This is a genomic window from Streptomyces sp. NPDC014006 (genome assembly GCF_043088925.1).
Taxonomy (GTDB): Bacteria; Actinomycetota; Actinomycetes; order Streptomycetales; family Streptomycetaceae; genus Streptomyces.
Window position 1 is genome coordinate 57672 of sequence record NZ_JBICAJ010000006.1, and the last position, 46172, is coordinate 103843.

At 71.9% G+C, this 46172-nt stretch carries 45 protein-coding genes and 1 pseudogene (1 of these 46 only partly in view); 23 read left to right on the forward strand and 23 right to left on the reverse strand.

Annotated elements, in window-relative coordinates; genetic code table 11:
• On the forward strand, nucleotides 1–183 hold the 3' portion of the coding sequence (gene pyk, locus ACF1GV_RS21090) for a pyruvate kinase (RefSeq protein WP_391683057.1). The gene continues 1248 nt to the left of window position 1, outside the view; only the last 183 of its 1431 coding nucleotides appear in the window; its start codon lies off the left edge, out of view; the stop codon is at nucleotides 181–183.
• A gap of 95 nt (nucleotides 184–278) precedes the next feature.
• Here the strand turns inward: pyk and ACF1GV_RS21095 are convergent, their stop codons facing one another.
• The 4 genes from ACF1GV_RS21095 to ACF1GV_RS21110 all read right to left on the reverse strand — a co-directional run bounded on the left by ACF1GV_RS21095 (nucleotide 279) and on the right by ACF1GV_RS21110 (nucleotide 4591).
• Entirely contained in the window at nucleotides 279–1649 is a 1371-nt protein-coding gene (locus ACF1GV_RS21095) for a hypothetical protein (RefSeq protein WP_391683060.1), read from the reverse strand.
• Nucleotides 1639–2181, reverse strand: a complete 543-nt coding sequence (locus ACF1GV_RS21100; RefSeq protein WP_391683062.1) for a DUF6114 domain-containing protein — start codon at nucleotides 2179–2181, stop codon at nucleotides 1639–1641. The genes ACF1GV_RS21095 and ACF1GV_RS21100 overlap by 11 nt, the downstream gene beginning before the upstream one ends.
• Before the next feature lie 130 nt (nucleotides 2182–2311).
• Entirely contained in the window at nucleotides 2312–2977 is a 666-nt protein-coding gene (locus tag ACF1GV_RS21105) for a DUF6230 family protein (RefSeq protein WP_391683064.1), read from the reverse strand.
• Nucleotides 2978–3619: 642 nt separating this feature from the next.
• The gene (locus ACF1GV_RS21110) at nucleotides 3620–4591 is read right to left on the reverse strand and encodes a tetratricopeptide repeat protein (protein WP_391683067.1); all 972 of its coding nucleotides are present in this window, start codon (nucleotides 4589–4591) and stop codon (nucleotides 3620–3622) included.
• A 260-nt stretch (nucleotides 4592–4851) separates the two neighbouring features.
• On the opposite strand from ACF1GV_RS21110, the gene ACF1GV_RS21115 reads away from it, so the two are divergent.
• Entirely contained in the window at nucleotides 4852–5481 is a 630-nt protein-coding gene (locus tag ACF1GV_RS21115; RefSeq protein ID WP_391683070.1) for a TetR/AcrR family transcriptional regulator, read from the forward strand.
• A 109-nt stretch (nucleotides 5482–5590) separates the two neighbouring features.
• On the opposite strand, the gene ACF1GV_RS21120 is transcribed toward ACF1GV_RS21115, so the two are convergent.
• From ACF1GV_RS21120 to ACF1GV_RS21130, 3 genes are all read right to left on the reverse strand, one after another.
• Nucleotides 5591–6514: a zinc-binding dehydrogenase gene (locus ACF1GV_RS21120; protein ID WP_391684013.1), complete on the reverse strand. Its 924-nt coding sequence runs from the start codon at nucleotides 6512–6514 to the stop codon at nucleotides 5591–5593.
• Nucleotides 6515–6731: 217 nt separating this feature from the next.
• On the reverse strand, nucleotides 6732–6956 hold the full coding sequence (locus tag ACF1GV_RS21125) for an acyl-CoA carboxylase epsilon subunit (RefSeq protein WP_391683073.1): 225 nt from the start codon (nucleotides 6954–6956) through the stop codon (nucleotides 6732–6734).
• Nucleotides 6953–8497 (reverse strand): acyl-CoA carboxylase subunit beta, encoded by a 1545-nt coding sequence (locus ACF1GV_RS21130; protein ID WP_391683075.1) that lies wholly within the window; start codon nucleotides 8495–8497, stop codon nucleotides 6953–6955. Before ACF1GV_RS21130 ends, ACF1GV_RS21125 begins: the two co-directional genes overlap by 4 nt.
• A gap of 303 nt (nucleotides 8498–8800) precedes the next feature.
• Here ACF1GV_RS21130 and ACF1GV_RS21135 point away from each other — a divergent pair, with 303 nt between their 5' ends.
• A complete protein-coding gene (locus ACF1GV_RS21135) occupies nucleotides 8801–9454 on the forward strand; it encodes a response regulator (RefSeq protein WP_391683078.1) in 654 nt (217 codons plus the stop codon).
• A gap of 100 nt (nucleotides 9455–9554) precedes the next feature.
• On the opposite strand, the gene fabG is transcribed toward ACF1GV_RS21135, so the two are convergent.
• Entirely contained in the window at nucleotides 9555–10319 is a 765-nt protein-coding gene (gene fabG, locus ACF1GV_RS21140) for a 3-oxoacyl-ACP reductase FabG (protein ID WP_391683081.1), read from the reverse strand.
• A gap of 202 nt (nucleotides 10320–10521) precedes the next feature.
• On the opposite strand from fabG, the gene dmpI reads away from it, so the two are divergent.
• The 11 genes from dmpI to ACF1GV_RS21195 all read left to right on the forward strand — a co-directional run bounded on the left by dmpI (nucleotide 10522) and on the right by ACF1GV_RS21195 (nucleotide 22371).
• Nucleotides 10522–10704, forward strand: coding sequence for a 4-oxalocrotonate tautomerase DmpI (gene dmpI, locus ACF1GV_RS21145; protein ID WP_363262430.1), 183 nt, complete (start codon nucleotides 10522–10524; stop codon nucleotides 10702–10704).
• 178 nt (nucleotides 10705–10882) lie between these two features.
• Nucleotides 10883–11890 carry a phosphotransferase family protein gene (locus tag ACF1GV_RS21150; protein WP_391684016.1) on the forward strand — a complete coding sequence of 336 codons (1008 nt, stop codon included), beginning with the start codon at nucleotides 10883–10885 and terminating at the stop codon, nucleotides 11888–11890.
• Nucleotides 11891–11935: 45 nt separating this feature from the next.
• Entirely contained in the window at nucleotides 11936–13150 is a 1215-nt protein-coding gene (locus ACF1GV_RS21155) for an acyl-CoA dehydrogenase family protein (RefSeq protein ID WP_391683084.1), read from the forward strand.
• Nucleotides 13151–13327: 177 nt separating this feature from the next.
• Entirely contained in the window at nucleotides 13328–14650 is a 1323-nt protein-coding gene (locus ACF1GV_RS21160) for a beta-ketoacyl-[acyl-carrier-protein] synthase family protein (protein ID WP_391683086.1), read from the forward strand.
• Nucleotides 14647–16506, forward strand: a complete 1860-nt coding sequence (locus ACF1GV_RS21165) for a CoA-transferase (protein ID WP_391683089.1) — start codon at nucleotides 14647–14649, stop codon at nucleotides 16504–16506. Before ACF1GV_RS21160 ends, ACF1GV_RS21165 begins: the two co-directional genes overlap by 4 nt.
• 107 nt (nucleotides 16507–16613) lie before the next feature.
• The gene (locus ACF1GV_RS21170) at nucleotides 16614–17591 is read left to right on the forward strand and encodes a ketoacyl-ACP synthase III (protein WP_391683091.1); all 978 of its coding nucleotides are present in this window, start codon (nucleotides 16614–16616) and stop codon (nucleotides 17589–17591) included.
• A gap of 64 nt (nucleotides 17592–17655) precedes the next feature.
• Complete coding sequence (locus tag ACF1GV_RS21175; protein ID WP_391683094.1) at nucleotides 17656–18342, forward strand: HAD family hydrolase; 687 nt, start codon at nucleotides 17656–17658, stop codon at nucleotides 18340–18342.
• Between the two features lie 71 nt (nucleotides 18343–18413).
• Nucleotides 18414–19436: an AfsA-related hotdog domain-containing protein gene (locus tag ACF1GV_RS21180; protein WP_391683096.1), complete on the forward strand. Its 1023-nt coding sequence runs from the start codon at nucleotides 18414–18416 to the stop codon at nucleotides 19434–19436.
• Nucleotides 19426–20454, forward strand: a complete 1029-nt coding sequence (locus ACF1GV_RS21185) for a 3-oxoacyl-[acyl-carrier-protein] synthase III C-terminal domain-containing protein (protein ID WP_391683099.1) — start codon at nucleotides 19426–19428, stop codon at nucleotides 20452–20454. The genes ACF1GV_RS21180 and ACF1GV_RS21185 overlap by 11 nt, the downstream gene beginning before the upstream one ends.
• On the forward strand, nucleotides 20451–21257 hold the full coding sequence (locus tag ACF1GV_RS21190; protein ID WP_391683101.1) for an SDR family NAD(P)-dependent oxidoreductase: 807 nt from the start codon (nucleotides 20451–20453) through the stop codon (nucleotides 21255–21257). The genes ACF1GV_RS21185 and ACF1GV_RS21190 overlap by 4 nt, the downstream gene beginning before the upstream one ends.
• 340 nt (nucleotides 21258–21597) lie before the next feature.
• Entirely contained in the window at nucleotides 21598–22371 is a 774-nt protein-coding gene (locus tag ACF1GV_RS21195; RefSeq protein ID WP_391683103.1) for an SDR family oxidoreductase, read from the forward strand.
• A gap of 84 nt (nucleotides 22372–22455) precedes the next feature.
• Here ACF1GV_RS21195 and ACF1GV_RS21200 read toward each other — a convergent pair whose 3' ends face one another.
• A complete protein-coding gene (locus ACF1GV_RS21200) occupies nucleotides 22456–22917 on the reverse strand; it encodes a nuclear transport factor 2 family protein (protein WP_391683106.1) in 462 nt (153 codons plus the stop codon).
• Between the two features lie 120 nt (nucleotides 22918–23037).
• Nucleotides 23038–24558, reverse strand: coding sequence for an MFS transporter (locus ACF1GV_RS21205; protein ID WP_391683109.1), 1521 nt, complete (start codon nucleotides 24556–24558; stop codon nucleotides 23038–23040).
• 324 nt (nucleotides 24559–24882) lie between these two features.
• Here ACF1GV_RS21205 and ACF1GV_RS21210 point away from each other — a divergent pair, with 324 nt between their 5' ends.
• A complete protein-coding gene (locus tag ACF1GV_RS21210) occupies nucleotides 24883–26454 on the forward strand; it encodes an FAD-dependent monooxygenase (protein ID WP_391683111.1) in 1572 nt (523 codons plus the stop codon).
• Between the two features lie 108 nt (nucleotides 26455–26562).
• On the opposite strand, the gene ACF1GV_RS21215 is transcribed toward ACF1GV_RS21210, so the two are convergent.
• The 5 genes from ACF1GV_RS21215 to ACF1GV_RS21235 all read right to left on the reverse strand — a co-directional run bounded on the left by ACF1GV_RS21215 (nucleotide 26563) and on the right by ACF1GV_RS21235 (nucleotide 30446).
• On the reverse strand, nucleotides 26563–27237 hold the full coding sequence (locus ACF1GV_RS21215; protein ID WP_391683114.1) for a response regulator: 675 nt from the start codon (nucleotides 27235–27237) through the stop codon (nucleotides 26563–26565).
• Nucleotides 27230–27847, reverse strand: coding sequence for a sensor histidine kinase (locus ACF1GV_RS21220; RefSeq protein ID WP_391683117.1), 618 nt, complete (start codon nucleotides 27845–27847; stop codon nucleotides 27230–27232). Before ACF1GV_RS21220 ends, ACF1GV_RS21215 begins: the two co-directional genes overlap by 8 nt.
• Nucleotides 27848–28038: 191 nt before the next feature.
• A complete protein-coding gene (locus ACF1GV_RS21225) occupies nucleotides 28039–28629 on the reverse strand; it encodes a TetR family transcriptional regulator (protein ID WP_391683120.1) in 591 nt (196 codons plus the stop codon).
• A 267-nt stretch (nucleotides 28630–28896) separates the two neighbouring features.
• Nucleotides 28897–29823, reverse strand: coding sequence for an NAD-dependent epimerase/dehydratase family protein (locus tag ACF1GV_RS21230; RefSeq protein ID WP_391683124.1), 927 nt, complete (start codon nucleotides 29821–29823; stop codon nucleotides 28897–28899).
• Nucleotides 29820–30446 carry a ScbR family autoregulator-binding transcription factor gene (locus ACF1GV_RS21235; RefSeq protein ID WP_391683127.1) on the reverse strand — a complete coding sequence of 209 codons (627 nt, stop codon included), beginning with the start codon at nucleotides 30444–30446 and terminating at the stop codon, nucleotides 29820–29822. The genes ACF1GV_RS21230 and ACF1GV_RS21235 overlap by 4 nt, the downstream gene beginning before the upstream one ends.
• 268 nt (nucleotides 30447–30714) lie before the next feature.
• Between ACF1GV_RS21235 and ACF1GV_RS21240 the strand changes: the two genes are divergently transcribed.
• Nucleotides 30715–31650 carry a ScbA/BarX family gamma-butyrolactone biosynthesis protein gene (locus tag ACF1GV_RS21240; protein ID WP_391683129.1) on the forward strand — a complete coding sequence of 312 codons (936 nt, stop codon included), beginning with the start codon at nucleotides 30715–30717 and terminating at the stop codon, nucleotides 31648–31650.
• A 97-nt stretch (nucleotides 31651–31747) separates the two neighbouring features.
• Here the strand turns inward: ACF1GV_RS21240 and ACF1GV_RS21245 are convergent, their stop codons facing one another.
• From ACF1GV_RS21245 to ACF1GV_RS21260, 4 genes are all read right to left on the reverse strand, one after another.
• Nucleotides 31748–33448: a methylmalonyl-CoA mutase gene (locus ACF1GV_RS21245; RefSeq protein WP_391683131.1), complete on the reverse strand. Its 1701-nt coding sequence runs from the start codon at nucleotides 33446–33448 to the stop codon at nucleotides 31748–31750.
• A gap of 72 nt (nucleotides 33449–33520) precedes the next feature.
• Entirely contained in the window at nucleotides 33521–33859 is a 339-nt protein-coding gene (locus tag ACF1GV_RS21250) for a DUF3817 domain-containing protein (protein ID WP_391683133.1), read from the reverse strand.
• Nucleotides 33860–33930: 71 nt separating this feature from the next.
• Nucleotides 33931–34440 (reverse strand): MarR family winged helix-turn-helix transcriptional regulator, encoded by a 510-nt coding sequence (locus ACF1GV_RS21255; RefSeq protein WP_391683136.1) that lies wholly within the window; start codon nucleotides 34438–34440, stop codon nucleotides 33931–33933.
• 11 nt (nucleotides 34441–34451) lie between these two features.
• Nucleotides 34452–35732 carry an MFS transporter gene (locus ACF1GV_RS21260; RefSeq protein WP_391683139.1) on the reverse strand — a complete coding sequence of 427 codons (1281 nt, stop codon included), beginning with the start codon at nucleotides 35730–35732 and terminating at the stop codon, nucleotides 34452–34454.
• Nucleotides 35733–35804: 72 nt separating this feature from the next.
• Here ACF1GV_RS21260 and ACF1GV_RS21265 point away from each other — a divergent pair.
• Nucleotides 35805–36789 (forward strand): annotated as a pseudogene (locus ACF1GV_RS21265) (DUF5937 family protein).
• A 4-nt stretch (nucleotides 36790–36793) separates the two neighbouring features.
• Here the strand turns inward: ACF1GV_RS21265 and ACF1GV_RS21270 are convergent.
• Entirely contained in the window at nucleotides 36794–37090 is a 297-nt protein-coding gene (locus ACF1GV_RS21270) for an MTH1187 family thiamine-binding protein (RefSeq protein WP_391683142.1), read from the reverse strand.
• A complete protein-coding gene (locus tag ACF1GV_RS21275; RefSeq protein ID WP_391683145.1) occupies nucleotides 37087–37437 on the reverse strand; it encodes a DUF3817 domain-containing protein in 351 nt (116 codons plus the stop codon). The genes ACF1GV_RS21270 and ACF1GV_RS21275 overlap by 4 nt, the downstream gene beginning before the upstream one ends.
• A 159-nt stretch (nucleotides 37438–37596) precedes the next feature.
• Here ACF1GV_RS21275 and ACF1GV_RS21280 point away from each other — a divergent pair, with 159 nt between their 5' ends.
• From ACF1GV_RS21280 to ACF1GV_RS21295, 4 genes are all read left to right on the forward strand, one after another.
• The gene (locus tag ACF1GV_RS21280; protein ID WP_391684018.1) at nucleotides 37597–38229 is read left to right on the forward strand and encodes an AIM24 family protein; all 633 of its coding nucleotides are present in this window, start codon (nucleotides 37597–37599) and stop codon (nucleotides 38227–38229) included.
• A 1-nt stretch (nucleotide 38230) separates the two neighbouring features.
• Entirely contained in the window at nucleotides 38231–38881 is a 651-nt protein-coding gene (locus ACF1GV_RS21285) for an AIM24 family protein (RefSeq protein WP_391683147.1), read from the forward strand.
• A complete protein-coding gene (locus ACF1GV_RS21290) occupies nucleotides 38878–39675 on the forward strand; it encodes an AIM24 family protein (protein WP_391683150.1) in 798 nt (265 codons plus the stop codon). Before ACF1GV_RS21285 ends, ACF1GV_RS21290 begins: the two co-directional genes overlap by 4 nt.
• A 92-nt stretch (nucleotides 39676–39767) precedes the next feature.
• Nucleotides 39768–40244, forward strand: coding sequence for a MarR family transcriptional regulator (locus ACF1GV_RS21295; RefSeq protein ID WP_363262459.1), 477 nt, complete (start codon nucleotides 39768–39770; stop codon nucleotides 40242–40244).
• A gap of 132 nt (nucleotides 40245–40376) precedes the next feature.
• On the opposite strand, the gene meaB is transcribed toward ACF1GV_RS21295, so the two are convergent.
• Nucleotides 40377–41333: a methylmalonyl Co-A mutase-associated GTPase MeaB gene (meaB, locus tag ACF1GV_RS21300; protein WP_363262460.1), complete on the reverse strand. Its 957-nt coding sequence runs from the start codon at nucleotides 41331–41333 to the stop codon at nucleotides 40377–40379.
• Between the two features lie 43 nt (nucleotides 41334–41376).
• Nucleotides 41377–42576 carry an acetyl-CoA C-acetyltransferase gene (locus tag ACF1GV_RS21305; RefSeq protein ID WP_391683154.1) on the reverse strand — a complete coding sequence of 400 codons (1200 nt, stop codon included), beginning with the start codon at nucleotides 42574–42576 and terminating at the stop codon, nucleotides 41377–41379.
• A gap of 149 nt (nucleotides 42577–42725) precedes the next feature.
• On the opposite strand from ACF1GV_RS21305, the gene mce reads away from it, so the two are divergent.
• Both mce and scy read left to right on the forward strand, forming a co-directional pair.
• Complete coding sequence (mce, locus tag ACF1GV_RS21310; protein ID WP_391683157.1) at nucleotides 42726–43166, forward strand: methylmalonyl-CoA epimerase; 441 nt, start codon at nucleotides 42726–42728, stop codon at nucleotides 43164–43166.
• 233 nt (nucleotides 43167–43399) lie between these two features.
• The coding region (gene scy, locus ACF1GV_RS21315; RefSeq protein ID WP_391683159.1) for a polarized growth protein Scy at nucleotides 43400–46172 on the forward strand (2773 nt) is incomplete at its 3' end.

Genomic DNA, 46172 nt, shown 5'->3' on the forward strand with positions numbered 1-46172 from the left:
CACGTGGTGCCGTTCGTGGGCAGCACCGACGAGATGGTCGAGCTGGTCGACCAGGAAGTGGTCAAGCTCGGCCGCTTCAACGAGGGCGACGTCGTCGTCATCACGGCCGGCTCCCCGCCCGGCGTCCCCGGCACCACCAACATGGTCCGCGTCCACCACCTGGGCGAGACCGACCGCGACTGACCCCCGCGCGAGCCGCTGCACGAACGCCGAGGGCGCCCCCTGCGACAGGGGGCGCCCTCGGCGTCTGTGCGGCTCCCGGGTGGGATCGAGGTCGGTCAGTCCGTGGTGTACAGGTGCATGCCGGGCACCGTGAGCGTGCCGCCGAACTGGGCGGCCTGGACGACCTTCACGTTGGTGAAGTAGATCAGCGGGATGTTCAGCGGCGGCGGATTGTCCGGGCTGAACGTGATCGGGATCAGGCCGAAGAGGTTGCCGGAGATCGACTCGGTGTACATCACCGTGTCGCCGTCGCGGATCGTGGACGTGGTGCCCTTGCCGGCCTGGACGTGGTAGGTCTTGCCGGACAGCTTGTCCTTGACCGTCTGGTGCAGGTCGCCGATGTCGGTGCCGCCGGAGATGACGTACTTCAGCACCTTCTTGGTGGTGCCCGAGGCGGTCTTCACCTCGACGACGCCCTGGTAGTCCGCGCTCTTCAGCAGCAGGGAGCTGGCCTGGAGGTACCAGGGTTCGTCGGCCACGGCCGCCTTGTTGTCGACGCCGCCCTGGGCGTCGGTGGCGGCCTTGCAGTCCGCGGGGTCGGTCGTGGAGCCGGCCGAGGGACTCGGCGATGCGGTGGCCTGGTCGGCCGCCTTCTGTGCCGCGTCGGTGGCGTCCTTGGCGGCGTCGGTGACCTTGTCGGTGCTGTCCTTGACCGTGCCGGCCGCCTTGTCCGCGGTGTCCCCGACCGTCCCGGTGACCTTGTCGGCCGTGTCCTTGACGGTGCCGGTCACCTTGTCCGTGGTGTCCCCGGCGGTGCCGGTCGCCTTGTCGGCGGAGGGCGACGGGGAGGCGGACGGCGTTGCGGTGGTGGTGGGCGAGGGCGAGTTCTTCTGTTCGCCGCCGAGCAGACCGTCGAGCGCGTCGCCGATGTCCTGCAGCAGGTTCTTGTCCGTGGCGGACGGCGACGGGGTGGGCGCCGAGGCGGTGGACCCGCTCTTCGGGGCCGTGGAGGCGGAGGCCGACGCCGTGGGCTCGGCCTTGTCGCCGGAACCTGAATCCGGCGAAGAGGTCGTGTCCTTGGCCGGGTCGGCGGAGTCGGACGAGCCGGAGGACGCCCCGGTGGCCGACGGCTGCGGGGTCGCCCCCTCCTTGCCGACCTGCGCGCCGCCGGTCGCGTCCTTGCTCCCGGAGGCGGAGGGGGACGGGCTGCCCGAGGCGTCCTTGCCGTCCTGCTGGAGGGCGGCGACGCAGTCCTTGTACTCGTCGGCCATCTTCGACGAGGAGGGGTTGTTGTCGGCCACGGCGAGGGACGCAGTGAACCCCATGCCCATCAGGACCGCGGTGGGCATCGCCACGCTGGCTATCGCCCGGCCGGCCGGCATGTGGAATCTGGTGAACAGCGGCTTCTTGGGGGCCGCATGACGCGGACCGGTTCTCCCACGGAACGCCTCGGCGTCAGTTCCGCGGGTCACCTCGTCAGCCGGCACTGTGCCTCCCGTTCGCCCCGTTGGCCGGGCTCGTTCCTGACAGATCGTTCAGTTCGCCCGCCCCGTTCGGCGTCTGGTCGAGGGCGTCCCCGGGAGCACCGTCGGTACCGGCGTCCGCGGCCCGCCCCTTCTTGCGCGGTGCGCCCGGCGCCCACGACACGGCCATGGCCCCGCCGATCAGCGCGAACAGGAAGCCCACGACGAAGCCGCCGAAGTTGGACACGGGCAGCGACACCAGCGCCAGCAGGATCGAGGCGACACCCGCGAAGACGCGGATGTGCTTCTGGAACCACAGGCTCAGGCCCAGGACGACCAGCAGCACACCGATGATCAGTGAGCCGGCCCCGGCGGTGGTGGCCATGGCCAGCGTCAGGTGGCCGACCTGAAGGTGTGCGTACGGGAAGTACATGATCGGAAAGCCACCGAGCATGACGAACAGTCCGGCCCAGAACGGCCGGGTGCCCCGCCAGGCGCGGAACTGCAGCCTCCGGCGGGTGAACTGGCCGGGCACGGCAGAAGTCTCGGCGCTCATAGGAAAACAGCTCCCTGGTGCGGCATCGCTGTGGTGGGGATGTGGTGCGAGTGGGGGGGTGTGGTGGACAAGGCCTCAGAGCGGAGGGGCGGGAGGCGCCTGAAGGCTCCCCCCGCCCATCACCCGGCGCCTAGTAGCACTCGTGAGTGCCCGACTGCAGCTTCATCTTCAGACCGGGCAGCGTGAAGGTTCCGGCCGTGGTCGCCCACGCCGTCTGCTGCACGCCGTACAGGTCGGCGCTCGTGGCCTGCTGGGCGAACCCGTAGGGGTTGGCCTGCTCCTTGCCGCCGGCCATACCGGGACCCTTGCCGCCCTTCTCGGCGCCGGTCTCGCCCGCCGGGACACCGATGTCGATGCCGTGGAACTCGGCACCGCCGGTGGTCTCGAGGTCGGCGACGTCGATGTAGAGGCGGTCCGCCGAGACCTGCTTCTTCTCGTCGTTGCTGTTGCCCGCCGACAGCGTCAGGGTGACCGACCCGAGCAGCGGGATGTTCGGCGTGACGACGGACTGGCACAGGTTCTTGATGGTCGCGGACTTGAAGCCCGACACCGCCACCGGGTGCATCGTCTTCTCACCACTGAGGGTGTACCCGGAGTCGATCGCGCCGTACTGCTCGAAACCCTTGCCGTGCAGCTCGTCAGCGGTGACCTTGAACGACTGCCCCGACACACTGAACGACGCGGCCAGCGCGCCCTGTGCCAGGGCGACGCCTATGGCAGCCGTGGCGGCCACGCTGGGCACCATGACCACGGCGAACCGCTTCCATCTGGTCCCGCCACGCACCTGGGACTCCATATTTCCTCCTTCTCGGACGTACATCTCCTGACCACCTGGCCCCCGAAACGGCGGCTCACCGGGCAGGGATGGGAGAAGTGCTACGTCCTCGGGAAGGAGCGCCCGCGCTCGGTGGCGCTGGAACGCGCCCGAATCACCGGCGATCACCCCCGAGCGACAACCACTGGTCGCGCCTGACACGCATCACGCACAACCTTGCTGGACAGGCTTCGCCGAGGCGAAGACCCCCCTGTCCAAGAGCCGGCGCCACTGCCGCCGGCTCTGCTCGGTGGGGACCCAGGAAACCCCGTGACCCGATTGGCTGTCGGGCTGCGGGAATGGACCGAGCGTGGCCGATCGTGGTGCATTCTCGCCGCCGACACAAGGGGGTTCGTTACTCGCTAGTAACGGCCCGATCACCACTCGGCGACCCAGAGATCTCGGGCGGCGACACAGGGTGTCTCAGGGTGCGGGGACAAAACAATTGATCGCTGGACAGAGTCCGACAGATCCCCCGCCTGGACTTACTCGCAGTAACAGCGGCCGCGATTACCAAGATTTGGTAAAGCGCGGCCGCGGTGGAGGCGTCTCGGCGAACTTTTCACCCGGGCATCACATGCCCGGGCGTTTAGCGACTGGTCGGGGCGAGGGCCCTCGCGCGGCTCAGAACAACGCCCGCGCCAGCGCCCGCCGCGCCGCTGCGACCCGCGGATCGTCGGCACCGACGACCTCGAACAGCTCCAGCAGCCGCAGCCGTACGGCCTCGCGGTCGTCGCCCACCGTGCGCCGCACCGTGTCGACCAGGCGGGCGAAGGCGTCCTCGACGTGACCGCCCACCAGATCCAGGTCGGCGGCGGCGATCTGCGCCTGCACGTCGGCCGGCTTCTCGGCGGCGTCCTTGCGGACCTGCTGCGGGTCGAGGTGCTGCACCCGCTGGAGCAACTCGGCCTGGGCCAGCCCCAGTTTGGCCTCCGGGTGGGCCGGGTCGTCGGCCAGTACGTTCTGGTACGCCCGGATCGCCCCGGCCATGTCGCCCGCGTCCAGCGCCAGTGCGGCGGCGTTCAGCGCGGCGTCGTAGGGCCCCTCGGCCGGTGCCTCGACGGCCACGCCGCCCGGCTCGGCCTCGGGGTCGACGGTCAGGCCGGTGATGCCGAAGCGCTGCTCGGCGACGGCCACCAGCTGGTCGAAGGTCTGGCGGATCTGCTCCTCGCCGGCCGCTCCCTGGAAGAGCGGCAGCGCCTGGCCGGCGACGACGGCGAAGACGGCCGGGATTCCCTGGATGCCGAACTGCTGCATCAGCATCTGGTTGGCGTCGACATCGATCTTGGCGAGCACGACCCGCCCGTCGTACTCGACGACCAGCCGCTCCAGCAGCGGGCTCAGCTGCTTGCAGGGCTGGCACCACTCGGCCCAGAAATCGATGACGACCGGCACCTCGGCCGACCGCTGTACGACATCCCGCTCGAATCCGGCCTCATCGACGTCGAAGACGAGGTCGGCCGGGGAGACGGCACCCGCCCCGCCGTGCCGTGCCGCTTCCGCGCGCGCCTGCTCGGCCTTGGCCTTGGCCTCCTGGGCCGCCTTCACCGCGGCGAGGTCGACGACGCCGCTCATGGACATGTTCCGTGGCTGCATGCGTCTATCCTCCCCCGTCCAGGTGCCTGCGTGAAAACGATGTGAAAAGCCGGGCCCGCCCGATGTGCACCGAGCCGGGCCGGCGGATGTCTCCTGGTCGGCACCGGGTCCCCACCCACGCGCCGGTGTTCGTCGCCCGTGTACGTCCCTCACGAGCTTTCGCTACGACTCGTAGCGTAATGCCATCGGGGGTCCGCGCGACACCACGCCCCGGTGATCTCCCTCACGACGGCGCCGGAACGGCCGGATATCGTCGACGTATGCCCAGCCGCTCCCCCGCCGCCCGCCCCGGGCGTCCGCGCAGTGCCACCGCGGACGCCGCGATCCTGGCGGCGACGCGGGAGGCGCTGGTCGAACTGGGCTGGTCCAAACTCACCCTGGGAGACGTCGCGACCCGCGCCGGGGTTGCGAAAACGACCCTGTACCGCCGCTGGTCGGGCAAGAACGAGCTGGTGGTCGACGCGGTGGCGGAACTCTTCGACGAGCTCGAACTGCCGGACAGCGGCAGCCTGGCCGCGGACATCGAGGGCGTGGTGCTCCAGTTCGCCGCGATCCTCGCCCGACCGGAGGCCAAGAGCGGCCTGATGGCCGCGGTGGCGGAGTCGACGCGGGACGCGGCCCTGCGCGACCGCATCCGCGAGTCCATCGTGGAACGCCAGAAACGGCTCGTCGTGGAGGGCAAGACCCGCGCCCAGTCCCGTGGCGAGCTGTCGGCCGAGCCGGACTCGCGGGAGTCGGCGCGCACGGCCGACCTCATCTTCGACATGATCGCCGGCGCGGTGGTGCACCGGTCCCTGGTGAGTGCGGAACAAGTGGACGCTCAGTGGGTGCACAGTCTCACGCAGGTGCTGCTTTACGGACTGACCGGGGCACGGGACGACCACGCCTGATCACCGCGCGACGGCGTGCGGTGGCGGTGCGGGAGCGACGGCCGGATCCGGCCGGGCAGCCCCGGTCAGAGGGGCTGCCCGACCTGCCGCCCCTCTTCCGGGCTCTTCGCTACGGGGTCACGGTGAGTACGGCGTTGGCGGTGATCCGCCGGTCGCGCAGGTCGCCGAGGACGGTGGCGGTGTGCCGCCAGTCCTCCTGACGGCCGATCTGCGGGTGCAGCCGGCCGCTGTCGACGAGCCGGACCAGGGCGGCCAGGTCGGTGCCGAACGGCTCGTCGAAGTGCTCGTAGTGGAAGTGGCGCACGGTCGCCGAGCGGGGCCCCTTGAAGAACGCGAAGAAGCTGAGCTCGGCGGGCTGCCGGGAGGCCTGCCCGAACCAGATCAGCTGCCCGCGCTCGCGCAGCAGGGCGAGCGCGCGCGGGGTGGTGGTGTCACCGACGGACTCCAGGACGACGTCGAAGGGGCCGACGGCCTCGTCGAGATCCTGTACGACGGTGGCGCCGAACTCGGCGAGCAGCTTGCCCCGTTCGGGGGTCGCGGTGACCGCGGTGACCTCGGCGCCCTCGCCCAGGGCGAGCTCGGTGACGTAGTGGCCGACACCTCCGGACGCGCCGGTGAGCAGGACGCGCCGGCCGCCGACGGAGCCCGCCACACGCAGCAGGCGCAGGGCGGTGAGGCCGGCCAGGGGCAGCGCGGCCGCGGTCTCGAAGGAGACGCTGTCGGGAAGTGCGGCCAGGGAGTGGGTGGGTACGGCGGCGTACTGGGCCCAGCCGTCGGCCGGCGGGTGGCCGACGACACGGGTGCCGACGGCGGGTCCGGAACCGTCCGCCGCCGCCTGCACGACGACGCCGGCGACGTCCTTGCCGGGCCGGCCGCCGAGGCGCAGCGGTCCGTGGAGCTGGAAGACCTCGCCGCGGTTGACGGAGAACGCCCGTACCTCGACGAGGGCCTCGTCCGCCGCCGGCTTCGGCGTCTCGGCCTCGCCGAGCTCGACCATCTCCTCGGGTCGTCCGGTGGGCAGCAGGGCCTTCATCGGGTGGCCTCCTGCGGGCGCGGCTGCGGGCATGGCTGACTCCTGTTTGCTGTGTCGAGGGGTGCTTCGTGAGGGGGTGCGGCCCGTGCGCCGAGCGCTCCGGGGCCGGTGTCCAGCACGCTAGGCGCGGGCTTCGGCGCGGCTCAACGCCTGTGCTGCGCAAGTGCGCCGGGGATGCTCCGAAGGTGACATGGGCGGGCAGTGCCCGCACAGCGCTTCAGCGCGGTGGCGTCGCCGGGCCGGTCCGCCAGGTGGTGGCTGCCGGATGCCCGCGGGGCCTCGTCCAGGCCGCCCTGGCCGGGGCGGGCGGGTGGACCGGGGCGGCGGCGCGGCGCGCGGCCACGGCGTGCAGCACCGCGAGGACCGCGGCGAGTTCGTCGGCGTCGGCGCTGCCGCGCACCAGCCGCACGGTGGGGGTGGGGCGGGGGGCTTCGGCGCTCATACCGGCTGGTTCCCGTGCTTGCGCTCCGGCAGTTGCGCGTGTTTCGCGCGCAGCATCCGCAGCGACCTGATCAGCACCTCCCGGGTGCGCCGGGGATCGATGACGTCGTCGACGAGGCCGCGCTCGGCGGCGTAATAGGGGTGCATGAGTTCCTCCTTGTACTCGGCCACGCGCCGTGCCCGGGCCAGTGCGGGGTCGTCGGCCGCGGCGATCTCCCGGCGGAAGACGACCCCCGCCGCGCCCTCCGCGCCCATGACGGCGATCTCGTTGGTGGGCCAGGCGAAGGACAGGTCGCAGCCGATGGAGCGGGAGTCCATGACGATGTAGGCGCCGCCGTACGCCTTGCGCAGGATGACCTGGACGCGTGGCACGGTGGCGTTGCAGTAGGCGTAGAGCAGTTTGGCGCCGCGCCGGATGATGCCGTCGTGCTCCTGGCCGGTGCCGGGCAGGAAGCCGGGCACGTCGACCAGGGTCACCAGAGGGATGTTGAAGGAGTCGCAGAACTGCACGAACCGCGCGCCCTTCTCGGAGGCGGCGATGTCCAGCGCGCCGGCGCCCGCGAGCGGCTGGTTGGCGACGATGCCGACGACCTGGCCGCCCAGCCGGGCCAGGGCGACGACCAGGTTGGGCGCCCACAGCTCGTGCAGTTCGAACCAGTCGCCGTCGTCGACGACCTCCTCGATGACCCGGCGGATGTCGTAGACCCGCTGCGGGTCGGCCGGCACCAGGTCGAGCAGGGCGTCGCCGGGGCGGTCGACGGGGTCGTCGCTGATCGCGTCGGGCGGTAGCTCGCGGTTGTTGGCGGGCAGCATCGACAGCAGATGGCGTACATCCTGCAGGCAGGACTCCTCGTCGTCGTGCAGGAAGGTGGAGACGCCCGAGCGCGCCGAGTGGACGTCGGCGCCGCCGAGTTCGTCGTGGCTGACCCGCTCGCCGGTGACGGCCTGCACCACGTCGGGTCCGGTGATGTACATCTGCGCGGTGCCGCGCACCATGAACACGAAGTCGGTGAGGGCCGGCGAGTACGCGGCGCCCCCGGCACACGGCCCGAGGATCACGCTGATCTGCGGGATCACCCCGGAGCAGCGCACATTGCGGGTGAAGATGCCGCCGTACCCGGCGAGTGCGGTCACCCCCTCCTGGATACGGGCGCCCGCCCCGTCGCTGAGTGCGATCAGCGGTGCCCCGGCCGCCTCGGCCATGTCCATGATCTTGTGGATCTTCTGGGCGTGGGCCTCGCCGAGCGCGCCGCCGAAGATGGTGAAGTCGTGTCCGTAGACGAACACCTGCCGTCCGTCGACGGTGCCCCAGCCGGTGACGACACCGTCGCCGTGGGGTCTCTTCGCCTCCAGGCCGAAGCCGGTGGCGCGATGCCGGCGCAACCCCTCGACCTCGGTGAACGAGCCCTTGTCCAGCAGGAGGCCGAGGCGTTCACGGACGGTGAGCTTGCCCCGGGCGTGCTGGCGCTCGGTGGCCGCCGGATCGGGTCCGGTCAGCATCTCGCTTCGAAGGGCGGCAAGTTCGGCCAGGCGTTCGCGCATGGAGAACTCCTTTCTGCGCACCGGAATGACCTGTCCTCCCACGCTAGGCAGACGCCTGGCCGGCGGAGGGGAAAGCCGTGCCGAAAGGGCGGCCCGGGGATTCCTTGGTGACAACCCCGTTGCCCCGTACGGCGTTTTCCGGCACCACCCGGCCGGAACTCTCGGAGTGTTCCCGTGCACGGAGGTGGCATGAGGAGTCCAACTCCCTTTTCCTGCCGTTACCTTCGGTCTTTCCCCACCCGTTTCCCCCGCCCGGGGGAAGGAGCCGTCCCTTCACCGTCCCTCTCTACCTGGAGACAGAACATGAGCGAGGAGAAGACTCTCTCGGCCCGCCATATCGTCGTGATCGCCGACCCGTATCCGATCTCCCGGGCCGCGGTGGCCTCACTGCTGCGCCACTCCGGCGCGGTCGACGAGGCGCAGGAGGCGGAGAGCGGGCAGGGCGCTCTGGATCTGGTGCGCCGGCTGCGGGCCGACATGCTGGTCACCGAGGTCGATCTGGCGGGCCGGGGCGACGGGGTGCAGCTGGTCAGGCAGGTCAAGAAGCTCGCCCGGCCGCCGACCGTCCTGATGTTCACCGGCGCGGACGACCCCGCGGTGGTCGCCGCGTGCCTGGCCGGCGGAGCCGACGGTTTCGTCCACCGCACGGCCTCGCCCGAGCGGCTGGTGAGGGCCGTGGAGACCCTCGCGGCGGGGCGGTCGGTCTGGTATCTGCGCGAGCACGCCGGTCTTGTCCCGGAACCGGGAACACGGCCGCGGGTGCCCGGAATGACCGCACGCGAACAGCAGATACTGGGACTGCTGCTGGGCCGGTACTCGAACGACGAGATAGCGGCCGAACTCCATCTGGCCCGGCAGACGGTCAAGAACCACGTCAGCAATGTGCTCACCAAACTCGGCGTGGCCAACCGACGCGAACTGCTGGCCCGCCGGGACCCTCTCGTGGCGGCTCTCTGAAAGAGCCGTACGGAAAGGGAGAAAGCAAAGGGAATGGGCAGGACGGTGACCGTCCTGCCCATTCCTTGTTTGCGCGCCTGCGCCGCGTACGGCTATGCGTTCAGCACAGCGGACCGCCCGCCACGTACAGCACCTGCCCCGAGACGAACCCCGACCGCTCGCCGGCGAAGAACGAGACCGCCTCCGCCACGTCCTCGGGCTCGCCCACCCGCCGCACCGGGATCTCGGCTGCGCAGCTCTCCTTGAACTGCTCGAAGGTGAGGCCCAGCCGGGTGGCCGTCGCGGCGGTCATGTCGGTCGCGACGAACCCGGGGGCGACGGCATTGGCGGTGATGCCGAACTTGCCGAGCTCCAGGGCGAGTGCCTTGGTGAAGCCCTGCAGACCGGCCTTGGCGGCCGCGTAGTTGGCCTGGCCGCGGTTGCCGAGCGCGGAGGACGAGGACAGGTTCACGATCCGGCCGAAGCCGGCGTCGACCATGTGCTTCTGGACCGCGCGGGACATCAGGAAGGCGCCGCGCAGATGGACGCCCATGACGGTGTCCCAGTCCGCGGCGCTCATCTTGAACAGCAGGTTGTCGCGGAGGACGCCCGCGTTGTTGACGAGGACGGCCGGCGCGCCGAGCTCCTCGGCCACGCGTGCGACGGCGGCGGTGACCTGCGCCTCGTCGGTGACGTCCGCCGCGACGGCCAGCGCCCGGCCGCCGTTGGCGGTGATGCGTCCGGCGGTCGCGGCGGCGGCCGGCCCGTCCAGGTCGAGTACGGCGACGGCGAGTCCGTCGGCGGCGAGGCGCTCGGCGGTGGCCGCTCCGATACCGCGGGCCGCTCCGGTCACCACGGCGATGCGCTGGGGAACTGTCTGTGTCATGTCCGGGAATTTATGCGGCTCACGCCCTTCACCGCGGGGCGGTGTCTCCTATGGAACACCGCACGGCCCCCTAGGAGTCATTCTCCTTGAAAGCGTTCCCGGGCCTTGCCTAACGTTCTGGTCATGCAGAGGCCGCCGCCGGAAAAACCCGGCAGGCGGAATTGCGAGAGATTCCCGGCGAAAAACTCATCAGGAGGTTGAAATGCCGATCGTGACCGTTCAGCAGGGTCCGCGTGACATCGAGCTCAAGCGCGACCTGGTCGCCCGTATCACGGACGCCTTCGTCGACGCGTACAAGATTCCGGCGGAGACGGTCCAGGTCTGGATCCAGGAGGTCCCGGCGGACAGCTGGGGCGCCGCGGGCAAGCTCATCGCCGACAGCTGACACCTGCCCCCCTTCCTCCCCCTCCCCACGGCACGGTCCCGGCCGCCTTCGTCGGCGGCCGGGACCGTGCCGTGTCACCGCGGAGCCGCATCACCGCACCGCACACCCCGCACCACCGGAAACGGAGAGCACCGTGACGACACCGACCACCTCGACGGCGCCCGGTGCCCTCGACGGCATGGACGCCGGGCGTCTCGCGCACTGGCTCGAGAGCCGGCTGCCGGGCAGCGGGCCGCTGGAGGGCGTGACCCCGCTGGCCGGCGGGCGGTCCAACCTGACGTACCGCATCTCCTGGAGCGGCCGCACCTTCGTGCTGCGCCGGCCGCCGCTGGGGCATGTCCTGGCCACCGCCCACGACATGGCGCGCGAGTACCGGGTGCTGAGCGCGCTCGGCCCGGCCGGCGTGCCCGTCCCTCCGGCGTACGCGCTGTGCCGGGACGAGGACGTGCTCGGCGCCCCCTTCTACGTCATGGGGTTCACCGAGGGCATCACCTACCGGGGCGACGCGGAACTCGCCCCGCTGGGAGCGCCGTCGGCGCGGCGCCTCACCCATGCGCTGGTCGACACGCTGGCCCTGCTGCACTCCGTGGACCCGCACCGCGCGGGCCTCGGCGACTTCGGCCGGCCCGAAGGCTTCATGGCCCGGCAGGTGCGGCGCTGGCGCCGCCAGTGGGACGCCTCGCGCACCCGGGAGGTGGACGGCGCCGACCGGCTCAACGACCGCCTGGCGGCGACCTGTCCGCCCTCCGGCGCGGTGGCGGTCGTCCACGGCGACTACAAGCTGGACAACGTGCTGTTCGACCGGGCCGACCCGGGCCGGGTCACCGCGGTGCTCGACTGGGAGATGGCCACGCTCGGTGATCCCCTGGCCGACCTCGGCATGCTCTGCATGTACTGGGACGGCTTCGCCGGCGTCGACCGCCCACCGGTCGCCTCCCCCGGTGCCCTGGCCGGCTGGCCCGGCCGAGAGGCGCTGGTGGAACGGTACGCGGCGCACAGCACGGCTGGTCTCGACCACCTCGACTGGTACACCGCGTTCGCCTTCTACAAGCTCGCCGCGATCCTCGAGGGCATCCGCTGCCGCTCCTTGCAGGGCCTCACCGTCGGCGAGGAGTCCGCGAACCTGGCCGACGCCGTCCCGCTGCTGGTGGCCCGCGGCCACGACGCCCTGCGCACCGCCGGCTGACCCCCGTCGGCACAGCCCTTCGACGACTGCAACGGAGTTGCCCTCATGGACTTTTCCTACGACGCCCGGACCGAGGACCTGCGCACCAGGATGCGTGCCTTCCTGGACGAGCATGTGCTGCCCGCCGAGCCCGTCCTCCACGCCCAGCACGCCGCCTCGCATCCCTGGGGCCGGCCACCGGTGCTCCAGGACCTCAAAGACGAGGCGCGCCGCCAGGGCCTGTGGAACCTCTTCCTGCCGGACGACCGGTTCGGCGCGGGGCTGAGCAACCTGCAGTACGCCCCGCTCGCCGAGATCACCGGACGCAGCCCCTTCATCGCGCCGGAGGCCGTCAACTGCGCGGCCCCCGACACCGGCAACATGGAGGTCCTGGCCCTCTTCGGCACCTCCGCGCAGCAGGACCGCTGGCTGAAACCGCTGCTCGACGGGGCGATCCGCTCGGCCTTCTGCATGACCGAGCCGGAGGTCGCCTCCTCGGACGCCGCGAACATCACCACCCGTATCGAACGCGACGGTGACGGCTATGTCGTCAACGGCCGCAAATGGTGGTCGTCGGGTGCGCTGGCACCGGAGTGCGAACTGCTGATCGTGATGGGCAAGACCGACCCGGACGGGCCCCGCCACCGGCAGCAGTCGATGATCCTGGTACCGCGCGACACCCCCGGGGTGCGCGTCGAACGCGGTGTGCACGTCTTCGGCTACACCGACGGCCCGCACGGCGGGCACGGCGAGGTCGTCTTCGACCAGGTCCGGGTGCCGGCCGAGAACATCGTCGCCGGTGAGGGCGACGGCTTCGCCATCGCGCAGGCCCGGCTGGGCCCCGGCCGCATCCACCACTGCATGCGGCTGATCGGCATGGCCGAGCGCGCCTTCGACCTGATGTGCGAGCGGGCCGGCAGCCGGGTCGCCTTCGGCAAGCCGCTCGCCGAACAGGGCGTGGTCCGCGAGTGGATCGCCGAGGCGCGGGTGCGCATCGAACAGGCCCGGCTGCTGGTGCTGAAGACCGCCTATCTGATGGACACGATCGGCAACAAGGGCGCTCACACCGAGATCCAGGCCATCAAGATCGCGGTGCCGGCGATGACCGAGTGGGTCCTCGACAAGGCCATCCAGACGCACGGCGCCGGCGGGGTCTCGCAGGACTTCCCGCTCGCCGAGCTGTGGGCCCACGCCCGTACCCTGCGCCTGGCCGACGGCCCCGACGAGGTCCACCGCGCCTCACTGGCCCGACGCGAACTGCGCCGATACCAGAACACCTGACCCTTGTTCACCGCAAAGCCGCCCTTCCTTTCCGGAAGGGCGGCTTTCTGGTTTTCCAAGAATGCCTGGGTGAAGGTGCGGGCGAATACGCGGACGGTACCGCGAGTACTGCTTTCCCCTGGAAAGAGTACCCGGCGGCCCATGGCCCAATGACCGGCCGCTCCTATCGTTTTCCGTATGACGAACAGTGAATTCGAGATACCCGCATCAGCGAGTTCGGCGTCATCCATCATGGCGCCGAACAACGAACGCATCGTCGTCACGGGAATCGGCGTCGTCCTCCCTGGCACCCTCTCGGTCGACCAGTTCTGGGCGAACATCTCGGGCGGCAGGTCCCAGGTGGGCCGGCTCACCCGCTTCGACGCGCAGCAGGCCGGCCTTCCGGTGTACGCGGCGGCCGAGATCGACGGCTTCGACCACCGCCCCTTCCTCCCGGAGCTGACGGACGCGCACGCGGCCAAGTACTCCCGGGAGATCCTCATCACCATGTCGGCCCTCACCGAGGCCCGTCGCGACGCGGGGCTCGGTCGGGACGCACTGGACCCGCGCCGGCTCGGCATCGTCATGTCCTCCTCCCGCGGCCCGTTCAGCTGGTGGCGCGACGTCCTCACCGGCGCCGACCCGGGCGCCTTCGGCGACAAGGGCGCGATGTTCCGCGGCCTGCCCGGCTGCCCGGCCTCCCTGTCCGCCGTCTACACCGGCGCCCAGGGCCTGGTCACCACCGTCTCCAACGCCTGCGTCGGCGGCCACCAGGCCATCCAGCTGGCGCTGCGGGAGCTGCGCTCCGGCGCCGCGGACGCCATGCTGGTCGGTGGCCACGAGTTCCCGATCGTGCCCGAGGTCGCCGCCTGCTACCGGGCGATGGGCCATGGCGTGCTCTCCTCCGAACGCGAGGACCCGAGCCGTGCGGTGCGCCCCTACAGCGACGACCGCGAGGGCTTCGCGCTCGGCGAGGGTTCCGTCGTGCTGTGCCTGGAGCGGGAGTCGGTCGCCCGGCAGCGCGGCGCCCGGGTCTACTGCGAGATCCTCTCGGCCGTCTCCCTCAACGAGGCCGCCCACCCCACCACCATGGACCTGACCGGCAAGGTCACCGCCTCGGTCATCGAGGACGCGCTGGCCGACGCGGGCCGCTGCGCTGACGACGTCGACTACTTCTGCGCGCACGGCACCGCCACCCGCTACAACGACATCGCCGAGTCGCGCGCGCTGCGCGCGCTCTACCCGGAGCGCACCGCCGCCGCCCTGCCGCCGCTGAGCTCCAACAAGCCCATTTACGGCCACACGTTCGGCCTGGCGGGCATCATCAACGTCGCCGCGACCGGCCTGATGATCCACCACCGGACCATCGCGCCCACCATCAACTTCACCACGCCCGACCCCGAGTGCGACCACGACCACGTCTTCGAGGGACCGCGTGCGGCCGATGTCGGCCTCGCGGTGTCCATGTCGTTCGCCTTCGGCAGCCAGACCGCGGTCGTCGCACTGGGAGCCCCGTCATGAGCCGCCCCCTGATCGCCGCCGACGTCGACGCACTGGTCCGCGCCCTGGTACGCCCGGGCGACCACGTCCACCTGGCCGGCACCCCGTCACGCCCCAACGCTCTCACCTACGCCCTGTGCCGGGTCTTCGGCGCCGACGGCCACCTCACGGTCTCCACCACCGCCGTGCACTCCTCGGCCCACGCGCTCGCACTGTCCGGCGTCGCCGACAAGGTCATCGCCGGTTTCGCCGGGGACACCTACCCCTCGCCCCGGCCCAACCCCCTCTACGCGGACCTGGAGAAGGGCGAACCGTTCGTCTTCGAGGCCTGGTCGCTGCTCAGTTACGTCCAGCGGCTGATCGCCGGCGCCCAGGGAAGCCCGTACGCGGTCACCGGCTCCCTGGCCGGCACCGACCTCGCCGAGGGCAAGCCGGACGCGCTGCACCGCGTACCCGACCCCGCGCGTCCGGGCGAGGAGATCACCCTGCTGTCGCCCCTGCGCCCCGACGTCACTCTCGTGCACGGTGTGGCCGCCGACGAGGACGGCAACATCGCCCTGGTCCCGCCGCTCGGCGAGGGTGCCTGGGCCGCGTACGCCGCCGGGCGCGGTGTCATCGCCTCGGTCGAGAGAATCGTCAGCCGTGAGGAACTGCGCGAACTCAACGACCGTGTGGTCATCCCCGGCCAGCGCGTCCTGGGCCTGACCGAGGCCCGTCTGGGAGCCCACCCCCAGGCCCTGCGCACCGACCGGCTGGCCGGCGTGGACGGCTACCTGGACGACTACGCCTTCCTGGAGGAGATAGTCGCCTCCTGCCACGGCGAGCACCGCGGCCGGGACTGGTACGACACCTGGGTCACCGGCCCCGGCTCCCACGAGGAGTACGTACGCCGCCTGGGAGCCCACCGCCGCACCGCCCTGCGCATACCGTCCGCCACCGCCGCGGACGACGACTACGACGCCGAGACCGAAACCTGGGCGGAGAGCCACCGCAGCGAGAAGGAGGCCGTGACCAGGGCGGGATCCGCATCCGCCGCCGCCACCGCACCCCTCGCCGCCCGGCCCGCCGAACCCGCCTCGCCGGCCGATGTCCCGCTCCCCGCGCCCGCCACCCGTCAGGAACGCCTGATCGTGCTCGGTGCCCGGGCCGTCGCCGAGCAGGTCCGCGCACACGGCTACGACACCCTGCTCGCCGGGATCGGCACCTCGCACATGGCGGCCTGGCTGGCGGCCGAGCTGCTGCGGGCGGGCGGACAGGACGTCAAGGTGGTGGCCGAGCTCGGCATGTACGGCTTCAGCCCCGAGGGCGGGGACACCTTCCTCTTCAGCCTGCTGCACGCCGCCCGCAGCGAGATGCTCGCCGGCATCCCGGAGATCCTCGGCGGTATGGTCGCGGCCAACCCCCGGGCGCTGGGCGTCCTGGCCGCCGCCGAGATCGACGAGAGCGGCACGATCAACACCAGCCGCGGCGCGGACGGCCGCTGGCTGACCGGCTCGGGCGGCGCCAATGACATCGCGTCCAGCACCGACTGCGTGGTGATCGCCCCGTCCTCCCGCCGCCGCTACGTGCCCGAGGTCACCTACCGCACCAGTCCCGGCCACCGCGTCCGCGAGGTGGTCAGCGACTTCGGCCGCTTCGTCCGCGACGGCGCCGCGAGTCCGTTCCGCCTCGCCACCTACCTCCCGGCCGACGACGCCGCGAACCCGGCCGCCGACGCCACGGACGGCCCGCGGGAGCTCTCCCGCCAGGCGGCCGAGGCCGTGGCGAGCCGTACCTCCTGGATCGCCGACACCTCCCATGTGGCCGCCGAAAAGCCGGTGACGGACGAGGAGTTGGCCGCCCTGCGCGCCCTCGACCCACAGGGCCGCTTCCGCTGAGCGGCGCCACGCACCCCCGCTCCCCCTGAGCGGCCCGCCACACCCCCGCTCCCGCTGAGCGGCACCCGCCACACCTCCACCCACCCGGACACACAAGGAGCCCCGCCATGCACACCCGCACCGAAGCGCGCACCTGGACCGGCACCGGCCTGAAGTTCTCCGGCCTCGGCCACTACTTCCCCCGCCACCACCGCACCCACGACGGCGAGGTCACCGTCGGTGGCCGCACCTACCCTCCCGAGGCCGCGCAGGAACTCGGCGTCCGCGCCCTCCACGTCGCCGACGAGGACGAAACGCTGGAGTTCATGGCCGTCCAGGCCGCCACCTCGGCCCTGGCGAACGCCGGCCGCGAACCCGACGACCTGGACCTGGTCGTCCTCGCCAACTGGACCGACCGCCAGTGGATACCGGAGATAGCCCCGGGCGTCGCCGCCGCCCTCGGCGCGCACGGCGCCCTCGCCTTCGACGTCTGCGGCGCCTGCACCGGCTTCGTGCACGGCGTGCAGACCGCGGCCGCCATGCTCACCGCGCACCCGGGCTGGAAGCGCGCCGTGGTGGTCGCGGCCGACCGCTTCACCCGCCGCGCCCGCCCCGGCACCCGCGGCCAGCTGGTCTTCGGCGACGCGGCCGGCGCGATCGTCCTGGAGAAGGGCGACCCGGACGACCCGAGCGGCCTGATCGACTCGGTCCTGGACTGCGACGCCTCGGAGGCGGACACCGTCGCCGCCCGCGCCCCCGAGGGCTTCCTGCGCCCCAAGCCGGAGCTCATCGACCTGGCCGTGCGCTCCAGCCTGAAGGTCGCCGACACCGTCCTGACCCGCAACGACCTGAAGACCTCCGACATCGACTGGCTGGTCCCGCACCCCGGCAACAACGCCATCCACGCGGGCGTACGCGACGGACTCGACCTGGAACCCGCCCGGTTCCTCACCAACTTCGCCGAGCGCGGCAACACCGGCTGCGCCTCGATCCCGATCGCGCTGTCGGAGTTCTTCGGACAGGGCGTCGTCAAGCGCGGCGACCTGGTCCTGTCCACGGCGGTCGGCTCCGGCTGGTACTACGGCGGACTCCTGTACCGCCTGTGACCTCGCTGCCGTACGAGCCCCAACCCGCCCTGCTCGCAATCCACTTACTCATCGAAGGACAGCCATGAGCCTCACGCACCCCATCGGCCCCACCCCCTCCCCCACCCCGTCCCTGGCCATATGGACCGACTTCGGCGGCGTACTGACCCCGCCGGTCGACGTCACCTTCAACGAGTTCGCGGACCGCGTCGGCGTCCCGCTGTGGGCGCTGAAGGAGTCGATGCGCCTGGTCGGGGAGAAGTACGGCACGGACCCGATGGGCCCGATAGACATCCCGCTGATCGACGAGGCCGCCTGGTCCGACGAGCTGGAGGACGTCCTCGGCGGCACCTTCGGAGTCGTCGCCGACCTCCAGCACTTCGGTGACCGCTGGTTCGCCGGGCGCCCCGCCAACCGGGCCTGGGCCGCGCACCTGAACGGCTTCCGGGCCCGGGGCGCCTTCGTCGGACTGCTCTCCAACCTGCCGCCCTCCTGGGAACGCCACCGCCGCTTCATGATCGACGACTCGCACTTCGACGGCATCGTCCTCTCCCACGCCGTGGGCAGCCGCAAGCCCGAGCCCGAGATCTTCGAACTCGCCGCGAAGCGGGCCGGGCTCGAACCGCACCAGTGCGTGCTCGTGGACGACCTGGAGAAGAACGTCTCCGGCGCGATCGCCGCCGGCTGGCAGGCCGTGCACTTCCACGACGCCGACCAGGCCGCCCGCCAGGTCTCCCGCCTCCTCGACGCCACCGCCCCGGTCGCCGTCTGAGCCCCGGCCCCCCGGCCCGCAGATCTCCCCGTCCCCGGCACCCGCCCCGACGCACCGCACAGGAGCCCGTCATGTCCGTACAAAGGCTGGTCAACCCGGCCGAGGCCGCCGAAGCGGCCCAGACCCTGTCCACCCAGCGCACGCTGTCCCGCCGGCTGGTGCACCGCTCGGCGATCTCCGAGGTGTTCCTCACCGACTTCCAGTCCGTCGACGAGAACACCTTCCGGGCGGCGGCCCAACTCCCGCCGCGCCACTTCTACTACGGCGACCACACCGCCCGCCCCGCGACGCACGATCCGCTCGCGGTGTTCGAGAGCGTGCGCCAGATGCTGCTGTGCGCGATGCACCTCCAGCACGACGCGGGTCACGACACCAAGTCGATCACCGCGACCGCGTCCCTGGAGATCACCGACCCCGAGCCGCTCCGGGCCGCCGGCGCGCTGGACCTGCTGCTGCTCGGCGACGTGGAGCTCGCCAAGATGTACCAGGACACCGTCGCCCGCGTGGTGCACCGGGTGCGGGTCATGGTCGGCGGCCGGCAGGTGGGCGTCATCACCGTCGACACCGCGCAGCGCCCCGACCCCGTCTACCAGAAGCTGCGGATGAGCCACCGCGCCACACCGCCGCCTCTGTCCGACACCCTGCCCGCGGACACCGGCGGCGTCGCCCCGGCGCCCTGGCGGGTGGGCCGCGAGCAGGCGGAGAACGTGGTTCTGGAGAACGCCGACGTCACGGACGACGCCGTACGCGCGCGACTGCGGGTGCCCGCCGCGCACCCCAGCATGTTCGAGCACGCCCAGGACCATGTGCCGGGGCCGGTGATGATGGAGGCCGCCCGGCAGGCCGCACTGCTGCTCGCTTCCGGCTCACCGGGCGGGTCGCCGGCCGGGTTCTGCCTTCGGTACGTCGACGCCGAGTACCTGCGCTTCGCGGAGCTGGACAGCGACATCACCGTCGTCACCCGCCGGCTGCCCGAACCGGTGGACGGCGGCCAGTGGACCGAGACCGCCTTCGTCCAGCAGGACGAGACCGTCGCCCGGATGCGCGTCCGCCTCGCCGAGGCCCACACCGGCGGAGCCGACGATGCGGTTTGACGCCCCCGTCCATCTCAACGCCCCCGTCCACGCGCTGGGCGAGCACGCCCAGCCCGTCTCGGACGCGGTCGCCGGCCTGCTGATCGACGGGGAGAACGCCGAGCGATACGCCTACACGGCCCTGCGCACCAGCGCCCTCGCCCCGGTCGAGCTCGCCGCCCTCGCCGCCGCCACCTCCCTCGACGCGTCCGGGACCCCGCCGGAGCGCATCACCCAACTGCTGCACGCGTGGACGTACCACCAGGGCCACGAGTTCTGGTCCCCGGCGCACTATCTGGCCCAGCGCGTCGGCGCGGTGGCCGCGGAGCCCGTCGGGATCCAGCAGATGTGCAACGGAGGGCTGGCCGCCATCGTGCAGGCCGCCTGCCGGCTGCTCGCCGCCGGCGCCGGCCCGGCCCTGGTGACCACCGCGGACTGCTTCCCGCAGCCCGGCTTCGACCGCTGGGGCGGCGACTACGGCGTCTGCTACGGCGACGGCGCCACCTCGGTTCTGGTCGACCGCGCCCCGCGCGGCCGTTCCGTGCGCCTGCTGTCGGCGGCAACCGTGGCGGCGCCGGTGCTGGAGGGCATGCACCGCGGCGACGCGCCGTTCAGCCCGGCGCCCACCAGCGGCGTCAAGACGCTGCTGCCGAAGCTCGCCAAGAAGGAGTTCCTCACCGCCAACCCGGCCCTGCCCTTCGGTCCGATCGCGCACGACGCGGTCACCTCCGTGGTGGCGCGGGCCCTGCGCGACGCCGGGGTCGGCCCCGACGACGGACGGCTGCGGGCCGCGGCGCTGCCCCGGCTCGCCCGGCACGTCATCGCCGACGCCTACGAGCCCGCCTTCCGCGAGGTGTGCGCCGCGCCCGTCGTCCGACTCGGCTCGGACACCGGCCACTTGGGCGCCGGAGACGCCGTCGCCAACCTGTCCGACCTGCTCGACCGGGACGACGTACGCCCCGGGGATCTGCTCGTCCTGCTCAGTGCCGGCGCCGGTTTCACCTGGTCCGCCGCGATCGTGGAGGTGAATCAGTCGTGACGAATCCGGCCGTCCCCGCCGAGGAGGCAACCGCCCCCGCCGAGGACCCGACCGCGCTGTTCCGGGTGGACGGCCGGGTGGCCGTGGTCACCGGCGCCTCCAGCGGCATCGGCGCGCACACGGCCCGGCTGCTCGGCGCCGCGGGCGCCCGGGTGGCCCTGGCCGCGCGCCGTGAGGGCCCGCTGAAGGATCTCGCCGCCGAGCTGCCCGGCTCACTCGCCGTGCCCTGCGACGTGACGTCGGCCGAGGACCGCGCGCGTCTGGTGCGCACGGTCACCGAGGAACTCGGCCCGATCGACATCCTGGTCAACAACGCGGGCCTGTCGGAGACCGTGCCCGCGGAGACGCAGTCCGTGGAGAGCTTCAGCTCCATCGTGGCGCTGAATCTGACGGCGGTGTTCGCGCTGAGCCAGGCGGTCGGCACGGGCATGCTGGAGCGCGGCCGGGGCTCGGTCATCAACATCGCCTCCATCTACGGGCTGGTGGCCAGCGGCAGCCTTCCGCAGGCCGCGTACGCCGCGTCCAAGGGCGGGGTGGTGAACCTGACCCGCGAGCTGGCCGCCGAGTGGAGCGGGCGGGGGGTGCGCGTCAACGCGCTGTGCCCGGGCTGGTTCTGGTCGGAGATGACCGAGTCGATGCTCGGCAGCGAGAAGGGGCGGGCGTGGGTGGAGCGCCGTACCCCGATGCGCCGCGCCGGCCGGCTCGGCGAACTCAACGGCGCGCTGCTGCTGCTCGCCTCGGACGCCGGCTCCTACATCACGGGAGCGGCCCTACCCGTGGACGGCGGCTATCTGGCCCTGTGACCGCGGCAAGGCCCGAGGGACGCCGCCCCATGCCGCTTCGGAGGCATGGGGCAGTCCTCCAAGAGGGAATGTCCTGGTCAGCTCGCATATACGTAGCATCGACAGAGCGCGGGCAGGGGTTTGCTCGCGGTCCGGCCACCCGGTTCCGCTTCCGGGTTCGTGCCGCCGCCCGTTCCTCCCCCGCCCGGGCGGCCGCAGGCCGGCCGCCACCCCTGCCCGCGCCTTACGACGACGACCGCCGGCGACTGCCGCGCGGTCGTCACCTGTCTGTTCGCCCTTACCCGCCTCACCTGTTCGTTCGTCATCACCCGTCTGTTCGCCGTTTCTGGAGGGCATCATCGTGAGCACATCCGTCTCCCCCGCTCGTTTCCGAGGCCGGGTCGCCCTGGTCACCGGCGCCAGCCGGGGCATCGGGTACGCCGTCGCCGAACGCCTGGTCGCCGAGGGCGCCCGGGTCTGCCTCACCGCCCGCTCGCCCGAGCCGCTGGCGCAGGCGGTCGAGCGTCTGGGCGGGCCGGAGCATGCTGTGGCGGTCGCCGGCAAGACGGACGACGACGGACACCGGGCCGAGGCCGTCGAGCGGACGCTGGCGGCGTTCGGACGGCTGGACGTCCTGGTCAACAACACGGGGATCAACCCGGTGTTCGGTCCGGTCCTCGACCTGGAGGAATCCGCCTGGCGCAAGGTGTTCGACGTCAACGTCCTGGCGGCGCTGGGCTGGCTGCGGCGCGCCCGCGAGGCGTGGATGGGCCAGCACGGCGGCAGCGTGGTGAACATGACGGCGGTGGCGGGGCTGAAGCCCGCCACCGGTATCGGCGTGTACGGCGCCAGCAAGGCCGCGCTGATCCATCTCACCGAGCAACTGGGCCAGGAGCTCGGCCCGCGCATCCGCGTCAACTCGGTGGCTCCGGCCGTGGTCAAGACCCGCTTCGCGTCGAAGCTCTACGAGGACCGCGAGCAGCGGCTCACCGAGGACTACGCGCTGCGGCGCCTGGGGACCCCCGAGGACATCGCCGCCGCGGTCGCCTACCTGGCCTCGGACGACGCCTCCTGGGTGACCGGCCAGACCCTGGTCGTCGACGGCGGCCTGACCACGGTGGGCGGCGGCATCTGAACCGGCCTGTGCCGCACACGACTTCGGGCCTTCCCCGCGTGGGGAAGGCCCGAAGTCGTAGGTGCGGGTGCGGTGGTTACGGGATCAGATCCCGCGGCGGGTGCCGTCCGGGTTCAGCGGGGACCACCACAGGGCCGAGGTCGAGCAGCCGTCGCCGAGGATGACGCCACGGCCCTCCACGATGCGGCCGTCCCGCCAGCGCAGGAAGTGCAGCGCCGTCACATCGAGCAGGTCGTACGGCGAGGTGCTGTCCTGCGGCGCTCCGGCCCGCAGCGCGCGGTTGGTGTTGACGTCGACCGAGTAGCCGTCCTCGGCGTTGACCATGATGGTCACGTTCTCGGCGGTGTAGGTCCCGCCGGACAGCTCGCCCACGGTCTTGAGGAAGCCGAGGAAGCTGTCCAGTCCCTCGTGCCAGCCGGCGTGCGCGTGGTTGCCGGGGATCTCGAACCTGACGTCCTCGTCCCAGTACTCGAGCATGGTCCGGCGGTCCCCGGACGCCAGGGCCCCGAAGGCCTCACGGACTCGCTCGACGGTCAGCGCGCTCACGATGTTCTCCCTTGTTCGTCGTTCTACCGGTGTGTTGCGTCGTGTTGCGGGTGGGTGGGCACAAGCGGGTGCCGGGGCGGCCGGCTGTCACGGCAGCCGCCCCGGCGCGCTGTGCGTGGTTCAGGCCGCGACCTTCTCCGGCTCGGCCTGCGGTGCGGCCTCGGCCACGGGCGCCGCCTTGCCGGCCCTGGCGCCGACGGCGGCGACCAGCACCGTCGCGGCGGCGCAGAAGCCGGCCATGATCCACAGCGCGGTGTGCAGGCCGCCCGTGTAGGCGGAGGTGGCGACCTGGTGGAAGGCCTCGCGGGCGTTGGCCGGCACGGTGGACTGCGGGCCGGACAGCTGCCCCTGGTTCAGGGCGTTGGCAAGCTCGGTCGGCTTGCCGCCGTACGGGCCGGTGAAGGCGTCGAGCTTGGTGCCGAGTTCCACCCGGGTGAAGCTGACGAGCAGCGAGCCGACCACCGCGATACCGGTGGCCTCGCCCGCGAGCCGCATGGTGTTGAACATGCCCGCGGCCATGCCGGCCCGCTCGGGCTCGACGCTGGAGACGGCGGCGCCGTCCATCACGCCGAAGGAGACGCCGATCCCGATGCCGATCACCGCAAAGGGGCCGAGGGCGGCCCAGTTGCCGATGCCGGGGTGCAGGACCGTCAGCCAGGCCGTGCCGATCGCGGTCAGGCCCACCGAGGCGGTGACCATGTGGCGCACCGGGATCCAGCGCAGCAGGTATCCGGTGATCAGCGGGAAGAAGATGGTCGGCACGGTGAGCATCAGCATGTCGACGCCGGCGTGCATGGTGGTCTGGCCGTTGACGGCGGTGAGGTAGCTGGGCAGGTAGACCAGCAGCGGGGTGAAGGCGAGCACCAGGGCGACCACGCCGACGCACAGCGAGACGAACTGCGGCTGCTTGAACAGGCCGAGGTCGAACATCGGCCGCTCCTGCCGCTTCTCCACCACGACGAACAGGGTGAAGAGCACGGCGCAGGCGACGTACATGGCCACGTTGAAGGCGGAGGCCCAGCCGAGCGCGGAGCCCTCGATCAGGGCGGCGATCAGCGCGGTGAGGGCGCCGCTGAAGGTGATGGTGCCGGCCCAGTCGACGCGGCCGGCCTGCGGGTCGCGGGACTCGGGCAGCCGGGTGGCGAGGACGAGCACCAGGGCTCCCACGATCGCGGGGACCAGGAAGACGGACCGCCAGCCGAAGGTGGTGGACAGGGTGCCGGCGATGAACGGCCCGAAGGCCATGCCGACGCCGACGGTGGTGCCGAAGACGGCGAACGCCTTGGCCCGCGCGGGCCCGTCGAAGACCTGGGCGAGCGTGGCGCTGCCGGAGGTCAGCATGGCGGCGGCGCCGACGCCGGCGATGACCCGCGAGGCGTCCAGCAGCGCGATGTTGCCGCTGAGCGCCGAGACCAGCGAGCACACCGTGAAGACGACGGTGCCCAGCACGAAGACCTTGCGGCGGCCGAACCGGTCGGCGAAGGCGCCGGAGGCGAGCATGAAGCCGGCGAAGGTGAGGTCGTAGCCGTTCACGATCCACTCGTCGGCGGCCAGGCTGCTGTGGAAGTCGGCGGCGACACCTGGGATGGCCACGGACGCGCCGGTCAGTGAGATCGGCAGCAGCAGTGATGCGAGCACCACGGTGACAAGAGAGACGACGGGATTACGGGATGTATTCCGGGACGGATGATCCCTCATGATTCTTTTCCTCCAGAGAACTGCCGGTGTCCATGGCAATTCCACGCTAGGGACCGGGAACCGGGTCCGTATATTCCCCTTGTGGTCCGGCGCGTGTTTCCTTGGTGACACTCCCGGCCGTCCGTCCAGCTCAGGCTGCTACTTTCGGTTCGTCACGGCGGCACGTCAGTGGAATATCCGCGCCTTTTTCTGCAGCGCGGAACTAAAGTCCGGAATTGCCCGTGCCCGCCGGCCGGTGCGAGTATCCAAAATGCTGGGAGAGCGCACATGTCCAAGGTCAACCCCGTTCTGGTGGTCGGCGCCGGGCCGATCGGCCTGGTCATCGCCTGTGAGCTGCTCGGTCAGGGCGTACCCGTCCGGATCGTCGACGCCGAGCGCGACCACTCGGCCCACTCGCGGGCCACCACCATCTGGCCACGCCCGCTCGAGCTCCTGCGCCGGATCGGCGTCGCCGACCGCCTGGTGGAGAACGGGCACCGCATCCAGGGCGTGGCGTACTACTCGGACCGCCGTCATCTCGCGACGGCCTGGCTGAACCGCCTGGCCGACACCCCCTATCCCTTCGCCGTCGGCCTGCCCCAGGACCGCACCGAGGAGTTGCTGGAGCAGCGTCTGGCGGAGCTCGGCGGCAAGGTCGAGCGCGGGGTGCGGCTGCGCACGCTCGACGCCGGCGGGCCGCGCGCCCGGGCGGTCCTCGCCCTGCCGGACGGCCTCACCGAGGAGGTCGAGGCGGACTGGGTCGTCGGCGCGGACGGCGCGCACAGCACGGTGCGCAAGGAACTGGGCCTCACGTTCGAGGGCTCCAAGCTGCCGATCAACTTCGCCATCACCGACGCCGAGTTGTCCGGGGAGATACCGGCGGACCTGGTGAGCTACTGCTACACGGCCGCGGGCGGCCTCGGCCTCGCCCCGGTCTCGCCGGGCGTCCACCGCATCGCCGTGGCGGTGCCGCCCGAGATGGCCGGGACCACGCCCACCCGCGGCTTCTTCCAGCAGGTGGTGGCCGACCGCGCCCCCGGCGGTGTCGAGGTGGGCGAACTGCGCTTCAGTACGGTCTTCCAGGTCCACGTCCGCAGCGCGCCGAGCTTCCGTCACGGCCGGGCCTTCCTCGCGGGCGACGCCGCCCACCTGATGAGCCCGGCGGGCGGCCAGGGCATGAACACCGGCCTGCTGGACGCCGCGAACCTGGGCTGGAAGCTGGCGGGCGTCCTGCGCGGCACCCTCGACGAGGCCATCCTGGGCAGTTACGACGCCGAGCGGCGCCCCGCGGTGCACACGGTGACCCGGTCCACCTCGCTGCAGACCCGCTGGGGCGCCCTGACCAAGCCGGCCCAGCTCGCCCTGCGCGACACGGCGGTACGGGCCGCGGGCCGCACCGGCGTCCTGCAGCGGGCCCTGGCCCCGGCCATCGGCCAGCTCACCTCGGGTTATCGCGCCCCCACCGCGCGCCGGACCTCCCTCACGGGCCCGAAGGCCGCCTCCGGAGACCGTCTGCCCCTCCTCCTCGGCGAGGAACCGGTCCTGAGCGGCGCCCCCTGGCCCCGCATCACCGGCCGCTCCTACGCCGTACTCCTGCACGCCGGCCGCACCAGGCCCGCCGACTGGCGCGGCACCTGTGCGGCGATCCGCGCGGCCGTGGGCGACGCGGCGGAGGTGGTCGAGGCGCCCAGCCGCCCGGAGGGCCCCCTCGCCACGGCCCTCGGCCGCCGCCCCACGGCGGCGATCGTCCGCCCCGACGGCCACCTGTACACGGCCCTGACCGACCTCGGGGCACGCACGGTGCTCACCGCCCTCGAGCGGGCCCGCCGAGAGGCACTGCCCGAGGGTGGCCCGGCCTGACCCTCACCGCCCAAGGGCCGCCGGCTCGCGGGGCGGCGGCCCCCGGCACACCGGCGGCCCCCGCCACACAAACCGGCGGGGGTCGCAGCAAAACGGTGGTTCGAAGGCTCAACCGGCCATCGGCAGGAAGTGCTTGCCGTGCGGGCGGATGAGCTGGAGCGCGGCAGCCTTGTTCACCGCGTCGAGCCGGGAGACCGCGTCGAGCTTGTCGAAGATCTTCCGCAGATGGCGCTTGACGGTGCCCTCGGTGATACCGAGGCGGGCTCCGATCTGCCGGTTGCTCAGGGCCTGCGCCACCAGGGTCAGCACCTCCGTCTCGCGCTCGGAGATCGTCGCGGCCCGCCGGGCGGGTCCCTGGCCGGGCGCGGCGAGCGGTGGCATCGACACCGTGACCATGGCCCGCCCGCTGCCCGGCCGCTCCCGGATCGCCGCGAGCAACGACTGGCGGCTGGCGCTCTTGTGGAGATACCCGCGCACGCCGAGAGCGAGCAACTGCCGCACCAGCGCCGGGTGATCGTCCATGCTCAGGACGATGATGCGCAGCCCCGGCCGCCGCTCCAGCAGCCGGCGCACGGTGGCTCCGGGGTCCTCGTTGTACGGCATCTGCACGTCGAGCAGCGCGACGTCGGGCCGCAGTTCCGCCGCGGCACGCACGGCCGCCCGGGCGTCGCCGACCTCCGCGACCACGTCGAGGTCGGGCTCGCTCCGCAGGAGTTCGACCATCGCCTCGCGCAGCAGGGTGTGGTCGTCGGCGACGAGGATGCGGGTCGGGGTGTCAGACATGGCGGATGTTCCTCTCCTTGACGGGGACCCAGAGCGTGATCCGGGTGCCGCGCCGGGGGGCGCTGGTGACGGTGGTGACGCCGCCGGCCGCCTGGATACGCTCCCGCATGCCGAGCAGGCCGTTGGTGGAACCGCGTCGGCCGACGGTGGCGGGGTCGAAGCCGTCCCCGTCGTCGGCCACCGAGGCATGCAGCTCTTCGCCGTCCCAGGCGATGTGGACGGCGACGTGCCGGGCGTTCGCGTGGGCCACGGCGTTGCGCATGGCCTCACGGACCGCGAGGAACACGGCGTCCGCGACGGCGGCCGGCAGCAGACCGTCCATACCGTCGACCCGCAGGTCCACCCGCGGCTCGCTGATCTCCATCGCCTGGACGAAGCCGCGCAGCGCGTCCTCCATCGAGAACGGCGCGAGCGCCGGCGGCGAGTTCCGCAGCGCCGAGGTCACCTGACGGGTCGCGCACAGGACGTCCACGACGGCGGCCCGCACCTGCTGCAGACGGGCGGCCGCGTCCGGGTCGGACCCCATCGCCGTGGTCTCCAGCATGTCCAGCCGGCGCAGTGCCAGCGCCAGTGCGCCGCCGATCCGGTCGTGCACCTCACGTGCCAGCACCTTGCAGACATCCGTCTGTGCTGTGCCTGTATCCCTCACCGGGTCCTCACTCTCCCCCGTACAGTCCCTGGCCGAGTAGGCCCTACGCCGAGAAGAATACAGAGAGCTCTCTTTTTTTCTAGCCAGATCCGGTACCCGGTCGAGTACGCAGATGGCAAAGAAAACTCGGCCGTACCTTTACCTCGAACCCTTCAGGCGGGCGCCGCGGCGATGCCGTGACAGACGAAGGGCCACAGCCGCGACATGGCGCCCGCCGCCCCGCGGAACTCCTGCCCCGGGTCGGTACGCGGCTGCACCTCGACGGCCGTGAGCAGGTACATCACCAGCCCCGCCACCGCGGACGGCCGGGCGCCGCGCCGCAACTCCCCCGCCGCCTCCGCCTCCTTGAGCAGCCGGCACAGCGTCGGCGTCCACGAGGAGTGCCAGGGCGGAACGATGTCCGGCCGCTCCCGCGCCAGCAGCGAGCCGGCGCGCACGACGACGTCCTCGTCCAGCAGCCGGGCGAGCACCTGCAACAGCTCCCCGACGGCCCGCAACGGGGACACCTGCCCCGCAACAGCGCCCGCGGCCCGCTCGCCGGCGATGCGCGCGGCACGCTCGACCAGAGCCTCGGCCAGCTCGCTCTTGCTGGCGAAGTGAAAGGTGAGCGCACCCATGGAGACGTGGGCGCACCTGCTGATCGCGACCAGGGTGGCCCCGTGGTAGCCGTTGTCGTCCACGACATCGGCCGCGGCCCTGATGAGAGCTTCGCGCGTGCGCTCCGCCCTGGCCTGCATTGCCATGCATCCTCCGAAGTTCTGAGGCCGACCGGCGCAAATAAAAGAGATCTCTCTATATTATTCTGCCGCCGGGGACGGCTTCGCAACCAGCCGGAACGAGCCACGGCGCGCAAGGCCCGGAAACAGAGAACGGGCCCCCTGCCTCGGCGAGACAGGGGGCCCGGAGAAGTCGGCGGCCCGGCGGCACCCGATGGGGTGCGGGGCCGTATCGAGGTGCGGGCGTGGCCGCGGGGGGCGCGACCGGCCGCACCGCAACCGGACGCCGGACGGCTACGGCCGGCCCACGAGCCGCTCCAGCGGACCGGGCCCGGGGTCGACACCCAGCAGCTCCCAGATCAGGTCACTGCGGTAGTGGTGATCCCTGCCCAGCAGCTCCAACTGCCGCCGCCCGAACCGGCCCTGCGTACGCTCGAGCAGCGCCACGCACTGTTCCCAGTCGGCGTCCCCGCGCGCGGGCTCGGCAAGCCCCTGTGCGGCCAGCACCTGTCTGAGGCGCCCGCTGGCCACCGGCACGGGATGAGCGGCGTGATGCACTCCCCGCACCGGGGTGCCCACGGTGACGGCGGCCACCGCCAGCCGCGCCAGGTCGTCCACGTCCACCAGGGACAGCAGCCCCGTACCGCCGGCCCACTGGGGCGCGACCCTCGCGGTGAGCTCGGCGAACGCCGGGCCGACCCACCGGTCCCCCGCACCGACCACCAGATTCGGCCGCAGCACGAGCGCCCCGGCCGCCAGGGCCGGACCCTCCGCGGCGAGGCGGCTGCGACTGGCCTCGGACACCGGCTCGGCGACGACCTCGTCGACATCGATGCCACGGTGCGGACCGGCGCCGTAGACGGCGGCCGTGGAGAAGTGGACGATCCGCTCGACCCCCGCCTCCCGGGCGGCCGCCATGACGGCGATGGTGCCCTCCAGATTCACGGACCAGGACCGCCCGGCATCGCTCCCCACATAGGAGACGGCATGCACGACCGCGTCCGCGCCCTGTAAGGCACGGTGAAGTGACGCCGGGTCGGTGACGTCCGCCCGCACCCGCTCGACCGCACCGTCACCCGGCACCTCGACGGCCCCGCCGCGCGCCAGGGCACGCACCCGCACCGGCTCTCCACCGGTGTGCGCACACCCGGCCAGCCGCCGCACCACCGCGGAGCCGATGAACCCCGTGGAGCCGGTCACCGCGACGGTGCGCGGCCTCACCTGCCCGTCCCCGGTCCCCGCGTCCCGAACTCGAGCTTCTCGATCACCTCGGGACGGGCGATCGCGGGCAGGAAGTACCGCCACAGCTCGGCGATCCTGTCCTGGAGATCCTCGTGGCCGGCGCTGATCCGGGACAGCAGCTGGGTCCCGCTGTAGGCACCCACCAGCACCCTGGCGAACCCGGCTGGGTCCACACCCTCGCGCAGCTCGCCGAGCGCGTCGGCGACGATGAGCTCCTCCTTGAAGCGGGTGATCCACAACTGGTAGGCGGTGTCGTCCTGTATGCCGAAGGCACCCTGCTCGACCGCCAGCCGCACACCGGCCCGCAGCAGCACGTTGCTCCGCAGCTCCCGGGCCAGTTCGAGGGTGAAGTCGATCAGGTGCTGGAGTCCGCTGCGGCCGGCCGGCTCGGGCAGGTCCGCGCCCTGTTCGGCCATGACCGCCCTGGCCACGCCCTCCTTCGAGCCGAAGTGGAAGTACAGCGCTCCCATGGTGGACCCGGCCCGCTTGATGATCTTCGTGGTGCTGGTACCGGCGTAGCCCGCGAGATCGAACTCCTCGGCGGCCGCCCTGATGAGAGCCGCCCGTGTCCGTACGGCACGCTCCTGCTGAGCCTGCGCCACTGGGCCTCCCTGTCAAATAAAAAGAGCACTCTCTCTGTTGATACGTGCACCAGGGTACGCACGGGCCTTCCCGGTGTCCAGCACGTCGATCCGCACCCCGGCACCGACGCCAAGTGCCCTGATCCGGAAGGCATCACCCCGCATGACTTGATCGCTCCATGAGTGACCCTTTACTCACCCTTGAGTCCAAAAAAACAGAGCACTCTTTATGTTTGGGGGGCTGCGGCTGCCAGCCGCAGCGCTCACATACGTCTCAGGGGGATTCCGTATGTCCAGCACCATCGAGCACGTCCACACCACCGTCCCGACCTGGGTGCCGGTGGCCCAGGAGCAGGTGCACAAGCTCACCGCCTCCGAAGTACTGCTGACCGAGTGGTGCCAGAACGGAAACGACGTCTTCACCGTCCACGCCGAATGGCCGCAGGACCACGGCTTCTACGGAACGCAGCACGGCCTGCACGACCCCATGCTGCTGCCCGAGTCGATCCGCCAGTGCATACCGCTGCTCAGCCACGCCGCCTACGACGCCCCGGCGGGGCACCGCCAGTCGTGGAGCCACTTCAGCTTCTCGCTGACCCCCGCCGCACTGGCCACCACCATCGGCGCGACCTCGTTCGAACTCCGCGTCACCTGCAAGGACGTCGTCCGGCGCATGGGCCGCCTGGCCTCCATGCTGATGAAGGTCGACGTGCTGCGCGACGGGATCCAGGTCGGCACCGCCCACACCCGTTTCGCGAACCACGCCCCCGCGGTCTACCGGCGGCTGCGGGGCACCTACGCCGACCTCGACCACGCCATCGCCCGCGCGCTGCCGCTGTCTCCGCCGGCCGCGCCCGCCCAGGTCGCCCGCGGCGACTTCGCCGACGTCGTCCTCTCGCCGACCGACTCGCCCCGCCGCCACCAGATGCGCGTCGACCTGAACCACCCGGTCCTCTTCGACCACCCGGTCGACCACGCCCCCGGGATGCTGCTCCTCGAAGCGGCACGCCAGGCCAGCCACACGGCGGTACAGCAGCCGACCGCGACGCTCGCCATGGACGTGGTCTTCGCCCGTTACGCCGAACTCGACGCACCCTGCTGGATCCACACCGACGCCTACCCGACGAACCAGCCCGGCCAGCACCGGGTCCTGATCACCGCCGTACAGAACGACGTCTGTGTCTTCTCGAGCATCATCACGCTCCTGAGCCTCCCGCAGAACTGACCGCCCGGCGCGCCCGCCTTCCACGGGCGCGCAACGCCGCACGCCCCGGGAACCACACAGGTTCCCGGGGCGTGCGGCGTCGACGTCACCGGTACGGCTAGAAACCCGCCGGCTCCGTGTACACCCCCCACTCGTCCCGCAGTACGCCGCAGATCTCGCCCAGGGTCGCCTCGGCGCGCACGGCGTCCAGCATCGGCTCGATCATGTTCGTGCCGGAGCGGGCAGCGGCGAGCATGGCGTCCAGCGCCGTACGCACCGCGGACTCGTCCCGCGCCGCCTTCCGCCCGGCGAGCGAGCGCACCTGCTCGCGCTCCACCTCGTGGCTCACCCGAAGGATCTCCAGGTCCCCGGTCACGGACCCCGTGTGGACGTTGACGCCCACCACCCGCTTCTCGCCCTTCTCCAGCGCCTGCTGGTAGCGGAAGGCGGACTCCGCGATCTCCCCGGTGAACCAGCCGTCCTCGATCCCGCGCAGGATGCCGGAGGTGATCGGCCCGATCGGGTGCTGCCCGTCCGGGTGCGCGCGCAGTCCCCGCTCCTTGATCCGGTCGAAGATCTTCTCGGCGTCGGCCTCGATCCGGTCGGTGAGCTGCTCGACGTACCACGAACCGCCCAGCGGGTCCGCCACGTTGGCGACCCCGGTCTCCTCCATCAGTACCTGCTGCGTACGCAGCGCGATCTCCGCCGCCTGCTCGCTCGGCAGCGCGAGGGTCTCGTCGAGGGCGTTGGTGTGCAGCGAGTTGGTGCCGCCGAGGACCGCGGCGAGCGCCTCCACGGCCGTCCGCACGACGTTGTTGTACGGCTGCTGGGCGGTCAGCGAGACACCGGCGGTCTGCGTGTGGAAGCGCAGCCACTGGGACTTCTCACTCTGCGCGCCGTAGACGTCCCGCATCCAGCGCGCCCAGATCCGGCGCGCCGCGCGGAACTTGGCGATCTCCTCGAAGAAGTCGACGTGCGCGTCGAAGAAGAAGGACAGACCGGGCGCGAACACGTCCACGTCGAGCCCGCGCGACAGCCCCAGCTCGACGTACCCGAAACCGTCCGCCAGCGTGTACGCCAGCTCCTGCGCGGCCGTCGCGCCCGCCTCACGGATGTGGTAGCCCGAGACGGACAGCGGCTTGTAGGCGGGGATCTTCGCGCTGGTGTACTCCATCAGGTCGCCGATGAGGCGCAGGTGCGGCTCGGGCTGGAAGAGCCACTCCTTCTGGGCGATGTACTCCTTGAAGATGTCGGTCTGGAGCGTGCCGTTGAGCACCCCCGGGTCCACACCCTGCCGCTCGGCGGCGACCAGGTACATGCAGAAGACGGGAACGGCGGGGCCGCTGATGGTCATGGAGGTGGTGACGTCCCCGAGCGGGATGTCCTTGAACAGCACCTCCATGTCGGCCGCGGAGTCGATGGCGACGCCGCAGTGCCCGACCTCGCCGAGCGAGCGCGGGTCGTCGGAGTCGCGGCCCATGAGCGTCGGCATGTCGAAGGCGACGGACAGGCCCCCGCCGCCGTTGCCGAGGATCATCTTGTAGCGCTCGTTGGTCTGCTCGGCGTTGCCGAATCCGGCGAACTGCCGGATGGTCCACGTCCGCCCTCGGTAGCCGGTCGGGTACAGCCCGCGCGTGAAGGGGTACTCCCCGGGCCAGCCGATCCGCTCGAAGCCCTCGTACGTGTCCCCCGGCCGGGGGCCGTACACCGGCTCCACGGGATCGCCGGAGAGCGTGGTGAAGTCAGCGTCGCGCTTGCGTGCGGCGTCGTACCGGGCCTGCCAGCGTCGGCGGCCCTCCTCGATGGCGTCAGCGTCCATACCCTCGAATTTACTAGGACGTCCTAGTAAATGTCGATGGCAAACCGCCGCACAGGTGTACGGCGGTGAGGATTACGCCTCGGCGACCGCGGGGGCCGGGTCGGTGACCTTGGCCTCCAGCTCGCGGCTGACCTTGCGCTCGACGAAGAAGGCGGCCGTCGGGATGGTGCCGGCGATCAGCACCCACAGCTGCTTGCCGACCGGCCACTTCGCCTTGGAGCCGAGGTCGAACGCGAAGATCAGGTACACGACGTACAGCCAGCCGTGCGCGATACCGACGACCTTGACGAAGCTGTCCGCGCCGTCCATGTCGATGCCGTACTTGGCGATGCAGCCGAGGGTCAGCAGTACCAGCAGCACGCCCGTGACGTAGGCCATGACGCGGTAGCGGGTCAGCACGCTCTTCTTCATGGCTTCGAGCGTAACCGCCGGTCGGGGCAGATCTTGCCCGGGGTCACGTGCCCGGTGTCACTCGTGCCGTGTCACTCGTCCTCGAAGTCCTTCGCCGCGATGCGCAGCGGGCGCAGCAGGGCGAAGATCTCGCCGCACTCCTCCGCGTCGTACGCGCCGAGGCCGAAGTCCATCGCCATCAGGTCGCGCGTGGCGGCCTCGACGACCTCGCGGCCCTTGCCGGTGATGGAGGCGAGGGTGCCGCGGCCGTCGTTGGGGTTGGGCCGCTTGGCCACCAGACCGGACCTGACCAGCCGGTCCACCGTGTTCGTCACCGACGTGGGGTGCACCATGAGGCGCTCGCCGATCTTGGACATCGGCAGCTCGCCCTCCTTGGAGAAGGTGAGCAGCACCAGCGCCTCGTAGCGCGCGAACGTCAGCCCGTACGGCTTGACCACCGCGTCCACCTCGGCGAGCAGGATCTGGTGCGCGCGCATGATGGACGTGATCGCGGCCATGGCCGGCACGCTGCCCCAGCGCTGCTTCCACAGCTCGTCGGCGCGGGCGATGGGGTCGAACGGAAGGCTGAGAGGCTTGGGCACGTCATCAGACCCTACCCGCCGGTCATATGGCGGTCAGCCCCGTCTCGCCTTTCGGTCGTCCGGCCCTGGGCGTTCGCCCGGCGCGTCCGGCGGGCCGCAGCCGCCGGCAGGGCGCAGACCGCCGTACCCACGACACCCGCGCCCGCGACGGTCGCGGTGACCCCGGCGAACTGAGCCACCACCCCGGCCAGCGCCATGCCCACGCCCTGCACGGTCATCAGACCCGCCGTGAGCAGGGTCATCGCCCGCCCGCGCAGCTCCTCCGGCACGTCCCGCACCAGCCACTGGTCCAGGCCCAGGGTGTACGCGGCGCCGGCCCCGGAGGCCACCAGCAACAGCAGGGAGACGGCGAGGCCCGGGTGCAGGGCGTATCCGGCGTACGGCAGCAGGGTCACGCAGACCAGCGGCAGCGCGATCCGCTCGCGCACGGCGGGGCGCAGCCGTGCGCCGGCGAAGACCTCACCGGCGATCGTGCCGGCCGGCAGCGCGCACATCAGCAGTCCGAGGCCCGCCGAGCCGGCGCCCAGCTCGGCGGCGTAGGGCGCGGCCAGCGCCTCCGGTGCGACGGCGAACAGCGGCGGGAGCCAGAACAGGAGCAGCAGGAGGCGCACCCCGCGGTGCGCGAGCACCTGCCGCGCGCCGCGCAGCGAGTCGGCGACCAGCGCCCCGCCGGTGCGCGCCCGCGCGGGCCGCCGCCGCGTGCCGAGGCGCAGCAGGAGCGCGGAACCGAGGAAGGTGGCGACCGTGATGAGCAGCGCGTGCCGCGGCGATACGGCGGTGAGCAGGACGCCGCCGACGCCGAACCCGGCGAGCAGGGCGCTCTGCGAAACGATCCGCAGCAGGGAGCGGCCCAGCACGAACAGGTCGCCCTCGCCCAGGATGTCGGCGAGCGTGGCCATCCGGGTGCCCTGGAAGACCGGAGCGACGACGGCGAGGGCGCAGCGCAAGCCCAGCAGCACGGCGATCCCGGTGCCGGGCGCCGCCATCGGGGCCACACAGGCCGCGCACACCAGGTCGCACACCACCAGCACCCGCCGGGCGGGGTGGCGGTCGGCGAGGGAGGCGAGCAGCGTCCCGCCGACGAGGTAGGGCAGGAACCCGAACGCGAAGGTGAGCGCGCTGAGCAGGGGCGAGCCGGTCCGGTCGTAGACCAGGACGGACAGCGCGATCTCGGCTGTGACGAGTCCCAGCAGGGACAGGGCGTGCGCGGCGAAGACGGCACGGAACTCGCGGACGGCGAAGAGGTGGCGGTAGCCGACGGGCGCGGCGGCGGCCGGGGACTGTTCGGACATGGACAGCAGGGTCGCCGTGCGGCCGTGGCCGCCCTAGGCTTTCGGCTCCGGCCGAATCTTGCGGAGGTGCCCGTGCCGTCCCGACTGCACTTCGGGGAGGACGACTTCCTGCGCTGCCGGTTCGCCCTGTCGCCGCTGTGGGAGACGCAGGAGGTCGTCCGCACGCTCAAGCGGACCGAGCGGCACGGCTACCACGCCCGGTGGTTGCGCAGGATCCGCGCGGCGGCCGACGGGCTGGACCTGAGCGGGCTGTGGCTGCTCATGCCGCGGCGCGGCCACTCCCCCGACTGGCTGTGCCCGCCGCCCGCCGGACCCGCGGCCGGCTTCGAGGAGGAGATCGCCGCGGTGCGCGCGGCCGATCCCGTGGCCGCCCGCGCCGACACGGCCCGCTCGCTCGCGGACACCCCGGGCGCGCTGGAGTCGCAGTGCGGCCGGGCCTGGCTCGCGGATCCGGAGCGGATGGTGCGGGAGCTGGCGGACGCCATGGAGGAGGTGTGGCGCACCCTGGTGGCGCCGGACTGGCCACGGCTGCGGGCGCTGCTGGAGGCGGACATCGCCTTCCACTCCCGGCGGCTGGCCGAGGTGGGCCTGGGGCGGGCTGCTGCCGGAGATCAACCGGCGCTTCGGGTGGCACGCCGGGACGCTCACCGTGGAGTACCACGGCGAGCACGAACGGCATCTGGGCGGGCAGGGCCTGGTGCTGATGCCGAGCGTCTTCGGCTGGCCGGACGTGGTCAGCACCTTCGAGCCCCCGTGGCAGCCGACGCTCGTCTACCCCGCGCGGGGCATCGGCGGTCTGTGGGCGGAGCCGGACGGCCGGGCGCCCGAGGCGCTGGCGCGGCTGCTCGGCCGGGGCCGGGCCGCCGTCCTCGCGGCCTTGGAGGACCCGGCGACCACGACCGCGCTCGCCCACCGCCTGGGCCTGGCCCCGTCGTCGGTCTCCGCCCATCTGACGACGCTGCGCGACGCCGGTCTGCTGGCGGCGCGGCGCTACGGCCATCAGGTGCTGTACGAGCGGACCCCGCTGGGGATGGCGCTGGCGGCGGGCGGCGGCTGAGCCGTCAGCCGTCGGAGAGGTGGCGCTCGACCGTCTCCACCTTGGAGGTGAGGCCGTCGGTGACGCCGGGGCGGATGTCCGCCTTGAGGACCACGGAGACGCGCGGGGCGCGCGCCTCGACGGCGGCGACGGCGCGCTTGACGACGTCCATGACCTCGTCCCACTCGCCCTCGACGGAGGTGAACATGGCGTCGGTGCGGTTCGGCAGGCCCGACTCGCGGACCACGCGGACGGCGTCGGCGACGTACTCCCCCACGTCCTCGCCGACGCCGAGGGGCGTCACGGAGAAGGCGACGATCATGCGTTCACCACGCCTTCCTGGCGCGCCCGGGCGGCGATGACGGCGTCCTCGGACTCACGCCGCAGCCTGCGCTCGGCGATGAAACCGCCGCCGGGGATGATCGAGTAGGCGAAGTAGAGGGCAGCCTTCCTGCCGTTCCACTTGGTGCGGTTCCAGGCGTCCAGCCAGAAGAGCACGTACAGGACGAACAGCACGCCGTGGATCGGGCCGAGCACCGGGGCGACGTCGAAGCCGGACGCGACCGTGTACTTGATGATCGTGCAGGCCGCGAGGACGATCCAGGAGATGCCCTCCGGCACGGAGATCAGGCGGAGGCGGCGGATGGCGGAGGCTGTCTTGAGGTCCACGGGTCACCTTCGGTCGTGGGCGTACTGCGATTTGTGAACGGAAGCACAAGCGTTCACCCATTGTGGCAAACCGCGCCCGTAGGGGTCCGCTCAGGGTCGCTCTCCCCCCACGGGCCCTGTCCGGGGCCCGCGCCCGGCCGCTACTTTCCTTGCGTGGCGATGTTCCGACTGCAAGGCAGCAAGGTGCTCGCCGTCGACATGACCGGGGACGCCGTGAAGGCGAAGAACGGCTCGATGGTCGCGTACGACGGGCAGATGGCGTTCAAGAAGCTCTCGGGGGGCGGGGAGGGTCTGCGGGGCATGGTGACCCGGCGGCTCACCGGTGAGCAGATGACGGTGATGGAGGTGAGGGGGCAGGGGACCTGCTGGTTCGCCGACCGCGCGTCGGAGATCAATCTGGTGACCCTCCGCGGGGACAAGCTGTACGTCGAGTCGAGCAATCTGCTCGCGACCGACGCCGGCCTCAGGACGGGCACGACGTTCACCGGGCTGCGCGGGGCCTCGCAGGGCAACGGGCTGTTCACGACGACGGTCGAGGGGCACGGGCAGGCGGCGATCACCTCCGACGGGCCGGCGGTGGTGCTGCGGGTGTCGCCGCAGTACCCGCTGAGCGTCGACCCGGGCGCCTACATCGCCCACCAGGGCGACCTGCGCCAGTCCTTCCAGTCCGGTGTGACGTTCCGCACGCTCATGGGCGAGGGCGGCGGTGAGGCCTTCCAGATCCGCTTCGAGGGGGACGGGCTGGTGTACGTGCAGCCGAGCGAGCGCAACACGATCGCGGGGGACGTCTGAGATGACCTTCCGCGAGATCAACTCCAAGATGGTCGAGGCGACCGTGGTGCCGGGACAGCGGCTGTACAGCCAGCGCGGCGCGATGCTCGCCTACAGAGGCGACGTGAGCTTCACGCCGGACATCCAGGGCGGCCAGGGCGGGGTCATGTCGATGATCGGGCGGCGGCTGGCGAACGAGGCGACGCCGCTGATGACGGTCGAGGGCAGTGGCACCGTGCTGTTCGGGCACGGCGGCCACCACGTCCAGGTCATCCGCCTCACCGGCGACACGCTGTACGTCGAGGCCGACCGGCTGCTCGCCTTCGAGGGCACCCTGACGCAGGGCACGGTGTTCCTGGGCGCGCAGGGCGGCGTCATGGGCATGGTCCGGGGCCAGGTCAGCGGGCAGGGGCTGTTCACCACGACGCTCAAGGGACACGGCGCGGTCGCCGTGATGGCGCACGGCGGCGTCTTCGAGATCCCGATCACCCCGCAGCGGCCGGTGCACGTCGACCCGCAGGCCTACGTCGCGCACCACGGCGACGTGCGCAACAAGCTGTCCACCGCCCTCGGCTGGCGGGACATGGTGGGCCGCGGCTCCGGCGAGGCGTTCCAGCTGGAGCTGAGCGGCAGCGGTGCGGTCTACGTCCAGGCCTCGGAGGAGAAGCTGTGAGCACCCCCTACGGCGCCGGGCCGGTCGTGCACGACCCGTCGACCCTGCCCGCCGACGACAACGTCAACGCCTACACCTTCTGCGTGGAGCTCAAGGGGAGCCAGTGGTTCCTGCAGAAGGGGAAGATGATCGCCTACTACGGGGCGATCGATTTCAACGGCATCGGGCACGGCCGGCTGGAGCGTCTGGTGCGTACGTCGTTCCATTCGCCTCTGCACGCGAGCGACTGGGTGGTGGCCGAGGGCTCGGGCAGGATGCTGCTCGCCGACCGGGCCTTCGATGTCAACTCCTACGATCTGGACGACGGCAATCTGACCATTCGCTCCGGCAATCTGCTCGCTTTTCAGCCAACTCTGTCGCTCAAGCAGTCGATCGTGCCGGGGTTTCTGACGCTCATCGGAACCGGAAAGTTCGTGGCCGCATCTAACGGGCCGGTGGTGTTCATGGAACCTCCGATCCGGGTGGACCCGCAGGCGCTCGTCGGGTGGGCCGACTGCCCGTCCCCGTGCCATCACTACGACCACGGGTACCTGACGGGCGTACTGGGCGGTCTACGTGCGATGACGGGCTTCGGCGGGGTCTCCGGGGAGGAGCATCAGTTCGAGTTCGTGGGCGCCGGAACAGTGCTTCTGCAGTCGACCGAAACACTCATGGCCGAGCAGGCCACGGGGGCGGTTCCACCGGAGCCCGGGGTACCCGGGGGAGGCGGGGCGCACGGTTCGGCCGGAGGGCAGTCCGGGGTACCGCGCCTTCCCGGACAGCTGGGAGACCTCCAGCGTCGCTTCGGGCTGTGAGCGGTAGTCTGCGGAGTGTGACGTCGAACGCGTGCGCACTGTCACACCACCCTCAGTAGTTCGCCTTTCAACTTCTTAGGTAGACTTCATTCATGGAGACCGAGACGGCCACGCGGTGGCTGACGGATGCGGAGCAGTGTGCCTGGCGTACCCATCTGGAGGTCAACAGGCTGCTGACGTACCAGCTCGAAAAGGATCTGCAGCCGTTCGGCCTGACGATGAACGACTACGAGATCCTGGTGAATCTCTCCGAGTCGGAGGACCGGCGGATGCGGATGAGTGACCTCGCCTCCGCCACGCTGCAGTCCAAGAGCCGGCTCTCCCACCAGATCACGCGCATGGAGAACGCCGACCTCGTGCGCCGGGAGAACTGCGAGTCCGACCGGCGCGGGCTGTATGCCGTCCTCACCGAGCACGGCATGGAGACGATGAAGAAGGTCGCACCCCACCACGTGGACTCGGTGCGCCGCCACTTCATCGACCTGCTGGCCCCGGAGGCCCTGACGGAACTGGACAAGTCCCTCAGGCCGATCGCGGACCACTTGCGGACGCAACGCGGCCGCCCCTGAGCGAACGCGAGGCGGGCTGGTCGCAAGGGTTCCCCAAGCGCCCCGAAGGGGCGCGGGGAACTGCGCGACCAGCCCGCCTACCACCCGCACGCGCCGGAAAACGTCATGGCCCGAGCTGGTGGGCGAACCCGCTCAGCCCTCGGTGAGACCGGCGACCAGCTCGTCGGCCGCCCGGTAGGGATCCAGCTCGCCGCCGACGATCCGCTCGGCCAGCGCGCTGAGCCGACGGTCCCCGTGCAGGTCACCGATCCGCTCCCGCAAAGCCGTCACCGCGATGGTCTCGACCTCGCGGGCCGCACGGGCCCGCCGACGCTCCGCGAGCACCCCGTGCTCCTCCATCCACGCACGGTGCTTCTCCAGGGCCTCCACGACCTCGTCGACCCCCTCCGCGCGCGCGGCCACCGTCTTGACGATCGGCGGGCGCCAGTCCCCCGGCGCGCGGGCCTCGCCGAGGCCCAGCATGTGGTTCAGCTCCCGCGCGGTGGCGTCGGCGCCGTCCCGGTCCGCCTTGTTGACGACGTACACGTCGCCGATCTCCAGGATTCCGGCCTTCGCCGCCTGGATGCCGTCGCCCATGCCGGGGGCCAGCAGGACGACGGAGGTGTCGGCCTGGGAGGCGATCTCCACCTCCGACTGGCCCACCCCGACCGTCTCCACGAGGATCACCTCGCAGCCCGCCGCGTCCAGCACGCGGATCGCCTGCGGCGCGGCCCAGGCGAGGCCGCCCAGGTGGCCCCGGGTGGCCATGGAGCGGATGTAGACGCCGGGGTCGGAGGCGTGCTCCGACATCCGCACCCGGTCGCCGAGCAGGGCGCCGCCCGAGAAGGGGGACGAGGGGTCGACGGCCAGGACGCCGACCCGCTTGCCCTGCTTGCGGTACGCCGTGACCAGCGCGGAGGTGGAGGTGGACTTGCCGACGCCGGGCGAGCCGGTGAGGCCGACGACGTAGGCGTTGCCGGTCAGCGGGGCCAGCGCCGCCATGACCTCCCTGAGCTGCGGGGACGCCCCCTCCACCAGGGAGATCAGCCGGGCCACGGCACGCGGCCGGCCTTCCCTGGCCTGGGCCACCAGCGAGGAGACGTCCTGCATCACAGCTCCGTTCAGATCAAGATCGTACGAATATACGGACTGCTCAGGCCTTGGGTACCCGCACGATCAGCGCGTCACCCTGGCCGCCACCGCCGCACAGCGCGGCCGCGCCGACCCCGCCGCCCCGGCGCTTGAGCTCCAGCGCCAGGTGCAGCACCAGGCGGGCGCCGGACATGCCGATCGGGTGGCCGAGGGCGATCGCGCCGCCGTTGACGTTCACCTTTTCCGTGGACACGCCGAGGTCCTTCATCGACTGCACGGCGACCGCCGCGAAGGCCTCGTTGATCTCGATCAGGTCGAGGTCGGAGACCTCCAGCCCCTCCTTCTTCAGGGCGTGTGCGATCGCGTTCGACGGCTGCGACTGCAACGAGTTGTCCGGGCCGGCGACATTGCCGTGGGCGCCGATCTCGGCGATCCAGTCCAGGCCCAGCTCCTCGGCCTTGGCCTTGCTCATCACGACCACGGCGGCCGCGCCGTCGGAGATCTGCGAGGAGGTGCCGGCCGTGATCGTGCCGTCCTTGGAGAACGCCGGGCGCAGCTTGCCGAGGGACTCGGCCGTGGTGTCCGCGCGGATGCCCTCGTCCTTGCTGAACAGGACCGGGTCGCCCTTGCGCTGCGGGATCTCCACCGGGGTGATCTCGGCCTCGAAGACGCCGTTCTTCTGCGCGGCCGCGGCCCGCTGGTGGGACAGGGCGGCGATCTCGTCCTGCTCGGCGCGCCCGATGCCGAGGCGGGTGTTGTGCTTCTCCGTGGACTCGCCCATGGGGATGGCCTCCCACGGGTCGGTCAGGCCGTCGTGGGCCATCGCGTCCAGCATCTGCACCGCGCCGTACTTGAAGCCGTCACGGGACTTCGGCAGCAGATGGGGGGCGTTGGTCATGGACTCCTGACCGCCGGCGACGACGATGTCGAACTCGCCGGCCCGGATCAGCTGGTCCGCGAGCGCGATCGCGTCCAGGCCGGACAGACAGACCTTGTTGATGGTGAGCGCCGGGACGTTCATGGGGATGCCCGCCTTGACGGCCGCCTGGCGCGCCGGGATCTGGCCCGCGCCGGCCTGGAGCACCTGGCCCATGATCACGTACTGCACCTGGTCGCCGCCGATCCCCGCACGGTCGAGGGCGGCCTTGATCGCGAAGCCGCCGAGGTCGGCTCCGGAGAAGGACTTCAAAGAGCCCAGCAGTCGCCCCATGGGCGTCCGCGCGCCCGCGACGATCACCGAGCTGTTGGTTGCAGTTGCCATGAGCTGCGATCCCCTTACCGGCCCGCAGGGCCGAGGAGTGAACGAGGGTTTACTTCGAATGTACTGAGTGGCACTCCGTGCCGTCACCGGGCCGTCGGTGTGATCGCGCGCACGTTGCGTAACCATGCGGGGAGCGCTCCACTAACACCATGCTGACGCGAATCGACCACATCGGGATCGCCTGCCACGACCTCGACGCCACCGTCGAGTTCTACCGGGCGACGTACGGCTTCGAGGTGTTCCACACCGAGGTCAACGAGGAGCAGGGCGTGCGCGAGGCCATGCTCAAGATCAACGAGACGTCGGACGGCGGCGCCTCCTACCTCCAGCTGCTGGAGCCGACCCGCGAGGACTCCGCGGTCGGAAAGTGGCTGGCGAAGAACGGCGAGGGCGTTCACCACATCGCCTTCGGCACGGCGGACGTCGACGCGGACGCGCAGGACATCCGCGGCAAGGGCGTCCGGGTCCTCTACGACGAGCCGCGCCGTGGCTCCATGGGCTCCCGGATCACCTTCCTGCACCCCAAGGACTGCCACGGCGTGCTGACAGAACTGGTCACTTCGGCCCCTGTTGAGTCGGACGAGCACTGACCCTCGTACATAAGGGCCGGTAGGGTTGGGTGCGGTCGCCGCCCAACCCTGCGGCGACCCGGTCCCTCCCTCACCGGCGGGACCAGTCCGGGGGTCCGGTTCAGGGGGCGAGCGACGGGGCAGCAGCCCATGCTCCGCCGTTCATCTGACACCATTCACCCGGGGGCCCCGTTCGGCGGATGGACGGTGCTCGTTGGAGAGACTTGCGACCAGGGGACGGATGGGACCGCGCAGTGCGGGGCTACGAGAGCCAGGAGCGGGAGCCGGCGGCTGACGTCGACCACCTCACTCGGTTCGAAGCCGAGATGAAACGGCTGAAGACCGAGCGGGAAAAGGCGATCCAGCACGCCGAGGACCTCGGCTACCAGGTCGAGGTGCTGCGCGCCAAGCTTCACGAGGCGCGCCGCACCATCATGTCCCGGCCCGCCTTCGACGGCGGTGACATCGGCTACCAGGCGGAGCAGTTGCTGCGCCAGGCCCAGATGCAGGCCGACCAGATCCGCGCCGACGCCGAGCGCGAGCTGAGCCAGGCCCGCGCCCAGACCCAGCGCATCCTGCAGGAACACGCCGAGCAGGCCGCGCGGCTGCAGGCCGAGCTGCACCAGGAGGCGGTGACCCGCCGCCAGCAGCTGGACCAGGAGCTGGCCGAGCGCCGGGCGACCGTCGAGTCGCACGTCAACGAGAACGTCGCGTGGGCCGAGCAGCTGCGCGCCCGCACCGAGGCGCAGGCCCGCCGGCTCATGGAAGAGTCCCGCGCCGAGGCCGAGCAGGCCCTGGCGACCGCCCGCGCGGAGGCCGAGCGGCTGACCACCGAGGCCCGCCGGCGGCTCACCAGCGAGGCCGAGTCGGCCCGCGCCGAGGCCGAGCAGATCCTGCGCCGCGCCCGCGCGGACGCCGAGCGGCTGCTCAACGCCGCCTCCACACAGGCCCAGGAGGCCACCGACCACGCCGAGCAGCTGCGCACCTCCACCGCCGGCGAGGCGGAGGCCGCGCGCCGTCAGGCGCAGGAGCTCAGCCGCACCGCGGAAGCCCGCATGGCGGAGGCCGACACCGCGCTGCGCGAGGCACGCACCGAGGCGGAGAAGCTGCTCGCCGAGGCCAAGGAGGCCGCCGCCAAGGCGCTGGCCGGCGCCGAGGCCGCCAACGAGACCCGCACGCGCACCGCCAAGGAGCAGGTCGCCCGGCTGGTCAGCGAGGCCACCAAGGAGGCCGAGTCCACCAAGGCGGAGGCCGAGCAGCTCATCGCCGACGCCCGCGCCGAGGCGGAGAAGCTGCTCGCCGAGGCGGTGGAGAAGGCCCGCAGCGTCACCGCCGAGGAAGCCGCCACCCAGCTGTCCAAGGCGGCCAAGACCGCCGAGGACGTGCTCAACAAGGCGTCCGAGGACGCCAAGCAGACCAGGAAGGCCGCGGCCGAGGAGGCCGAGCGCATCCGCACCGAGGCCGAGGCCGAGGCGGACCGGCTGCGCGCCCGGGCGCACGAGATCGCCGAGCACCTCAAGGGCGCGGCCAAGGACGACACCGAGGAGTACCGGGCCAAGACGGTCGAGCTGCAGGAGGAGGCCCGCCGGCTGCGCGGCGAGGCCGAGCAGCTGCGCGCCGGCGCGGTGTCCGAGGGCGAGAAGATCCGCGCCGAGGCCCGCAAGGAGGCCGTCCAGCAGATCGACGAGGCGGCCAAGACCGCCGAGGAACTGCTGGCCAAGGCCAAGGCGGACGCCGACGAGCTGCGCAAGACCGCGACCGCGGACAGCGAGAAGGTGCGCACCGAGGCCATCGAGCGGGCCACGACGCTGCGCCGGCAGGCCGAGGAGGCCCTGGAGCGCACCCGTGCGGAGGCCGAACGGCACCGCGAGGAGGCCGCCGAGCAGGCCGAGGCGCTGAAGGCGGACGCCGAGCGGGCCGCGCGGGAGCTGCGCGAGGAGACCGAGCGGGCCATGGCCGCCCGGCAGGCGGAGGCCGCCGAGGAGCTGACCCGTCTTCAGTCGGGGGCGCAGGAGCGGCTCGCCGCGGCCGAGCAGGCCCTCGCGGACGCCCGCGAGGAGGCCGCCCGCATCCGCCGGGAGGCCGCCGAGGAGACCGAGCGGCTGCGCGGTGAGTCCGCCGAGCGGATCCGTACGCTCCAGCAGCAGGCCGAGGCCGAGGCCGAGCGGCTGCGCACCGAGGCCGCCGCGGACGCCTCCGCCTCCCGCGCGGAGGGCGAGGCCGTCGCCGTACGGCTGCGCTCGGAGGCGGCGGCCGAGGCGGAGCGGCTGAAGTCGGAGGCGCAGGAGAGCGCCGACCGGCTGCGCGCCGAGGCGCAGGCCGCGGCCGAGCGGCTGGCGGCGGAGGCGTCGGAGACGCTGGCCGCCGCACAGGAGGAGGCCACCCGCCGCCGCCGGGAGGCCGAGGAACTCCTCGGCTCGGCGCGCCAGGAGGCCGATCAGGAGCGTGAGCGGGCCCGCGCGCAGAGCGAGGAGCTGCTGGCCGCGGCCCGCACGCGCGTGGAGGAGGCGCAGACCGAGGCGACCCGGCTGGTCGAGGAGGCCGACCGGCGCGCCTCCGAGATGGTCTCCGCGGCCGAGCAGCACGCGCAGCAGGTGCGGGACTCCGTGGCCGGGCTGCACGAGCAGGCGCAGGAGGAGATCGCCGGGCTGCGCAGCGCGGCCGAGCACGCCGCGGAGCGCACCCGCCGCGAGGCCCAGGAGGAGGCCGACCGGGTCCGCACCGACGCCTACGCCGAGCGGGAGCGGGCGGGCGAGGACGCCGCGCGGCTGCGCCGGGAGGCGAACGAGGAGTCGCAGGCCGCCAAGGCGCTCGCCGAGCACACGGTCGCGGAGGCCGTCGCGGAGGCCGAGCGGGTGCGTTCGGACGCCGCCGAGCACGCCCAGCGGGTGCGCACGGAGGCTTCGGACACCATCGCGCAGGCCGACCAGCAGGCGGCCCGTACGCGGGCGGACGCCCGGGAGGACGCCAACCGCATCCGCTCGGACGCCGCGGCGCAGGCCGACACCCTCATCACCGAGGCCCGCA

Bases quoted from the DNA above. Each gene is read 5' to 3' on its own strand.
- ACF1GV_RS21105 (WP_391683064.1), bottom strand. From the start codon at position 2,977: ATGGAGTCCCAGGTGCGTGGCGGGACCAGATGGAAGCGGTTCGCCGTG.
- ACF1GV_RS21135 (WP_391683078.1), top strand. From the start codon at position 8,801: ATGAGCGAGGAGAAGACTCTCTCGGCCCGCCATATCGTCGTGATCGCC.
- ACF1GV_RS21215 (WP_391683114.1), bottom strand. From the start codon at position 27,237: ATGTCTGACACCCCGACCCGCATCCTCGTCGCCGACGACCACACCCTG.
- meaB (WP_363262460.1), bottom strand. From the start codon at position 41,333: ATGCAGGACGTCTCCTCGCTGGTGGCCCAGGCCAGGGAAGGCCGGCCG.
- ACF1GV_RS21130 (WP_391683075.1), bottom strand. From the start codon at position 8,497: ATGCGCGAACGCCTGGCCGAACTTGCCGCCCTTCGAAGCGAGATGCTG.
- ACF1GV_RS21180 (WP_391683096.1), top strand. From the start codon at position 18,414: ATGTCCGTACAAAGGCTGGTCAACCCGGCCGAGGCCGCCGAAGCGGCC.
- ACF1GV_RS21115 (WP_391683070.1), top strand. From the start codon at position 4,852: ATGCCCAGCCGCTCCCCCGCCGCCCGCCCCGGGCGTCCGCGCAGTGCC.
- ACF1GV_RS21270 (WP_391683142.1), bottom strand. From the start codon at position 37,090: ATGATCGTCGCCTTCTCCGTGACGCCCCTCGGCGTCGGCGAGGACGTG.
- ACF1GV_RS21160 (WP_391683086.1), top strand. From the start codon at position 13,328: ATGACGAACAGTGAATTCGAGATACCCGCATCAGCGAGTTCGGCGTCA.
- mce (WP_391683157.1), top strand. From the start codon at position 42,726: ATGCTGACGCGAATCGACCACATCGGGATCGCCTGCCACGACCTCGAC.
- ACF1GV_RS21125 (WP_391683073.1), bottom strand. From the start codon at position 6,956: ATGAGCGCCGAAGCCCCCCGCCCCACCCCCACCGTGCGGCTGGTGCGC.
- ACF1GV_RS21185 (WP_391683099.1), top strand. From the start codon at position 19,426: ATGCGGTTTGACGCCCCCGTCCATCTCAACGCCCCCGTCCACGCGCTG.
- ACF1GV_RS21240 (WP_391683129.1), top strand. From the start codon at position 30,715: ATGTCCAGCACCATCGAGCACGTCCACACCACCGTCCCGACCTGGGTG.
- dmpI (WP_363262430.1), top strand. From the start codon at position 10,522: ATGCCGATCGTGACCGTTCAGCAGGGTCCGCGTGACATCGAGCTCAAG.
- ACF1GV_RS21100 (WP_391683062.1), bottom strand. From the start codon at position 2,181: ATGAGCGCCGAGACTTCTGCCGTGCCCGGCCAGTTCACCCGCCGGAGG.
- ACF1GV_RS21260 (WP_391683139.1), bottom strand. From the start codon at position 35,732: ATGTCCGAACAGTCCCCGGCCGCCGCCGCGCCCGTCGGCTACCGCCAC.
- ACF1GV_RS21175 (WP_391683094.1), top strand. From the start codon at position 17,656: ATGAGCCTCACGCACCCCATCGGCCCCACCCCCTCCCCCACCCCGTCC.
- ACF1GV_RS21165 (WP_391683089.1), top strand. From the start codon at position 14,647: ATGAGCCGCCCCCTGATCGCCGCCGACGTCGACGCACTGGTCCGCGCC.
- ACF1GV_RS21295 (WP_363262459.1), top strand. From the start codon at position 39,768: ATGGAGACCGAGACGGCCACGCGGTGGCTGACGGATGCGGAGCAGTGT.
- ACF1GV_RS21110 (WP_391683067.1), bottom strand. From the start codon at position 4,591: ATGCAGCCACGGAACATGTCCATGAGCGGCGTCGTCGACCTCGCCGCG.
- ACF1GV_RS21250 (WP_391683133.1), bottom strand. From the start codon at position 33,859: ATGAAGAAGAGCGTGCTGACCCGCTACCGCGTCATGGCCTACGTCACG.
- ACF1GV_RS21210 (WP_391683111.1), top strand. From the start codon at position 24,883: ATGTCCAAGGTCAACCCCGTTCTGGTGGTCGGCGCCGGGCCGATCGGC.
- ACF1GV_RS21285 (WP_391683147.1), top strand. From the start codon at position 38,231: ATGACCTTCCGCGAGATCAACTCCAAGATGGTCGAGGCGACCGTGGTG.
- ACF1GV_RS21170 (WP_391683091.1), top strand. From the start codon at position 16,614: ATGCACACCCGCACCGAAGCGCGCACCTGGACCGGCACCGGCCTGAAG.
- ACF1GV_RS21150 (WP_391684016.1), top strand. From the start codon at position 10,883: ATGGACGCCGGGCGTCTCGCGCACTGGCTCGAGAGCCGGCTGCCGGGC.
- fabG (WP_391683081.1), bottom strand. From the start codon at position 10,319: ATGACACAGACAGTTCCCCAGCGCATCGCCGTGGTGACCGGAGCGGCC.
- ACF1GV_RS21225 (WP_391683120.1), bottom strand. From the start codon at position 28,629: ATGGCAATGCAGGCCAGGGCGGAGCGCACGCGCGAAGCTCTCATCAGG.
- ACF1GV_RS21120 (WP_391684013.1), bottom strand. From the start codon at position 6,514: ATGAAGGCCCTGCTGCCCACCGGACGACCCGAGGAGATGGTCGAGCTC.
- ACF1GV_RS21155 (WP_391683084.1), top strand. From the start codon at position 11,936: ATGGACTTTTCCTACGACGCCCGGACCGAGGACCTGCGCACCAGGATG.
- ACF1GV_RS21280 (WP_391684018.1), top strand. From the start codon at position 37,597: ATGTTCCGACTGCAAGGCAGCAAGGTGCTCGCCGTCGACATGACCGGG.
- ACF1GV_RS21245 (WP_391683131.1), bottom strand. From the start codon at position 33,448: ATGGACGCTGACGCCATCGAGGAGGGCCGCCGACGCTGGCAGGCCCGG.
- ACF1GV_RS21305 (WP_391683154.1), bottom strand. From the start codon at position 42,576: ATGGCAACTGCAACCAACAGCTCGGTGATCGTCGCGGGCGCGCGGACG.